This is a genomic window from Pseudomonas sp. B14(2017) (assembly GCF_002113255.1).
Classification (GTDB): domain Bacteria; phylum Pseudomonadota; class Gammaproteobacteria; order Pseudomonadales; family Pseudomonadaceae; genus Aquipseudomonas; species Aquipseudomonas putida_Z.
In genome coordinates this window covers 1-57671 of the sequence record NZ_NEJY01000005.1, presented here as the reverse complement: position 1 = coordinate 57671, position 57671 = coordinate 1, and the positions used below count along the sequence as shown (strand labels likewise).

Sequence of the window (57671 nt, the reverse complement as noted above, 5' to 3'; positions counted from 1 at the left end):
CCTTCGGTTCGCCCTGGGCCAGGCTCTGCGCGCCGATGGCGCGGCCGATCCAGTAGGCGGTTTCGGCGTGAAGGGTTTTGCCGACCACGCCGCGAATGTCATACGCGCGGAAAATGCTGTCTGGCAGTGCGGCGGGTACCAGGTGGGCCATGTCGTTCATCTCTGGAAGCTCCATTAGTCAAAGGCTTTCTGGGCAGGCGCAAACTGAACGCTTGGACGGTGGTTTCGCCAGAGAGTTCGCCATCCTTGGCCTGAACGGTCATTTCTCGGCTCAGTGGCTGCCGGAATGGCCGAAGCCGCCAGCACCGCGCTGGCTTTCATCGAACGCTTCGACGATGTCGAAATGGGCCTGTACCACCGGTACCAGCACCAGCTGGGCAATGCGCTCGCCAACGGCGATGGTGAACGGGGTGTTGCCGCGGTTCCAGCACGACACCATCAACTCGCCCTGGTAGTCCGAGTCGATCAGCCCGACCAGGTTGCCCAGCACGATGCCGTGCTTATGGCCCAGGCCCGAGCGCGGCAGGATTACCGCCGCCAGGCCCGGGTCGCCGATGTAGATCGACAGGCCGGTGGGGATCAGCAGGGTCTGGCCTGGCTCGAGGACGGTGTCTTCCTTGAGCAGGGCGCGCAGGTCCAGGCCGGCGGAGCCGGGGGTGGCGTACTGCGGCAGGGGGAATTCGGTGCCCAGGCGTGGGTCGAGGATCTTGGCTTGAAGAGCGTGCATGTAACTTATTGAACCTGATTGAGCCGTTCGGCGATGAAGGCGAGCAGTTGCCGGGCAATCTTGCCCTTGCTGGTCTGCGCGAAGAGGGTCTGGTGCTGCTGGCGGTCGATCACGGTCAAGGCGTTTTCCTCGCTGTTGAAGCCGATGCTGGGGTTGGCCACATCATTGGCGACGATCAGGTCGAGGTTCTTGTCCTTGAGCTTGCGCGTGGCGTAATCGAGCAAGTGCTCGGTCTCGGCGGCGAAACCGACGCTGAACGGGCGGTCGGCGCGGCCAGCGATGGTGGCAAGGATATCGGGATTGCGCACCATCTGCAGCAGCATGCCGTCGCCGGTCGTAGGATCTTTCTTCAATTTTTGCGTGGCAACGACTTCCGGGCGGTAGTCCGCAACCGCCGCAGAGGCGATGAACAGGTCGCACGGCATGGCCGCTTCACAGGCCGCGAGCATGTCCCGCGCGCTGACCACGTCGATACGGCTGACCCGGTCGGGGGTTGGCAGGTGCACCGGGCCAGTGACGAGGGTCACCCGAGCCCCGGCTTCGGCGGCTGCTTCGGCCAGGGCGAAGCCCATCTTGCCGGAGCTATGATTGGTGATGTAGCGCACCGGGTCGATGTTTTCCTGGGTCGGGCCGGCGGTGATCAGCACGTGCTTGCCGGTCAGTGCCTGGCGCTTGAAGCTTTCCGCGGCACACCAGGCCAGGTCGGTGGCTTCGAGCATGCGGCCCAGGCCGACATCGCCACAGGCCTGGCTACCGGACGCCGGGCCGAACACCTGGATGCCACGGCTCTTGAGCAGTTCGAGGTTGGCTTGGGTGGCCGGGTCGCGCCACATGGCCTGGTTCATGGCCGGGGCCACGGCGACGGTGGCATCGGTAGCCAGCACCAGGGTGGTCAGCAGGTCGTCGGCCATGCCTTGGGCCATGCGCGCCATGAGGTCGGCGGTGGCCGGGGCGATCAGCACCAGGTCGGCCCATTTGGCCAGTTCGATGTGGCCCATGGCCGCTTCGGCGGCAGGGTCGAGCAGGTCCATGTGCACCGGGTGGCCCGACAGCGCCTGCAGGGTCAGCGGGGTGATGAACTCTGCACCACCACGGGTCATGACGACGCGCACCTGCGCGCCGTGCTCCAGGAGTCGGCGAATCAGTTCGGCGCTTTTGTAGGCGGCAATGCCGCCACCCACGCCGAGAACGATGCGCTTGCGATACAGCCGCTGCATAGGCTTGCCTTTTTCCAGTGAGAGCGGGCGGCGACGTTTGAAAATGCCTGCGGCAGAACGTCGCATGTACGAGGCGAAATAGATTAACACAGGGCCGAAATGGGCCGCAGCAAAGGCAGAGGGGCGGGATGAATATCAGGGAGTGGCCGGCTGAAGAGCGGCCGAGGGAGAAGTTGCTGCAGCGTGGGGCCGGTAGCCTGACGGACGCCGAATTGCTGGCTGTATTTCTCGGCTCAGGTGTGCGTGGGCGCAATGTCGTGGAGCTGGCGCGAGGTCTGCTCGTGAAGTTCGGGGGCTTGCGCCAGTTGCTGGAGGCCGACCGTGAGGCTTTCGTCGGCGAGCTTGGGTTGGGCCCGGTGAGGTTCAGCCAGCTGCAGGCGCTGCTGGAGATCGGGCGCAGGCACCTTGCAACTTCGATTGAGCGTGAATCCGCGATGGACAGCCCGGCAACGGTGAGGCGCTATTTGAAAGCGATGCTGCGACATGAAGTCAGCGAGGTGTTCGGGTGCCTCTTTCTCGATACCAAGCACAGGCCGTTGGCGTTTGAGATTCTCTTCCGAGGCACGATAGATCGGGCCAGCGTCTACCCGCGGGAAGTGGTGCGGCGGGCATTGCTGCATAACGCAGCGGCCTTGATCCTGTGCCACAACCACCCCTCGGGCAACAGTGAGCCCAGCCAGGACGATGTGCACTTGACCCTGTCGCTGAAGCGGGGGCTGGCGTTGATCGATGTGCGGGTTCTGGATCACATCATCATCGGTGACGGGGAGCCGCTGTCGATGGTCGAGCATGGGTGGATTGTGGCTTAGGCATTTGTGCTGCCTGTCCCGGCCTCTTCGCGGGCTCGCCCGCTCCCACAGGTATCGCGCCAACCTTGAGTGTTGTGCTGTCCCTGTGGGAGCGGGCAAGCCCGCGAAGAGGCCGGTGCAGGCTTACTTGTTCACTGACACCTTGCTGAAATCCAACCGCCCGAACGGGCTCACCTGGTACCCCTCGACCCCTTGGCGCAGCAGGGTCGCCGCCGTGGGGTGCGCCAGCGGCACCCACAGCGCCTGCTGCTGGATCAGCGTCTGTGCCTGCTGGTAAAGCCGGCTGCGCACACTCTGGTCGTTGGTGGTGCGCCCGGCGCTGATCAACTGGTCCAGGCGGCTGTCGCAGAAGCGTGCGAAGTTGGTCCCCGACTGCACCGCTGCGCAGGAAAACTGCGGGCTGAGGAAGTTGTCCGGGTCGCCGTTGTCACCCGCCCAACCCATGAACAGCAAGTCATGCTCGCCCGCCTTGGCGCGGCGGATCAGCTCGCCCCACTCGATCACGCGGATCTCTGCCTTGACGCCAATCTTGGCCAGGTCGGCCTGCAGCATCTGCGCACCGAGGCTGGGGTTGGGGTTGAGCAGGCTGCCCGACGGGCGGGTCCAGATCGTGGTGCTGAAGCCCTCGGCCAGGCCGGCCTTGGTCAGCAGGGCCTTGGCTTTCTTCAGGTCCAGCGGGTAGCCGGGCAGGTCTTTGGCGTAGCTCCAGGTGTTGGGCGGGTAGGGGCCGTTGGCGGCCACCGCGGAGTCTTCGAACACGGCCTTGAGGTAGGCCTGCTTGTCGAAGGCCAGGTTGATGGCCTGGCGCACTTCCGGCTTGTCCAGCGGCGGGTGCTGGCTGTTGATGGCGACGAAGGCGGTCATGAACGCCGGGGTGGTGGCCACCTGGAGGTTGCCGTCCTTGCCGGCTTCGGCGATGTCCAGCGGCTTGGGCGACAACGCGACCTGGCACTCGCCGCGCTTGAGCTTCTGCAGGCGCACGTTGGCATCGGTGGTGATGGCGAAGATCAGCGGGTCGACCGCCGGCTTGCCGGCGAAGTAGTCGGGGTTGGCGCGATAGCGCACCACGGCGTCCTTCTGGAAGCGCTGGAAGATGAACGGCCCGGTGCCGACCGGCTGACTGTTGAGCTTCTCCGGCGTGCCGGCCTTGAGCAGTTTGTCGGCGTACTCGGCGGAGTAGATCGAGGCGAAGCCCATGCTCAGGGTGGCCAGGAAGGTGGCGTCCGGGTGGCTGAGGGTGAAGCGCACGGTGTTCGGTGCCGGCGCCTCGATTGCCTTGATCAGGCTGCCCAGTTGCAGCGACTGGGCATGCGGGTAGCCGCCTGGCGCAGTCTTGTGCCAGGCATGGGCGGGGTAGAGCATGCGCTGGAAGCTGAACAGCACATCGTCGGCGTTCAGTGCGCGGCTTGGCTTGAAGTAGGCGGTGGTGTGGAATTTCACGTCATCGCGCAAGGTGAAGTCGTAGATCAGGCCGTCGGCCGATACCGTCCAACTGGTCGCCAGGCTCGGCACCACCTTGCCTTGCGCCGCGTCGAACTCCACCAGGCGGTTCATCAGCACATCGGCCGTGGCGTTGGTGGTGGTCAGCGAGTTGTACTGCACCACGTCGAAGCCTTCGGGGCTGGCCTCGCTGCAGACGCTCAGCGGGGCGGCCTGGGCAACGCCGGCGGCGAACAGGGCGCCGGCGGCGAACAAGGAGTTGAACAATAAGGAAAGGGCGGCAGCACGCATAGTGGCTCCTTGGCTGTCAGTGGCCCATCTGCCAGTGCAGTCTGGAAAAGGCCTACCCTAGTGTGCCCGTCGGAAAATGACCACACCCTTTTTTACAAAATTGGCGACGGGCGGTCGACGGCTGGCGGGGCCTGCCGCTATGCTGGCCCGGCGCGTTCCGGCTCGTGACAATGTGCATCTAATGTTGTTGCGGCCAAGTCTTTCTGGTATAAAGCAGCGCTCTTTTCTAGGGGCTCGGCCTGTCGCATAAGCGGATCCGGTCGATAAGACCTCCAGAATCACGGCGCCTAGGCGCCAAAGACTGAGAGATTAAGCGGCCAACCCATGCCGGGTTGGGCATGTGGTTTTAGAGGGCTGAGTCATGTCGAGAGTCTGTCAAGTTACTGGTAAGGGTCCAGTAACCGGGAACAACATTTCCCACGCAAACAACAAAACCCGTCGTCGTTTCCTGCCGAACCTGCAGCACCACCGTTTCTGGGTTGAATCCGAGAAGCGTTTCGTGCGTCTGCGCGTATCTGCCAAAGGCATGCGCGTTATTGACAAGCGTGGTATCGACGTAGTGCTGGCCGAGCTGCGCGCTCGCGGCGAAAAGTTCTAAGGAGAACGTCATGCGTGAATTGATCCGTCTGGTTTCGAGTGCTGGCACTGGCCACTTCTACACCACCGACAAGAACAAGCGCACCACTCCGGACAAAATCGAGATCAAGAAATACGATCCGGTTGTTCGCAAGCACGTGGTGTACAAGGAAGCCAAGATCAAGTAATTGATCGGCGACCTGAAAAAACCCGCATCCGAAAGGAGGCGGGTTTTTTTATGCCTGTGCTGGCCTCTTCGCGGGTAAACCCGCTCCCACAGGTACATCACAAGCCTTTAGGGCGGTGAAATCCTTGTGGGAGCGGGTTCACCCGCGAAGAGGCCGGCACAGCCTCAAATCATTTCTGCTCGAACATCACATAGATCTTGCGGCAAGGCTCCAGCACCTCCCAGGTGCCCTTGAATCCGGCCGGGATGACAAACCGATCACCGGCACGCAGGGTCTTGGCTCCGCCATCCTGGTCACGCAGCACCGAAACGCCCTGGACGATCTCGCAGTACTCATGCTCGGTGTAGTTCACCGTCCACTGCCCCACCTCGCCTCCCCACACGCCCGCGGCAAACTGCCCGCAGGGGCTGGAATAATGGTTGTAGACAGCCTGGTCGGGCTCGCCCTTGAGGATTTTTTCCGCCGCCGGGCGGTAGCGTTCGGCCTCGGTAATGACCTGCGCGAAGTCGATGATGCTGTCGATGCTCATGGTTCGGCTCCTGTTGTTGTTTAATAAAATGCACATGAGTAGGCTTTTGAGCCATTCGTGTCAAATATATTGATAGTTTACACGGGCTGGTTTAGGGTGTCGGTAGCTAAAATGCCCTCGACGCTTGGGCAGAATTCTGACAACGCCTGTGAGTCCTCAGTGCGGCGTTGCACCTATACAAGAGGAGGAGTTTCGTATGACCACCCTGACTCGTGCGGACTGGGAACAACGTGCCCAGCAACTGAAGATCGAAGGCCGTGCCTTCATCAACGGCGAATACACCGATGCCGCATCCGGTGAAACCTTCGAGTGCCTGAGCCCGGTCGACGGACGCTTCCTGGCCAAGGTTGCCAGCTGCGACCTGGCCGATGCCAACCGCGCTGTGGAAAACGCCCGTGCCACCTTCAACTCCGGCGTGTGGTCGCAGTTGGCCCCGGCCAAGCGCAAGGCCAAGCTGATCCGCTTCGCCGACCTGCTGCGCAAGAACGTCGAAGAGCTGGCGCTGCTGGAAACCCTGGACATGGGCAAGCCGATCGGCGACTCCTCCAGCATCGACGTACCTGGCGCGGCCAATGCCATTCACTGGACTGCCGAAGCCATCGACAAGGTCTACGACGAAGTCGCCCCAACCCCGCATGACCAGCTCGGCCTGGTCACCCGCGAAGCGGTGGGTGTGGTCGGTGCCATCGTACCGTGGAACTTCCCGCTGCTGATGGCCTGCTGGAAGCTCGGCCCGGCCCTGGCCACCGGTAACTCGGTAGTGCTCAAGCCGTCCGAAAAATCGCCGCTGACGGCCATTCGCATCGCCCAGCTGGCCATCGAAGCCGGTATCCCGGCTGGCGTGCTGAACGTGCTGCCAGGCTACGGCCACACCGTGGGCAAGGCCCTGGCCCTGCACATGGACGTCGACACCCTGGTATTCACCGGTTCGACCAAGATCGCCAAGCAGCTGATGGTTTACGCGGGCGAATCGAACATGAAGCGCATCTGGCTGGAAGCCGGCGGCAAGAGCCCGAACATTGTCTTCGCTGACGCTCCGGACCTGCAAGCTGCCGCCGAAGCTGCCGCCAGCGCCATCGCCTTCAACCAGGGCGAAGTGTGCACCGCCGGCTCGCGCCTGCTGGTCGAGCGTTCGATCAAGGACAAGTTCCTGCCGATGGTGGTCGAGGCCCTGAAAGGCTGGAAGCCAGGCAACCCGCTGGACCCACAGACCACTGTCGGTGCCCTGGTCGACACCCAGCAGATGAACACCGTGCTGTCGTACATCGAGGCTGGCCACAAGGACGGCGCCAAGCTGCTGGCCGGCGGCAAGCGCACCCTGGAAGAAACCGGTGGCACTTATGTCGAGCCGACCATCTTCGACGGCGTGACCAACGCCATGAAGATCGCCCAGGAAGAAATCTTCGGCCCGGTGCTGTCGGTGATCGCTTTCGATACCGCCGAAGAAGCCGTCGCCATTGCCAACGACACGCCGTATGGCCTGGCCGCTGGCATCTGGACCTCGGACATCTCCAAGGCCCACAAGACCGCCCGTGCCGTGCGTGCTGGCAGCGTCTGGGTCAACCAGTACGACGGCGGCGACATGACCGCGCCGTTCGGTGGCTTCAAGCAGTCGGGCAACGGCCGTGACAAGTCGCTGCATGCGCTGGAGAAGTACACCGAGCTGAAGGCGACCTGGATCAAGTTGTAATCCCAGGGGGCCGCGTTGCGGCCCAATCGCCGGCAAGCCAGCTCCCACAAGTTATTCGCAGCCCTTGAGGCCAGCGCTGTACCTGTGGGAGCTGGGCTTGCCGGCGATGGGCTGCACAGCAGCCCCAAAAATAGCCGGGTCGGCTCACGCTGCCCCGGCTTCGTCGTTTTTGCTGTTCAAGAATTCTGCCTGGGAGGCTGCAATGCGTTGGGGTACCTACTTCGCCGTACTGGCATCGGTGCTAAGCGTCGGGCTGGCACTCGGCGTGAGCATGCCGCTGGTATCCCTGCGCCTGGAGGCCTGGGGCTACGGCAGCTTCGCCATCGGCGTGATGGCTGCAATGCCGGCGCTGGGCGTGCTGGTAGGTGCCAGCCTGGCCAGCCGCCTGGCCGGCTGGGTCGGCGTGCCCTCGGCCATGCGCCTGTGCCTGTGGGGCGGGGCGCTGTCGATCGGCCTGGTCGCACTGCTGCCCAGCTACCCGCTGTGGCTGCTGTTGCGGCTGCTGATCGGTATGTCACTGACCGTGGTGTTCATCCTCGGCGAAAGCTGGATCAACCAACTGGTGATCGAGCAATGGCGCGGCCGCTTGGTGGCGCTGTATGGCAGCAGCTATGCGCTCAGCCAGCTGGCCGGGCCGCTGGTGCTGGGCTTTCTCGGCTCGGATGACGACTTCGGCTTCTGGGCCGCTACCGGCCTGCTGCTGGTGGCGCCGCTGATTCTCCTGGGCCGTGGCGGGGCACCCAGCACAGAGGCCTGCAGCGTCACCTTCGGCGACCTGTTCGCCTTCTGCCGGCGCTTGCCGGTGATCGCCTGGGCCATTGCCCTATTTGCCTCGTTCGAGGCGATGATCCTTACCTTGCTGCCGGTGTATTGCCTGCAGCAAGGCTTTACCACTGAAATCGCCCTGTTCATGGTCAGTACCGTGGTGGTGGGCGATGCGGTGCTGCAACTGCCCATCGGTGCGCTGGCCGACCATATGTCGCGGCGCGCCCTGTTCACCGGCTGTGCGGTGACCCTGCTAGTATCCAGCCTGGCGATTCCGTTGCTGCTGCATACACCGGCGATCTGGCCGCTGTGGGTGCTGTTCGGGGCCAGTGCGGGGGGCTTGTTCACCTTGTCGCTGGTGCTGATTGGTGAGCGCTACCGGGATGATGCGCTGGTGCGGGCCAACGCCCATGTGGCGCAGCTGTGGGGTATTGGCTGCCTGCTCGGGCCGCTGCTGGCCGGGGCAGGCAGCCAGTGGATCAGCGGGCATGCGTTGCCGTTGCTGATGGCGGCGGGGGCCGCGGGGTTGGTGGTGTTGACCCGGCGGCGCGGGGCCTTCGAGCCTGCCTCTGCCTGATGGTTTTTTGGGCCGCTTTGCGCCCCATCGCCGGCAAGCCAGCTCCCACAGGTTCTCCATAGGCCTTGAATGCTGTGCAGTCCCTGTGGGAGCTGGCTTGCCGGCGATGAGGCCATCAGCTACAGCATCTTCTCCAAGCCTACCGCCTTGCTGATCCAGGCATTGAACCGCCGCCACATCCCGCCCGGTTCGGATGTGAGCATGCGCCGCCTGCCATTTTCCTCGGTCACCCACACCATCTGGTTACCCACCAGCGTCGGCTGATAGCTCAAGGCCGGGGCCATGCCCTGTACCGCCAGCGCGCGGGTGTACTCGGCCAGCTCCGGGCTGTCCACCAGCACCCCGACCTCGGTATTCCACAACACCGAACGCGGGTCGAAGTTGAACGAGCCGATGAAGGTCTTGCGCCGGTCGAACACGATCGCCTTGCTGTGCAGGCTCGAGTCCGAACTGCCATGGAAGCTCAAGCTGTGCCGGGCGCTGGGGTCGCCTGGTTGGCGGCGCAGCTCGTACAGCTGCACGCCATGCTCCAGCAGCGCCCGCCGATACGGCGCATAGCCGCCATGCACCGCCGGCACGTCGGTAGCCTCCAGCGAGTTGGTCAGCAGCTTGACCGATATGCCCGCGTCGGCGCTGTGGGTCAGGTACAGCAGGCCGGACTCGCCGGGCACGAAGTACGCCGATACCAGGATCAGCTCGTGTTGCACCTTGCTCAAGTCAGGGGCCAGTTGCTGGGTCAGCAGCAGTTGCGGGTCCGGTTCGTCATCGGCCAGCACCTTGCTCGGCGCATCCCACAGCGCCTGGGCATGGGCCCAGATAAGCTCGTTGCGCCACACATCCAGGCGTGGCTGCGACTGGTAGGCCATCAAGCGGTCATACAGGGCTTTGCGCTGGGTCCTGGCTTCGGCCAGTGAAACTTCCAGGCGGTGGCGGCTGGCGCGCAGGTCGCTGGCATCCGGGTCGCGCCAGAGGAAGTCGGTAATCGGCCGGCTCAGGGCGCTGTTCCAGTATTGGTCGAAGCTGTGGCCGAGCTGTTCGGCCACCGGGCCGACGCCCAGCAAGTCGATGTCGGTGAAGTTGAGGTTGGGTTCGGCATCGAAATACTCATCGCCCAGGTTGCGCCCGCCGACGATGGCCATGCTGTTGTCCACCAGGAACAGCTTGTTGTGCATGCGTCGGTGCTGGCGCGACAGGTTGAACAGGCGGCCCACACCGCGCGTCACGCCGGTGCTGCGGCCCAGGTGCAGCGGGTTGAACACGCGTATCTGAATGTTCGGGTGGGCATCGAGGGTGCCCATGATGACGTCCAGGCCGTCGCTGGTGGTGTCGTCGAGCAGGATGCGCACGCGCACGCCACGGTCGGCGGCGCGCAGCAGTTCATGCACCAGGGCGCGGGTGCTGAGGCCATCGTGGACGATGTAGTACTGCAAGTCGATGCTCGCCTGGGCGTTGCGGATCAGTTCGGCGCGGGCGCGGAACGCCTCGTTGCTGTTGGGCAGCAGGCGAAAGCCCGAGCGGCCGCCGTAGGGAGCGGCCTGGCGCAGAACCGAACGGCCGAAGGCCGAGTCGTTGGCCGGCAGCGCCTGGCTGGTTTCGCGGGGCGTGCCGACGCTGGCGCAGCCGGCGAGGCCGAGCAGTAGCACCAGCAGCAGAGGCAGGGCTCGCTGGAGTCTCAAGGGTGGATCGTCCTGTGCAGCAAAGGCTTGATAGGTTGGACCGTGGCGGGCGGCGCAAAGTTACGCGCCGGCGCTTTCTTCATCCAGTAGACGAAGGGCGGTTTCACCAACCTTGCGCACGGCGGCTTCGATCTGCGGCGTCGGCCGCGCGGCGAAGTTCATGCGCAGGCAGTGGCGGAACTTGCCCGAGGCCGAAAAGATGCTGCCCACGGCAACCTGTACGTCCTGCTCCAGTAAAGCCCGGTTCAGGCGCAGCGTATCGAAATGTTCGGGTAATTCCACCCACAACATGAAGCCACCTTGCGGCCGGCTGACCCGGGTGCCCGCCGGGAAGTAGCGGGTTACCCAGTCGCTCATCAGGTCGCGGCCACGCTGGTACTGGCTGCGCATGCGCCGCACGTGGGGTTGGTAGTGCCCGCCGGCGATGAAGTCGGCAATGGCCAACTGCGGCTGGCTGGCCGTGCTGCCGGTGCTGATGTACTTCATGTGCAGCACCCGCTCCAGATAACGACCGGGCGCCACCCAGCCTATCCGCAGGCCGGGGGCGAGGGTCTTGGAGAACGAACTGCAAAGCAGCACGCGGCCGTCGTCGTCAAACGACTTGAGGGTGCGTGGGCGCGGGTAGGTGTAGGCCAGGTCGCCGTATACATCATCTTCGAGGATCGCCACGTCGTAGCGCTGGGCCAGGCTCAGCAGGGCCTTCTTGCGGGCCTCGGGCATGATGTAGCCGAGCGGGTTGTTGCAGCTGGGGGTGATCTGGATGAGCTTGATCGGCCACTGCTCCAGGGCCAGCTCCAGCGCCTCCAGGCTGATGCCGGTGACCGGGTCGGTGGGGATTTCCAGGGCTTTCATGCCCAGGCCCTTGAGGGTCTGCATGGCGCCGTGGAAGCTGGGGGAGTCGACCGCGACGATATCGCCCGGCTCGCACACCGCGCGAATGCTGCATGACAGCGCCTCATGGCAGCCGGTGGTTATCACCAGGTCGCCCGGGCCCAGGCGGCAGCCGGAGTCGAGCGTCAGCCGGGCCACCTGTTCGCGCAGGGCCAGGTTGCCGTGGATGTTGTCGTAGTACAGGCCGGGCATGTCCTGCCGCCGGCTCAGCTGGGCGAGGCTGCGCAGCAGTGGCTTGAGGGTGGGGCTGTCGATGTCGGGCATGCCGCGGCCGAGCTGGATCACGCCCTGGCGTGGGGTGCTGCGCACCAGTTCCAGCACCTGCTCCCATTGCGAGATGTCTACCGGGCGCTGGGCCGGGCGGCTGACGGCGGGCAGGGCTGGCAGATGGCGGTGGTCGTTGACGAAGTAGCCGGACTTGGGCCGGGGCGAGACCATGCCGCTGTCTTCCAGCATGCGGTAGGCCTGCTGCACGGTGCTCAGGCTGACCCCGTGCTCCACACTCAGGGCGCGCACTGACGGCAGGCGCTGGCCGGGGCGGTAGAGGCCCTGTTCAATGCGCGCACCGAGCAGCTCGGCGAGGTTCAGGTAAAGGGTCACGGCATACTCCTTCGCTGCAATAGCGTGGCGACCGGTACAGTTGCACTGAAAATACAGCATTCAGTCGGCCTGCGGCCAATTCTGTATGGGAATAATAAGGCTGTATTGGATCTGTATTGCCGGTGCTGTCGACGCGCATGCTTTCACCACGGTATCAACTGAACGAGAGGATGCGGTGATGGGTGGCATGAGCGATGTGCGCTTGCAACTGTTGGCCAAGGAACTGGAAGCCGGGCAGCAAGCCAAGGTGTTCAACGCGCCGGAAGGGTTGGGGCGTTGGGGGCTGATGCTGCATCGCTGGCACACCCGCAGGGCGCTGCTGCAGTTGACCGATGACGAGTTGCGCGATATCGGGCTGAGCTGGGAGCAGGCCCGGACCGAGGGGCGTAAGCCCTTCTGGAAGGACTGAAGCTCATACCGGTTTTTGAAGCCTGTACAGTCCCTGTGGGAGCGGGCGTGCCCGCGAAACAGGCGACGCGGTGGCTGGCACCGGCTTTGCCGGTGTTCGCGGGCATGCCCGCTCCCACAGGGCAGGCGCGGTGGCTCAGATCAGCTCCTTCAGGCGATGCCACAGCATCCCCAACGCCAGCAGCGGCGAGCGCAGGTGCTGGCCGCCGGGGAAGGTGATGTGCGGCACCTTGGCAAACAGGTCGAACCGCCCGCTTTCCTGGCCGCTGATGGCTTCGCCGAGCAGGCGCGCAGCCAGGTGGGTGGCGTTGAGCCCATGGCCGGAGTAGGCCTGGGCGTAATACACGTTCGGCTGGCTGGCCAGGCGGCCAACCTGTGGCAGGCGGTTGGCGCCGATGCCGATCATGCCACCCCACTGGTAGTCGATGCGCACGTCGGCCAGTTGCGGGAAAACCTTGAGCATCTTTGGCCGCATGTAGGCGGCGATGTCCTTCGGGTCGCGGCCTGAATAGTGGCAGGCACCGCCGAACAACAGGCGCTGGTCGGCGGACAGGCGGTAATAGTCCAGTGCCACCCGCTGGTCACACACCGCCATGTTCTGCGGCAGCAGCGAACGGGCACGTTCCTCGCCCAGCGGCTCGGTGGCGATGATGTAGCTGCCGGCTGGCAGCACCTTGCCGCCCAGTTCGCGGTTGAGGTCGTTGTGGTAGGCGTTGCAGCACAGCACCAGAGTCTTGGCGCGCACCCGGCCCTGGGCGGTGTGTACCTGTACTTCCGGGCCGTAGTCGATGCGTGTGACCTCGGACTGCTCGAACAGCTTCACGCCCAGGCGGCTGGCCACGGCAGCCTCACCCAGTGCCAGGTTGAGCGGGTGCAGGTGCCCGGAGCCCATGTCAACCAGCCCGCCGACATAGCAGTCGGCGCCGACCACGCTGTGGATATCGTCCTTGCCGACCAGGCGCAGTTCATGTGCGTAGCCGAGGCTGCGCAGTTCTTCAGCATCCTCCGCAAAGCCCAGCAGTTCGGCGGGTTTGTTGGCCAGGTCGCAGTAACCCCAGGTCAGGTCGCAGGCGATGGCATGCCTTTCGACCCGCTCGCGGACGATCTGCACGGCTTCCAGGCCCATCAGTTTCAGGCTGCGCACGCCTTCCTCGCCGATGACCGGGAGGAATTGTTCCAGGCCGTGGCCGACGCCACGGATCAGCTGCCCACCATTGCGCCCGCTGGCGCCCCAACCGAGCTTGCGCGCTTCCAGCAGGATGACCGAGAAGCCGCGTTCGGCCAGCTCGATGGCGGTGTTCAGGCCCGAGTAGCCGCCGCCGACGATACACACGTCGGCGCTGTGCTCGCCTTGCAGGAAGGAGTGGTCGGGGTGTGGCGCGCTGCTGGCGGCGTAATAGGAGGCGGCGTGCTGCGCGCTGTGGATCATTGGGCAGGTCCTGAGGCTGGTGGGCTGAGGGGAGGAGGATAAGCCGGGGCTTTGGGGAGGGGCAACCGGCCTCATCGCCGGCAAGCTAGCTCCCACAGGGTCCGCGTGGCACTTGAGACCGGCGGGGTACCTGTGGGAGCCGGCTTGCCGGCGATTGGCCCTATAATCCAACCTCAGCTCTCAAACTTGTACCTTGCCATGTCCTGCAACCGCCACAAGATCCACTTCCTGCGCGAACTCATCCCTTCCTTCGAGTGCGAGCCCGGCTGCCACGACTGCTGCGGCCCGGTCACCACTTCGGCGGAAGAAATGGCCCGCCTGCCGCGCAAGTCCCAGGCCGAGCAGGACGCCGCCCTGGAGCGCCTGGACTGTGTGCACCTGGGCCCCAACGGCTGCACGGTGTATGAAGAGCGCCCGATGATCTGCCGCCTGTTCGGCACCACCCCGCGCCTGGCCTGCCCGCGTGGCCGTGGCCCTGAACAGATGATCGAGCCCGCTGCCGAGCAGTTGGTCCACCAGTTCATTGCCACCACCCGCCAGGTGCTGGTCTGACTTCAGTCCGGGATCGGCAGGCAAAGGCTCTCCTTCACCTCTTCCATCACGATGTAGCTCTTCGATTCGCGCACGTGCGGCAGCTTCAACAGGATGTCGCCGAGCAGCTTGCGGTACGAGGCCATCTCGGAAATACGCGCCTTCACCAGGTAGTCGAAGTCGCCTGAAACCAGGTGGCATTCCAGTACGTGGGGTAGTTTCAGCACCGCGCGGCGGAACTCCTCGAAGGTGTCGCCCGATTTGTAGTCCAGGCTGATTTCCACGAACACCAGCAGGCTGCCCTTGAGGTGCTGCGGGTTCAGGCGGGCGTTGTAGCCCATGATGATGCCCTCGCGCTCCAGGCGGCGGACCCGCTCGGTGCAAGGGGTGGTGGAAAGCCCAACTTTCTCGCCCAGTTCGGTGAAGGAAATACGCCCGTCATTCTGCAGGATACGCAGGATGTTACGGTCGATCTTGTCCAGTTCACGCTTGCTCTGGTGCTGGGTTCTCATAGGGGATGCCCCTCCGTGAAAGGCGATTTTGCCGAGAATTCTCGCCAATAATAGGCTTTTATATAGTGAATTGCACTGCCTTCAAATTCCTATACTGCGCGCATTCATGCCATTTCAATAAAAGTCTGCGGCGCGCCGCGTGCGAGGGATAAAACGATGCGAGTTCTGGTACTTGGTAGCGGTGTGATCGGAACCGCCAGTGCCTACTATCTGGCCCGGCAAGGTTTCGAAGTAACGGTGGTCGATCGCCAGCCGGCGGTGGCCATGGAAACCAGCTTTGCCAACGCAGGCCAGATCTCGCCCGGCTATGCCTCGCCCTGGGCCGCCCCAGGCGTGCCGCTGAAGGCCATCAAATGGCTGCTGGAGCGCCACGCGCCTCTGGCCATCAAGCTCACCGGCGACGTCGACCAGTACCTGTGGATGGCACAGATGCTGCGCAACTGCACCGCCAGCCGTTACGCGGTGAACAAGGAGCGCATGGTGCGCCTGTCCGAGTACAGCCGTGACTGTCTCGACGAACTGCGCGCCGAAACCGGCATCGCCTACGAAAACCGCAGCCTGGGCACCACCCAGCTGTTCCGTACCCAGGCCCAGGTGGATGCCGCGGCCAAGGACATTGCCGTGCTGGAGCAGTCCGGCGTGCCTTACGAGCTGCTCGACCGCGACGGCATTGCCCGCGTCGAGCCGGCCCTGGCTGGCGTCAAGGACATCCTGGCCGGCGCCCTGCGCCTGCCAAACGACCAGACTGGCGACTGCCAGCTGTTCACCACCAAGCTTGCCGAAATGGCCGTGAAGCTGGGCGTGGAGTTCCGCTTCGGCCAGGACATCCAGCGCCTGGACTTCGCGGGTGACCGCATCAATGGCGTGTGGATCGACGGCAAGCTGGAAACCGCCGACCGTTACGTGCTGGCGCTGGGCAGCTACTCGCCGCAGATGCTCAAGCCGCTGGGCATCAAGGCCCCGGTGTACCCGCTGAAGGGCTACTCGCTGACCGTGCCGATTACCAACGCCGACATGGCCCCGACCTCGACCATTCTCGACGAGACCTACAAGGTCGCCATTACCCGTTTCGACAACCGTATCCGCGTCGGCGGCATGGCTGAAATTGCCGGTTTTGACCTGTCGCTGAACCCGCGTCGGCGCGAAACGCTGGAGATGATCGTCAACGACCTTTATCCTCGCGGCGGTGATCTGAGCCAGGCCAGCTTCTGGACCGGCCTGCGCCCGGCGACCCCGGACGGCACGCCGATCGTTGGTGCCACGGCGTTCCGCAACCTGTTCCTGAACACCGGTCACGGCACCTTGGGCTGGACCATGGCGTGCGGCTCCGGTCGCCTGCTGGCCGACCTGATTGCGCGCAAGAAGCCGCAGATCAGTGCCGAAGGCCTGGACATTTCCCGTTATGGCAACAGCCCGGAAGTGGCCAAGCACGGGCAGACTGCGCCGGCTCACCAGCAGTAAGTTCGCCTGTACCGGCCTCTTCGCGGGCTCGCCCGCTCCCACAGGAACACCACAGATATTGAAAACTGTGCAGTACCTGTGGGAGCGGGCGAGCCCGCGAAGAACCCAACACCGTTTTCAACCTGTGAACCACCATAAGGCAGCCGCCATGCGTCCCGCCCGCGCCCTGATCGACCTCCAGGCCCTGCGCCATAACTACCGTCTGGCCCGTGAACTGACCGGTGCCAAAGCCCTCGCCGTGATCAAGGCCGACGCCTACGGCCACGGCGCCGTGCGCTGTGCCCTGGCCCTGGAGGCCGAAGCCGACGGCTTTGCCGTGGCCTGCATCGAAGAAGCGCTGGAGCTGCGCGCCGCCGGTATCAAGGCCCCGGTGCTGCTGCTGGAAGGCTTCTTCGAAGCCAGCGAACTGGCCCTGATCGCCGAACACGACCTGTGGTGCGTGGTGCACTCGCTGTGGCAACTGGAAGCGATCGAAAAGACCCAGCTGCACAAGCCGCTCACCGTCTGGCTCAAGCTCGACAGCGGCATGCACCGCGTCGGCCTGCACCCCAAGGACTACCACGAGGCCTACCAGCGCCTGCTGGCCAGCGGCAAGGTCGCGCGCATCGTGCTGATGAGCCACTTCGCTCGCGCCGACGAACTGGATGCCGACGCTACCGCCCAGCAGATCGCCGTGTTCGAGGCCGCTCGCCAGGGCCTGGCCGCGGAGTGCAGCCTGCGCAACTCCCCCGGTGTGCTTGGCTGGCCGCAGGCCCCCAGCGACTGGGTGCGCCCGGGCCTGATGCTGTACGGTGCCACACCGTTCGAAGTGGCCCAGGCCGAGGCCGAGCGCCTGCAACCGGTGATGACCCTGCAATCGCGGGTGATCAGCGTGCGCGAGCTGCCTGCCGGCGAGCCGGTGGGCTACGGCGCCAAGTTCGTCAGCCCACGGCCAACCCGCGTTGGTGTGGTTGCCATGGGCTATGCCGATGGCTACCCGCGCCAGGCGCCCAACGGTACCCCGGTGCTGGTCGCCGGCAAGCGCACCCAACTGATCGGCCGGGTGTCGATGGACATGCTCAGCATCGACCTGACCGACGTGCCGGAAGCCACCGTCGGCAGCCCCGTCGAACTGTGGGGCAAGCATGTGCTGGCCACTGAAGTGGCGGCGCACGCGGGTACCATTCCGTACCAGATTTTCTGCAACCTGAAGCGGGTACCTCGGGACTACGTCGGCGAATGACACGCTGAAGCGGACAGGTTGAAGGGCGGTGTGTTGTAAATACTGAACGGCATTGCCATGATATCGTTCACATCCACCCCCCTTTCCACCGTTTCAGGAGGCTCCAGCTTTGGACGTCGGCGAACGACTGCAAGCCATCCGCAAGCTCAAGGGCCTGTCCCAGCGTGAACTCGCCAAGCGTGCCGGCGTGACCAACAGCACCATCTCGATGATCGAGAAGAACAGCGTGAGCCCGTCGATCAGCTCGCTGCGCAAGGTGCTGAGCGGCATTCCCATGTCCATGGTCGAGTTCTTCTCGGTCGAACTGGAACCTGAAAGCCCCACGCAGATCGTCTACAAGGCCCATGAGCTGATCGATATCTCCGACGGGGCGGTGACCATGAAGCTGGTCGGCAAGTCGCACCCCAACCGTGCCATCGCCTTTCTCACCGAGGTGTATCCACCGGGTGCCGATACGGGGGCCGAAATGCTTACCCATGACGGCGAAGAAACCGGCATCCTGCTCGAAGGCCGCCTGGAGCTGGTGGTCGGCAACGAGATCTTCATCCTTGAAGAGGGCGACAGCTACTACTTCGAAAGCACCCGTCCGCACCGCTTTCGCAACCCGTTCGACCGGCCGGCGCGGCTGATCAGTGCGGCGACGCCTTCAAACTTTTGATCCAGCGCAGTGCATTGATTCGGCAATACCCCTTTCCTGTGTGGGGTCGTTTCACGGCCTCTGGGTTCCCGCTATACTTTTCAACGCTCGCCGATCCGTGGCCGCGAGCGTGATTAGCCACCATGAGGGTGTTCGCGTGAACCAAATCAAGAAGATGCTGGCCGTACCAGCAGCCGTATTCGCCCTCTGGGCAATGAGCGCAACCGCTGCGACCAATGATGACATCGCCAAGCGCCTGGAGCCGGTTGGCCAGGTGTGCGTCCAGGGCCAAGAGTGCAAAGGCATGGAAGTGGCCGCCGCCGCAGGTGGCGGTGGTGCCAAGACGCCGGACGAGATCATCGCCAAGCACTGCAATGCCTGCCATGGCTCCGGCCTGCTCGGCGCACCGAAGATTGGCGATACCGCGGCGTGGAAGGAACGCGCCGACCACCAGGGCGGCCTGGACGGCATCCTGGCCAAGGCCATTACCGGCATCAACGCCATGCCACCGAAAGGCACCTGCGCAGACTGCTCGGATGACGACTTGAAAGGGGCGATCAAGAAGATGTCCGGGCTGTGAGAAACAGCTGAATTGCATGAGGCCCGCCGTTGATGGCGGGCTTTGTTTTTGCGGCGCCTTTACCGGCCCTTTCGCGGGCTTGCCCGCTCCCACAGGTTGTCACGGGACCTGTCGGCAGCGGTGTTCCTGTGGGAGCGGGCAAGCCCGCGAAGAGGCCGGCACAGGCAACCAAATACTTCAGGCCCATGTCCAACCCCTGAACCCATGGATGTCTCAGGAGGCCCCGATGCACCTCTGCTCCATCGACCAGGCCGTCGAGCAAGTCCTGTCGCGCCTGCCAGCCCATATCCAAATGGGCCTGCCGCTGGGCCTGGGCAAGCCCAACGCCTTCGTCAATGCGCTTTACGCCCGCATCCGCGAGCTGCCCGAACGGCAGCTGACCATCTACACGGCCCTGTCCCTCGGACGCCCGTCACTGGGTGACGGTTTGCAACGGCGATTTCTCGAACCCTTTGTCGAACGCGTTTTCGCCGACTACGAAGAACTCGCCTACCTCACCGACCTGCGCAACGACACGTTGCCATCCAACATCCGCGTCGAACAGTTCTTCATGCAGCCGGGCAGCCTGCTGCACAGCGCGTCAGCCCAGCAGAGCTACATCAGCAGCAACTACAGCCACGCCGCACGCGACATCAACGCCAAGGGCCTGAACCTGATCGCGCAACTGGTGGCCGCCACCCCCGAGAGGCCGGTGCACCTGACCCTGGCCTGCAACCCCGACATCACCCTCGACCTGCTGCCGATGATCGCCAAGCGCCGCGCCGCCGGCGAGACCATCCTCATGCTCGGCCAGGTGCATGCCGAACTGCCTTACATGCCGGGTGACGCCGAGCTACCCATCGATACGTTCGACCTGCTGATCGATACAGCCGAGCAACGCCGCCTGTTCTCCACGCCGAACATGCCGGTCAACACCCAGGACCACTGCATCGGCCTGCACGCCAGCAGCCTGGTTCGCGACGGCGGCACGCTACAGATCGGCATTGGTGCCATGGGCGATGCGGTAGCTGCCGCATTGCTGGCGCGCCAGGGTGACAACGCCGGTTATCGTGCCGTGCTCGACGCGCTGGGTGCTGGCTCGTGGCAAGCGCTGATCGAACGGGAAGGGGGCCTGGATACCTTCGCCCAAGGCCTGTACGGCTGCAGCGAGATGTTCGTCAACGGCTTGCTGGCGCTGGCCGAAGCGGGCCTGTTGCGGCGCCCGGCGGACGAGCAGGGGGCGGCAGTGCTGCATGGCGGTTTCTTCCTCGGCCCCCAGGCGTTCTACCAGCGCTTGCGCGACATGCCGCTGGAACAGCGCGCACGGTTTGCCATGACGCGTATCAGCTTCATCAACGAGCTGTACGGGCAGGAGGAACTCAAGCGCCGCCAACGCCGTGATGCGCGCTTCATCAACACCGTGTTCGGCATGACCCTGCTCGGCGCCGGGGTGGCCGACCAGCTGGAGGATGGCCGGGTACTCAGTGGCGTGGGCGGGCAGTACAACTTCGTCGCCCAGGGCCATGCGCTGGAGGGCGGGCGTTCGATCCTGCTGCTGCGCAGCTGGCGTGAGGCGGGCGGGGAGGTAACCTCGAACCTGTTCTGGAACTATGGCCATTGCACCATCCCCCGGCACCTGCGCGATATCGTGGTGACCGAGTACGGCATCGCCGACCTGCGTGGGCAGACCGACAGCGAGGTGATCACGCGGTTGCTGGCGGTATGTGATTCACGGTTCCAGCAGGGGCTGATCGAGCAGGCAAAGGATGCCGGCAAGCTGGCCAAAGACTTTCAACTGGAGGCGCGCTTTGCCGACAACACGCCGCAGCGCCTGGAGGCGATCAGGGCGCGGCACTCGCGGTTGTTCCCGGAGTATCCGCTGGGCACGGACTTTACGGCTGAAGAGCGGGATTTGCTGCGGGCACTGAACTGGTTGAAGAGCAAGTTCAAGCTGAGCGAGGTGCTGGAGCTGGGCAAGGCAGCGCTGGATGCGCCGGGGCCAGAGGGGTATGCGAGGCATCTTGCGCGGATGCAACTGGATCAGCCGCAGGGGCTGAAGGAAGAGCTTTACCAGCGGTTGTTGCTGGCGGGGTTGGCGGCAACCGGATGAATTGCCGGGGCTGCTTTGCAGCCCATCGCCGGCAAGCCAGCTCCCACAGGTACTGCGCAAGGCTTGGGTCCTGTGAGCTCCCTGTGGGAGAGCTGGCTTGCCGGCGATAGGGCCGCTACAGGCTTACTCGATGAAGCTGACCACACCACCTTCCAGCGACTTCACCCGGGCCAGCGACTCAACGCGATAGCCCTGGCTGTCCAGCTCGGCACGGCCACCCTGGAACGACTTTTCGATCACGATACCCAGGCCGGCCACGGTGGCGCCGGCCTGCTTGATGATCGAGATCAGGGCCTGCGACGCCTTGCCGTTGGCCAGGAAGTCGTCGATCACCAGCACGCGGTCGCTGCTGTTGAGGTGACGCGGCGAGATGGCCACGGTGTTCTCGGTCTGCTTGGTGAAGGAATACACCGAGGCGGTCAGCAGGTTCTCGGTCAGGGTCAGCGACTGGTGCTTGCGGGCGAAGATCACCGGCACGCCTAGCTTCAGGCCAGTCATCACCGCCGGGGCAATGCCCGAGGCTTCGATGGTGACGATCTTGGTCACGCCCGCGTCGACGAACAGGCGGGCGAACTCGTCACCGATCAGCTGCATCAGCGCCGGATCGATCTGGTGGTTGAGAAACGCGTCGACTTTGAGAACCTGATCGGAAAGCACGATGCCTTCTTCGCGAATCTTCTGATGCAGTGCTTCCACTTTGTTTTCCTCGATGTAGCAAAGGTGGCCGCAAATAGCGGCAAAGTTAAAGAGTAATGGTTGATCAGCGTTTGAGCATTGCCCGGATATCGGCCAAGGCGTTGTTGCCCCGTGCAGCCTTTACCTCGACCGGCGCATCGTCCAGGCCTTCCCAGGCCAGGTCGTCCGGTGGCAGTTCGTCGAGGAACCGGCTGGGCGTGCAGTCGATGATTTCACCGTACTGCTTGCGCTTGGCGGCGAAGGTGAAGGCCAGGGTCTGGCGCGCGCGGGTGATGCCCACGTAGGCCAGGCGGCGTTCCTCTTCGATGGTGTCGGCCTCGATGCTGGAGCGGTGCGGGAGGATTTCCTCTTCCATGCCCATGATGAACACGTAGGGGAATTCCAGGCCCTTGGAGGCATGCAGGGTCATCATCTGCACACCTTCGGCGTTCTCTTCCTCTTCCTGCTGGCGCTCGAGCATGTCGCGCAGCACCAGCTTGCCGATGGCGTCCTCGATGGTCATGTCACCCTCTTCGTCCTTCTCGAGGGTGTTCTTCAGCGCTTCGACCAGGAACCAGACGTTGCTGATGCGGAACTCCGCAGCCTTGTCGCTGGCGGTCTGCTGGCGGATCCAGTTCTCGTAGTCGATATCGCGGATCATCTCGTGCAGCGCGGCAATCGGGTCTTCCAGGGCAACCTTGTGGCGCACCCCGTCCAGCCAATGCTTGAAGCGCTGCAAGCGCTCGGTATAGCGGGCGTCCAGATGCTCGCCCAGGCCAAGCTCCTCGCTGGCGGCGTACATCGAAATACCGCGCTCGGTGGCGTAGTTGCCGAGCTTTTCCAGGGTGGTGGAGCCGATTTCGCGGCGCGGTACGTTGATCACCCGCAGGTATGCGTTGTCATCGTCCGGGTTCACCAGCAGGCGCAGGTAGGCCATCAGGTCCTTGACCTCTTGGCGGCCGAAGAAGCTGTTGCCGCCCGACAGGCGATACGGCACCTGGTGGTGCTGCAGCTTCAGTTCGATCAGCTTGGCCTGGTAGTTGCCGCGGTAGAGGATGGCAAAGTCGCTGTACGGGCGGTTGGTGCGCAGGTGCAGGGTGAGGATTTCCATGGCCACGCGTTCGGCCTCGGCTTCCTCGTTCTTGCAGCGGATGACGCGGATCTCGTCGCCCACGCCCATCTCGCTCCACAGCTGCTTCTCGAACGCGTGCGGGTTGTTGGCGATCAGCACGTTGGCGCAGCGCAGGATGCGGCTGGTGGAGCGGTAGTTCTGCTCCAGCATCACCACTTTCAGGGAGGGGTAGTCCTCCTTGAGCAGCATCAGGTTTTCTGGCCGGGCGCCACGCCAGGCGTAGATCGACTGATCGTCGTCGCCTACCACGGTGAACTGGTTGCGCATGCCGATCAGCATCTTCACCAGCAGGTACTGGCTGGCGTTGGTGTCCTGGTATTCGTCCACCAGCAGGTAACGCACGCGGTTCTGCCAGCGCTCCAGCACATCGGGGTGTTCCTGGAACAGCTTGACCGGCAGCAGGATCAGGTCGTCGAAGTCCACCGCGTTGAACGCCTTGAGCGTGCGCTGGTAGTGGGTGTAGACGATTGCTGCGGTCTGCTCGCGCGGGTTGCGCGCCTTCTCCAGGGCTTCGGCGGGCAGGATCAGGTCGTTCTTCCAGGCACCGATCATGTTCTTGATCTCGTCGATGCCGTCGTCGCCGGAGTATTCCTTCTGCATGATGTCCGACAGCAACGCCTTGATGTCGGACTCGTCGAAGATCGAGAAACCCGGCTTGTAGCCCAGGCGCTCGTGCTCCCTGCGGATGATGTTCAGGCCCAGGTTGTGGAACGTGCACACCGTCAGGCCACGGCCTTCCCCCGGGCGCAGCAGGGTGCCGACCCGCTCCTTCATCTCGCGCGCGGCCTTGTTGGTGAAGGTCATCGCCACGATGTACTGGGCACGGATGCCGCAGTTCTGGATGAGGTGGGCAATCTTGCGCGTGATCACGCTGGTCTTGCCCGAGCCTGCACCGGCGAGCACCAAAAGAGGGCCGCCGACATAGTCACGGGCTTCCTGCTGCCGGGGATTGAGTCGGGACATGCTAGAAACCGGGGGTCGCCAGAAAATAGCCGCGCATTCTAACAGGCATGGGGCGTTTGTGGCGCGACCGTCTGACGTCTGAGTCAAATATGTAAACGGGATTTGCCGGCTGGCGCAGTTTCGCGCAGGATGCACGACAAAATACGTCGGGATGCTACACCCGTAAAAACATGTATTAAATTGAAAATCATTTTCATTAATGCAGTAGCATACCTGGCAGTTTCCGTTGCACCGTGAAGCCCTAAGGAGCCCGCTTGTCCACGCCTGTCGAACCATTGCGTTTGCTGCTGTTGGCCGATGAGCCGGAATGGGGTGCGCTGCTACGCGAGTGCACGCCTGCACTGGGTGGCAGCGCCGTGCTGCTGACGGCGCCGAACTGGGAGTCGGTCGACAGCCTGTTCAACCAGGACCGCCAGGCTGTCGTGCTGGCAACCCCGGCCCTGCAGCCCGCGCCCGGGCGCTGCGAGTTGCCGACCATCCTGCTGCTCGACCACGAGCCCCAGGTAGCGCCCACCGCTGTCAGCGACTGGCTGGTGCGCGACCAGCTCAATGCCGACACATTGCGCCGCTCGCTGCGCCATGTGCGCGAGCGCGGCGTGCTGGTGGCCACCCTGCAGCGCCTGGCCGAGCAGGACCCGCTGACCGGCATCGCCAACCGCCAGGGCTTCCAGGCCTTGCTGACCGCGCGCCTGGCCGAGAACGACGGCCGTGGCCTTGCCCTCGGCCACCTGGACCTGGACAACTTCCGCCACGTCAACGACGCCCTCGGCCACCAGAGTGGCGACCGCCTGATCCTGCAGGTGGTGGCGCGCCTGAAACAGCAACTGGAGGCGGGTGACCAGCTGGCGCGCCTGGGCAGCGACGAGTTCGCCTTGCTGATCGACACCCGACGCGACCCCAATCGTGCCGAATCGATTGCCGAGCGGATTGTCGAGGCGTTGGCCGAACCCTACTGGATCGACGGCGAAAGCCTGCTGCTGGGCTGCAGCCTGGGCCTGGCCCATGCTCGCGCCCAGGGTGGTGCCGACCCGCTGATGTGGCACGCGCACATCGCCATGCGCCAGGCCAAGGGCAGCCAGGGTTGCACTTTCCATGTGTTCAACGAACGCATCAACCGCAACGCCCGCAGCCTTGCCGACCTGGAAAGCGAACTGCGCCGCGCCCTGCGCCGGGACGAGCTGGAGCTGCATTACCAGCCGCGGTTGAACCTGGCCGACGGGCGCATCGTCGGCCTCGAGGCGCTGGTGCGCTGGCGGCATGCCGAGCGCGGCCTGTTGCCGCCCAGCGAGTTCGTGCCGCTGGCCGAGCAGAGCGGCCTGATCGTGCCGCTGGGCTACTGGGTGATTTCCCGTGCCCTGCACGACATGCAGGCGCTGTGCGAGCGCGGCCTGGAGCCGCTGCACATGGCGGTCAACCTGAGCTTCCGCCAGTTCCAGGACAGCCAGTTGCTGGCGACCTTGAGCCGCCTGATTCTCGAACATGGCGTGGATGCCCGCTGGCTGGAGTTCGAACTGACCGAAACGGCGGTGATGCGCCGCAACGAACTGGTGCGCCAGACCATGGACGCCTTGGGGCGTCTGGGCGTGCGCTTTTCGCTCGATGATTTCGGTACCGGGTTCTCTTCGTTCGTGCACCTCAACAGCCTGCCGATCACCTTGCTCAAGGTGGACCGCAGCTTTGTCGCGGAAATGGAAATGCGCGAGGAGAACCGCAAGCTGGTGCACGCCATGATCAACCTGGCGCACAACCTCAACCTGGAGGTGGTGGCCGAAGGGGTGGAGAGCGAAGAGCAGATGGCGTTGCTGCGCGGGTTTGGCTGTGACCAGGTTCAAGGCTTCCTGGTCAGCAAGCCGCTGCCGGTGGGGGAGTTGATGGAGTTCTTGCTGCAGGCGACCGGCTGCCAGTTGGAGGCTGCCCGTTAGGGCCCTTTCGCGGGCACGCCCGCTCCCACAGTGTCCGTGTCTGTACCTGTGGGAGCGGGCGTGCCCGCGAATAGGCCCTTGAGTCAGGCCGAGGCGGTAGCCTCTCGACTACCCCCTGCCTTACCCAAAAGCCGCTTCATGCGCCACTCAAAGCCAAAGGTCAGTGCCACCGCCGCACACGCCAGCCCCAACGCCAGCCCCCACCACACCCCGACCGCGCCACCGCCCAGGGTAAAGGTGAACAGCCAGGCGCTCGGCGCCCCCACCAGCCAGTAGCACACCAGGCCGATCAGGAAGGTGGTCTTGGCATCCTTCAGCCCACGGATCGAGCCCATCGCGATCGTCTGCATGCCATCGAACAGCTCGAACCAAGCAGCCACCATCAGCAACTGCACCGCCAGCTGGAAGATCGCCGCAAATGCCGGGTCGTCACGGTCGATGAACAGCCCCACCAGCGCATCGGGCAGCAGCCAGAACAACGCGGCGAAGGCAAACATGATCATCGCCCCGAAGCCGATGCCCACCCGCCCGGCACTGCGCGCCGCCAGCAGGTTGCCGGCGCCGTAGTACAGCCCCACGCGCATGGTCACCGCATACGACAACCCGGTCGGTACCATGAACGCCGTGGAGACGATCTGCAGGGCGATCTGGTGCGCCGCCAGCTCGGTGCTGCCCAGCACGCCCATGCACAGCGCGGCGAAGGCGAACAGGCCGACCTCCACCATGTAGGTGCCGCCAATCGGCAGGCCCAGCCGCCACAGCTCGCGCAGGGCCGGCAGCGAAGGGCGCGACAGGCCCTTGCGCAGTGGGTAGGCGGCATAGGCCGGGTGCCAGCGGATATACAGCGCCAAGGCAATGGCCATGCCCATCGACACCACCGCGGTGACCAGGCCGATGCCCATCAGGCCCAGCTTGGGCAGGCCGAACATGCCTTCGATCAACGCCACGTTGAACAGGTAGTTGAGTACCGTGCCGACCAGGCTGATGACCATCACCGGGGTCGAGCGGCCCAGCGCGCTGGTGAAGCCGCGCAAGGCCATGAAAGTCAGGTAGCCGGGCAGCGCCAGTGGCAGCAGGGTGAGGAATTCGGCGGCCGAGGCAACGTTCTCGGGCTTTTGCCCGAACAGCAGCAGTACCGGTTCAAGGTTCCACAGCACCAGCGCAGCGAACAGCGCCAGGCCCCAGGCCAGCCACAGGCCACCCTGCGCCAGGCGGGTGGCGCCCTCGATGTCGTTGGCGCCCTTGCGAATGGCCACCAGGGTGCCGACCGCAGCGATCACGCCAAGGCAGAAGATCGACACGAACGAGTAGCTCGCCGCGCCCAGGCCGCCGCCAGCCAGGGCTTGCGGGCTGATGCGGGCCATCATCAGGGTATCGGTCAGCACCATCAGCATGTGCGCCAACTGCGAGGCGATCAGCGGCCCGGCCAGCCGCAGCAAAGCCTTGAGTTCTGTGGTGGGCGCGACATGCATGGGGCAGTCCTTTTCCTGGGGTGATCAACGAAGGGCGATTCTGAGGCTTTGGTCAACTTTGCACAAAAGGATAAAAGCGATCATTGGCATGAGTCTGACTCATGTATATATGCTTCCCGGTGATTCATTTCACAGCCCCGTATGGCAGGTGCCTCATGTCCCGTCAGCTCCCCCCGCTGTATGCCCTGCGCGCATTCGAAGCCGCCGCGCGGCTAAGCTCCTTCACCCGTGCCGGCGAAGAGCTGTCGATTACCCAGAGCGCGGTCAGCCGGCATATCCGCACGCTGGAGGAGCATTTTGCCTGCCGCCTGTTCGTGCGCAGCGGCCGCAGCCTGCAACTGACCGAAGCAGCGCGGGTGTTGCTGCCCGGTGTGCGTGAAGGCTTTGCCGCGCTGGAACGGGCTTGCGATACCTTGCGTGGTGAGGATGACATCCTGCGCATGAAGGCTCCCTCGACCCTGACCATGCGCTGGCTGCTGGCGCGCCTTAGCCGCTTTCGCCACTTGCAGCCTGGCAACGAAGTGCAGCTGACCAGCGCCTGGATGGACGTCGACCATGTGGACTTCAACCAGGAGCCGTTCGATTGCGCGGTGTTGCTCAGCGACGGGGTGTTCCCGCCGGAATGGGAAGTGCGCAGGTTGTTCCCGGAGCTGCTGATCCCCGTGGGTGCGCCAGACCTGCTCGACGAGGAACCCTGGGACGAGCGTCGGCTGGCCTGCATCGAGCTGCTGCACCCCACGGTGGACAAGCGCGACTGGCGGGAATGGTTGGAGCGCATGGGGCTGAGTGACAAGGTTTCGCTCAAGGGCGGGCAGGTCTTCGACACCTTGGAGCTGGGCATGATTGCCGCGGCGCGTGGCTATGGCATTTCCATGGGTGATTTGCTGATGGTGGCCGAGGATGTGGCGCAGGGGCGCTTGAGCCTGCCTTGGCCGACGGCGGTGCCCAGCGGGATGGATTATTACCTGGTCTGGCCGCGCACTCGGCCAGGGGGCGAGCGGTTGCGGCGTTTGAGCGCGTTTCTGGAAGAGGAGGTGGCGGCGATGGATTTGCCGGATGTGCAGATCCTGCCGGCCCTTTGATCGCCTGTACCGGCCTCTTCGCGGGCTTGCCCGCTCCCACAGGGTTATCGCATGCCTTGAAACCTGCGCTGTACTTGTGGGAGCGGGCGAGCCCGCGAAGAGGCCGCAATGCCTTACATCGAGCCCAGGTTCAACGCCTGTGCACACGCCTGCAGCGACCGACGCTCGCTCTGCGCATACAGCGCCAGCTCATCCTGCACCTGCAGCCCCAGCGCCGCTTCGAACGCATCGCGGTTGGCGTTGCTGCCGTACTCGGCCTGCGCATCGTCACCCAGGTTGGACTGGAAGATCCCCGCCGCGCTCACCGGCAGGAAGTCCTCGTACACCAACGCCTCGAAGTGCACATGGCCAGCCTCGATCAGCCCTTCCAGTGTGGTCGGGCGGCCGTCCTGGTCGCGCGCAGCCAGGCCTTTCTCGGTGGCGAAGTAGCGGAAGTAGGCCAGCCCTTGTTCACGCATCTGTGCCAGGTCATCCGGGAACTCGGCAAAGGTGTCCTTCAGCAACGCCATGTAGCGTTCGGCATTGGCCTCGGCCGGGGCGCCACCCAGGGCGGCGCGGGTGGCGTCGAGCAGCTTGTCGTACAGCTGGCGACCTTTCGGCGTCAGCGCCGCACCGCGTTGCTCGATTTCGCCGAAGCGCGCGGTATGGCTGCCTTCGCTGCCCTGCTGGTCGCTGAACGCTACCTTTTCCTGCAGGGCCTTGAAGCTGGTCTGGCGCAACAGGATCGGGTGGCGGCGGGTGGGCGGGCCTTCGACCACGGCCTTTGGCGGGATGCCCTTGGCCGGCATGCCAAGCTGGATTGCATCGATGTCCAGGGTGCGCGGGGTAAGGTGGTTGATGTGCGGGCCCTTGAAGGCCACCACATCGGCGATCAGGCGGTGCTGGTCGTGCAACTGCTGGTACTGCTCGGCAGTGACGGTGGCGTCATGGTGCCAGCGGAAGGTGTGCAGCGCTTCCTGCACGAACGCCTCGGCATCGGCGGCGTTCAGGCCACCATCGCGCTCGCATTGGGCGATCAGTTCGAGGGCACGGGCGGTGAAGATCTGGCGCTTGGCCAGGATGCTCTCTGCCAGCTCGCGCAGCTGTGGGTTGTCGATCAGCTCCAGGCGCAGCAGCGAGGTGAACACGCGGAACGGGCTGACATGCAGCGACTGCTCGTGCACCGCGCGGAAGGCGGTGGAATGCACCGGCACACCGGCGGAACTGAGGTCGTAGTAGCCGACCGGCTGCATGCCCATGACCGCGAACAGTCGGGCGATGGTAGCCAGCTCTGCGGCGGTGCCGACACGGATGGCACCGTGGCGCTCCTGATCCAGGCGCTCGATTTCGCCGGTCCAGCGCAGGGCCTCGGCAACCTCGGGTTGCTGGGCCATGACCTGCTGGTTGATTTCGCTCACCAGCTCCAGCAGCGTGCCGTACAGGGGCACTTCCTGTTTGTACATGAGCGACATGGCGGCAGAGAACTGCGCGCGGATGCTGTCGGGGCTGACGAAATCGTGGGCGGGCATCGCTAGCTTCCTGGTTGGGTTCGGACGCTTACATGAAAGCTGGGAATGCACTTTGCTCACAAGCGAAAAAAAGTGAGTGTGTCATTCCTTTTTTGATCGACCTCAAGGGCCCTTTCGCGGGCACCTCACAGGGTTCAGGCATTGCGCGATACCTGTGGGAGCGGGCGTGCCCGCGAAGAGGCCCTCAGGTCGATAGCTGCTCGCGAATCCATTCCACCAACGCCCTTACCTTGGGCACCTCCGCCGCATGCTCGGCATACGCCAGGTAATGCGCCCCGGCACTGCGCATCGCATGGTTCCACGGCACCACCAAACTCCCCTCGGCCAGCTCCTTCGCCGCCAGGTAGCGCGGCACCAACGCCACCCCGCACCCGGCCTGCGCCGCGCTCAAGGCCATGTAGAAGGTATCGAAGCGCGGCCCGTGGTAGGCGCTGACGCTCTGCAAGCCCAACTCCAGGAACCACTCGTGCCAGGCCTCCGGCCGCGAGGTGCTCTGCAGCAGCACCATGTCGGCCAGCTCCCCGGCATCGTTCAGTTCACGCCCGGCCAGCAACTCCGGCGCGCACACCGGCACCACCTCCTCACCGAACAGCTCCACGCAGGTGGCCCCCGGCCAGGTGCCCTGGCCATAGAAGAACACCACGTCCGCCGAGCCCTGCAGCAGGGCGAACGGTTCCATCTCGTTGCGGATGTCCAGGTGGATGTTGCTGTGGCGCTTGCCAAAGCCCTTGAGGTGCGGGATCAACCAGCGCACGCCAAAACTCGGCTGAGTGGCTACCTTCAATATCTCGGTCTGCTCGCCGTAGGTGAGCACGTAGCGGCTGGACATATCCACCTGGGTGAGGATCTTGTTGACCTCGGCCAGGTACAGGCTGCCCGCCGGCGTCAGCTGCAGGCGGCGACGGATACGCAGGAACAGGTGGTGGCGCAGCATGTCTTCAAGCTGCGCCACCTGCTTGCTGACCGCGCTCTGGGTCAGGTGCAGCTCTTCGGCGGCACGGGTAAAGCTCAAATGGCGGGCTGCAGCTTCGAAGCACTGCAGGGCGGTCATGGAGGGCACCAGGCGTTTGGACATAGCGGTCTCTGCGGCTCAAATCATTACCTGACGGAATGATATGCGGAATAAAGGTCGTTTGTTGCACCGGTGTGATCGGATTAATACTGATCCACATCATTTTTCCACCCCATCACCCGATGTAGGAGATGCACAAATGGTTGCTGGACTGCTCGAGCGCCTTGGCGTTGCTGCCGAGGCTTACACCCAGGGCGACTACCCTGTTCACACGCCGATCGACGGCAGCCAGATCGCCTCGGTGAAACTGCTCGGCAAGGCCGAGACCATCGCCCGCATCGATCAGGCCCAGAGCGCCTTCGAAGCCTGGCGCAGCGTGCCGGCCCCGCGCCGCGGCGAGCTGGTGCGCCTGTTCGGCGAAGTGCTGCGTGAGCACAAGGCCGACCTCGGCGAGCTGGTTTCGATCGAAGCCGGCAAGATCACCCAGGAAGGCCTGGGCGAAGTGCAGGAAATGATCGACATCTGCGACTTCGCCGTTGGCCTGTCGCGCCAGCTGTACGGCCTGACCATCGCTTCCGAGCGCCCTGGCCACCACATGCGTGAAACCTGGCACCCGCTGGGCGTGGTCGGCGTGATCAGCGCCTTCAACTTCCCGGTCGCAGTCTGGGCCTGGAACACTGCCCTGGCCCTGGTCGCCGGTAACTCGGTGGTATGGAAACCGTCCGAGAAGACCCCGCTGACCGCCCTGGCCTGCCAGGCGCTGTTCGAAAAAGCCCTGAAAGCCTTTGGTGATGCCCCGGCTGGCCTGGCACAACTGGTGATCGGCGGCCGTGAAGCTGGCGAAGCCATGGTCGACGACCCACGCGTACCGCTGGTCAGCGCCACCGGCAGCACCCGCATGGGTCGCGAAGTCGGCCCGCGTGTGGCTGCCCGCTTCGGCCGCAGCATCCTCGAACTGGGCGGCAACAACGCCATGATCCTGGCCCCGAGCGCCGACCTCGACCTGGCCGTGCGTGGCATCCTGTTCTCCGCAGTCGGCACCGCCGGCCAGCGTTGCACCACCCTGCGCCGCCTGATCGTGCACCGCTCGATCAAGGACGAAGTGGTTGCCCGTGTCAAAGCCGCCTACGGCAAGGTGCGCATCGGTGACCCACGCAAGGACAACCTGGTGGGCCCGCTGATCGACAAGCAGTCGTTCGACGCCATGCAGGGCGCGCTGGCCAAGGCCCGCGACGAAGGCGGCCAGGTATTTGGTGGCGAGCGTCAGCTGGCCGACCAGTACCCGAACGCCTACTACGTATCGCCTGCCATCGCCGAAATGCCGGCGCAGAGCGACGTGGTGCGCCACGAAACCTTCGCCCCGATCCTGTACGTGCTGGCCTACGACGACTTCGAAGAGGCCCTGCGCCTGAACAACGAAGTGCCACAAGGCCTGTCGTCGTGCATCTTCACCACCGACATCCGTGAGGCCGAACGCTTCCAGAGCGCCTCGGGCAGCGACTGCGGCATCGCCAACGTCAACATCGGCACCAGCGGCGCCGAGATCGGCGGTGCGTTCGGTGGCGAGAAGGAGACTGGCGGTGGCCGTGAGTCCGGTTCGGATGCCTGGAAAGGCTACATGCGTCGCCAGACCAACACCGTGAACTACTCGCGCGAACTGCCGTTGGCGCAGGGTATCGTGTTCGACTGATGTCCGCAGGCGGGGGCTTTGCCCCCGTTTCGCCGGCAAGCCAGCTCCCACAGGGATCGTAATCTGTGGGAGCTGGCTTGCCGGCGATGGGCTGCAAAGCAGCCCCAACAAGAACAAATTGCTGGAGCCGGGCCATGTCCGAACTGCGTCAAGAATGCTTGTGGGAATTCGTCAGCAAACCGACCGTCGCCGCCCAGGCCCTGGCCGGTGAGCACAAGGCCGATGTCTGCGTGATCGGTGGCGGCATTACCGGCCTGTCGGCGGCCATCCACCTGCTCGAACAGGGCAAGTCGGTGATCCTGCTGGAGGCCTGGAAGATCGGTCACGGTGGCTCCGGGCGCAACGTCGGCCTGGTCAACGCCGGCACCTGGATCCGCCCCGACGATGTCGAGGCCACTCTCGGCCTGCAGCAGGGCAGCCGCCTGAACAAGGTGCTCGGCGAAGCCCCGGCCGAAGTGTTCGCCATGATCGAACGCCTTGGCATCGACTGCCAGGCCCAGCACAAAGGCACGCTGCACATGGCGCACAACGCCACCGGTATCGCCGACCTCGAGGCCCGCCACGAACAATGGCGCCGCCGTGGTGCCGATGTGGAGCTGCTGACCGGCGCCCAATGCCAGGAATACTGCGGCACCGACAAGATTTCCGCCGCGCTGCTCGACCGCCGCGCCGGCACCATCAACCCCATGGGCTACACCCAGGGCCTGGCCGCAGCGGTGGCACGACTGGGTGGCAAGCTGTTCCAGCAGTCTTCGGTCGAAGGCCTGGAGCGTGACGGCGATGCCTGGCGGGTGAAGACCGCACGGGGTTCGGTGCGCGCCGACAAGGTGGTGATTTCCACCGGCGCCTACACCGAAGGCGACTGGAGCAACCTGCAGAAGCAGTTCTTCCGTGGCTACTACTACCAGGTGGCATCCAAGCCATTGCAGGGCGCTGCAGCCGACAAGGTGCTGCCACATGGCCAAGGCTCGTGGGACACCCGCACCGTTCTCAGCAGCATCCGTCGCGACGACCAGGGCCGCCTGCTGCTCGGCAGCCTGGGCCGGGTCGACAACAAGCCGGCGTGGTTCGTGCGCAGTTGGGCCGACCGCATCCAGAGCCACTATTACCCGGAGCTGGGCAAGGTCGAGTGGGAAATGCACTGGACCGGCTGCATCGACTTCACCCCAGACCACCTGATGCGCCTGTTCGAACCGGCGCCGGGGCTGGTAGCGGTGACCGGCTACAACGGGCGGGGCAATACTACCGGGACCGTGATTGGCCGGGCGTTTGCCGAGTTCCTGCTGAAGGGGGAGGCAGGCAGCCTGCCGATTCCGTTTTCGCCGATGAAGGGCGTGAGTGCGCCTTCGCTGCGGACTGCGTTCTACGAGTCCGGGTTCTCGCTGTACCACGCGGGGCAATGCCTAAGGGTTGTGTTGTAAGCACCGGCCCTATCGCCGGCAAGCCAGCTCCCACATTGACCGCATTGCCCTTAAAGCCTGTGCAGTACCTGTGGGAGCCGGCTCGCCGGCGATAGGGCCGGCACAGGCTTACTTGTGCAACCAGCTGAGGAAGCCGCCCTTCTTGATCGAAACCGGCTTCTGCAGCAACAACGACTCCCGGCTCTGCCGCCGAAACCGTTGCAACTTGCTCAAGGCCGTCTGCACATCGCCGCGTTGCACCAGGCAGCTCTTCACCTGTTCCTTGTCGATCCGATACAGCACGCAACCGGTCAGCGTGCGGAACTCGGCCAGCGATTCCTCTTCGTCGATGATTCCTTCGATCCCCAGCACCTCGCCCGGCCCCATGCGCCCGGCCTCGACCAGCTTGTCGCCATCGCGGATCGACGCCGAAACCACCCCGCTGCCAATCACCAGCAAATGATCGGAATGCTCGCCCACGCCCAGGATTACCTGGTCGGCCAGGTATTCCACCGCCGTCATGCGCTGGCTAAGCGCATCGCGCTCTTCCGCGCTCAGCGAGCGGAACACCCGCACCTCGTCCAGCACCTCGCGCTGGCGGCTGCGTGGTGGCATGGCCAGGTCGGTGTTCCACATCACCCCGCTGGCCTCCAGGTGCCGGTGGGCCAGGTCGAACAGTTGGTTGCGCGCGTCGCCCTTGGCGCCCGCGTCGGCCACGAAACCACTGGCTTCGTACTCCACTGATTCCAGCGTGGAGGTTTTGACCGTCACCTTTGGTCTCGGTGTAGCAAGGATGGCACTGACGCCTTGCAAGGCTTTTTCCAGGGCATCGAACACCCGTTTGGGCCGCACCTTGGCCGGTACCACCACGCTGATCGAAACCCCGTGCACATCGGCCGGGCGGCTGTGGTTGAGCAGCCGTGCCTTGGCCGCCACCGAGTTGGGGATTACCGCCAGGCTTCCGGTGCTGGTGAGCAGGCGGGTGGCACGCCAGTCGATTTCCAGCACCTTGCCTTCGGTGCTGTCGATGGAGATCGAGTCGCCAATCTGATACGGCCGCGTGGTGTTCAGGATGATGCCACTGAACACGTCGGCCAATGTGCTCTGCAGCGCCAGGCCGATGACGATGGCCATTACCCCCGACGTGGCCAGCAGGCCCTTGACCGGCAACTGCAACACATAGCCCGCGGCAGCGACCACGGCAGCCAGGAAGATCAGCGCCCCCAGCACATCCTGCAGCAAACGCCCGCCATGGCTGCCACGGGCACCCAGCAACAGGCCGAACACCACCGTCACCGTGCGTGCGCCGAACAGCCACCAGCCGATCGCCAGGACCGTGGCGATCAGGTTGCGCGAGACATCATCGGGCCAGGGTGGTGGTTGCATCGGGCTCATGCCGGCAGCCACCAGTACCGAGCTGAACAGCAGGAACAGCACCAACCGCGTGCCGATACGCCAGGCCCGGTGCTGGAGAGGGATCAGTTGCCAAAGCACGAGGTCGAGCAGGATCAGGGCGGTGCCGAGCAACAACGGGTATGACTGGATGAAAGCCAGCATGGTGGTCTCGGGTGAGGGGAGGGCTGTGGGTAGTAATAGAGCAGGTTGGCCGGGCAGGCAATGGGCCTGTGCCGGCCTCTTCGCGGCTAAAGCCGCTCCCACAGGTACTGCGCACGATTCAAATCCAGCGCAATCCCTGTGGGAGCGGCTTTAGCCGCGAAAGGGCCGGCCGAGCTCATACAAAACCATCGTTCATAAAACAGAACGCTAGAGCCAAAAATCGCTATCTACCGCTCAAAAGGTCATGGTTTTAATCTTCTCCCATCAACGCGAAACACCCAACTTACTGAAAAGATCAAAACCCTTAGGAGCAACGACCATGACCAACTTCAAATACAACCGCCTGAACAAAGACGACGCCGCTGTCCTGCTGGTCGACCACCAGGCTGGCCTGCTGTCCCTGGTCCGCGACATCGAGCCGGACGCGTTCAAGAACAACGTATTGGCCCTGGCCGACCTGGCCAAGTTCTTCAACCTGCCGACCATCCTCACCACCAGCTTCGAACAGGGCCCGAACGGCCCGCTGGTACCAGAACTGAAAGCCCTATTCCCGGACGCCCCCTACATCGCCCGCCCAGGCCAGATCAACGCCTGGGACAACGAGGACTTCGTCAAGGCGGTGAAGGCCACCGGCAAGAAGCAGCTGATCATCGCCGGCGTGGTGACCGAAGTGTGCGTAGCCTTCCCGGCGCTGTCGGCCCTGGAAGAAGAGTTCGAAGTGTTCGTGGTCACCGATGCCTCCGGCACCTTCAACGCCATGACCCGCGACGCCGCACACGACCGCATGAGCCAGGCCGGCGCACAACTGATGACCTGGTTCGGCGTGGCCTGTGAGCTGCACCGCGACTGGCGCAACGACATCGAAGGCCTGGCCGCGCTGTGCTCCAACCACATCCCGGACTACCGCAACCTGATCACCAGCTACAACGCTTTCAACGCCAGCAAGTAAGCCAGATGCGCGGGCACCGCCAGCCGGTGCCCGCCAAGGCAGCACACCTGTCCAATCCAGCGCCCGTCCGCCGTTGCACAGTGGATGCGGGCAAGCTCATCCCAAGGAACGCCGATGAACACCGCACTCCAAGATAACCGCGAAGTGGTAACCGTATGCCTGCAACACCAGGTTCTTGATAGCACCCCGGGCACCAACGCAGCGCAACCGCCGCGCTGGAAGCAGGCGCTGCTGACCTACCTGGTGATCTGCCCGATGACCATGATCATTCCGCAACTGCTGGCACCGCTGTTCGCACGCTTCCCTCAGCTGGGCGGTGTGATTGCCGGCAACCTGATCGTCAATGTGTTCGTCATCCTGCCTGTGGTGTTCTACATCATGCCTTGGGTAACCCGCCGCTGCGCCAACTGGCTGCGTGGCTGAGCCAGGCCTTTACCTCGACATTTTCAAGGAGATACCGACATGAGCACGTTCGTTACCCGCGATGGCACTTCGATCTACTTCAAGGACTGGGGCAGCGGCAAACCTGTGCTGTTCAGCCACGGCTGGCCACTGGATGCCGACATGTGGGATTCGCAGATGGAATTCCTGGCCAGCCGCGGCTACCGCGCCATCGCCTTCGACCGCCGTGGTTTCGGCCGTTCGAGCCAGCCATGGAATGGCTACGACTACGACACCTTCGCCGATGACATCGCCCAGCTGATCGAACACCTCGACCTGCGCGACGTGACCTTGGTGGGCTTCTCGATGGGTGGCGGCGACGTCAGCCGCTACATCGCCCGCCACGGCAGCGAGCGGGTGGCCGGGCTGGTGCTGCTGGGCGCGGTGACGCCGGTGTTCGGCAAGCGTGACGACAACCCTGAAGGTGTCGACCTGTCGGTGTTCGAGGGTATCCGCGCCGGCCTGCGTGCCGACCGGGCGCAGTTCATCGCCGATTTCGCCGCGCCGTTCTATGGCATCAACCATGGGCAGCAGGTGTCCCAGGGGGTGCAGACCCAGACCTTGAACATTGCGCTGATGGCATCGATCAAGGGCACTTTGGATTGCGTGACGGCGTTTTCCGAAACCGACTTCCGTCCGGATATGGCCAAGATCGATGTGCCGACCCTGGTGATCCACGGTGACGACGACCAGATCGTGCCGTTCGAGAGCACCGGCAAGCAGGCGGCGGAGCTGATTCGCGGGGCTGAGCTGAAGGTGTACGCGGGGGCGCCGCACGGGTTTGCGGTGACTCATGCACAGCAACTGAACGAGGACCTGCTGGCGTTCCTTCAGCAGTAATTGTGGGAGGCATTCGCGGGCACGCCCGCTCCCACAGGGAAATCACAGGTTTTAAATGCTGTGCAGTACCTGTGGGAGCGGGCGTGCCCGCGAAGAGGCCAGCCCAGGCAGCACAAATGCTGAACAGGGCTAACCTTCAACCACCCACCGCACATCCATCCAAGCCTTGCCCCTACACCAACCGGCATGCTCCGCAGTTGCGCCTGCCCGCTGCCGCACCAGACGGAGAACCCCATGTCCCAGGACCGCAACGACAAGACCCGTCGCCAGTTCCTCGCCACCAGTACCGTGCTCGGTGCCGCCGGCGCGCTCTGGTCCGCATTGCCTTTTACCGGTTCCGCCGGTTCCGCTCACGCATCCACCCAAGGAGGTTCCATGACCGCCGATCTGATTCTGTTCAACGGCAAACTGCATACCGTTGATCGTGAAAAGCCCACCGCGACCGCCGTCGCCATCAAGGATGGCCGTTTCATCGCCGTGGGCAACGACGCCGAAGCCATGGCCCACAAGGGCGCCACAACACAGATCATCGACCTCAAGCAGCGCACGGTCATCCCTGGCCTGAACGACTCGCACCTGCACCTGATCCGTGGTGGCCTGAACTACAACCTGGAGCTGCGCTGGGAAGGCGTGCCTTCGGTGGCCGATGCTCTGCGCATGCTCAAGGACCAGGCCGCGCGTACGCCGACCCCGCAGTGGGTGCGCGTGGTCGGCGGCTGGAACGAGTTCCAGTTCGCCGAAAAACGCATGCCCACCCTGGAAGAAATCAACCAGGCCGCGCCTGACACCCCGGTATTTCTGCTGCACCTGTATGACCGCGCATTGCTCAACCGCGCCGCGCTCAAGGCCGTCGGCTACACCAAGGATACGCCCAACCCGCCGGGCGGCGAGATCCAGCGTGACAAGTTCGGCAACCCGACCGGCATGCTCATCGCCCGCCCCAACGCGATGATCCTCTACGCCACCCTGGCCAAGGGGCCGAAGCTGCCGCTGGAATACCAGGTCAACTCCACCCGCCAGTTCATGCGCGAGCTCAACCGCCTGGGCCTGACCAGCGCCATCGATGCCGGTGGTGGCTACCAGAACTACCCGGACGACTATCAGGTGATCCAGGAGCTGGCCGACAACAACCAGCTGACCGTGCGCATTGCCTACAACCTGTTCACCCAGAAGCCCAAGGAAGAGCTGGACGACTTCCGCAAGTGGACCTCCAGCGTCAAGCTACACAGCGGTACCGACTTCCTGCGCCACAATGGCGCCGGCGAAATGCTGGTGTTCTCCGCCGCCGACTTCGAGGACTTCCTCGAACCGCGCCCGGACCTGCCGCAGACCATGGAACAAGAGCTGGAGCCGGTGGTGCGCCACCTGGTCGAGCAGCGCTGGCCGTTCCGGCTGCATGCCACCTACAACGAATCGATCACGCGCATGCTCGACGTGTTCGAGAAGGTCAACCGTGACATCCCGTTCAATGGCCTGCCGTGGTTCTTCGACCACGCCGAAACCATCACCCCGCAGAACATCGAGCGTGTGCGTGCACTGGGCGGCGGTATCGCCATCCAGGACCGCATGGCCTTCCAGGGTGAGTATTTTGTCGATCGCTACGGTGCCAAGGCTGCCGAGCAGACCCCGCCGATCAAGCGCATGCTCGACATGGGCGTGCCGGTGGGCGCCGGTACCGACGCCACTCGCGTGTCCAGCTACAACCCGTGGACCTCGCTGTACTGGCTGGTCAGCGGCAAGACCGTCGGTGGCATGGAGCTGTACCCGGAAGGCCTCAGCCGTGACACCGCGCTGCAGCTGTTCACCCAGGGCAGCGCCTGGTTCTCCAGCGAGCAGGGCAAGAAAGGCCAGATCAAGGTGGGCCAGCTGGCCGACCTGGCGGCGCTGTCGCTGGACTTCTTCAGTGTCGATGAAGAGGCGATCAAGGGCATCGAGTCGGTGCTGACCGTGGTCGACGGCAAGGTGGTGTATGGCGCGGCGGAATTCGACAAGCTCGGCCCGCCCCAGGTGCCAGTGCTGCCGGAGTGGTCGCCGGTGACCAAGGTGCCGGGCCACTGGCGCGTGGGCACGCCGTCGCTGGCAGCGGTGGCGCACCAGTGTGTCGGGCCTTGCGGGGTGCACGCGCACAGCCATGAGAAGGCACGGCATTCGAATGTGCCGGTGAATGACTTCCAGGGCTTCTGGGGGGCGTTGGGTTGTTCGTGCTTTGCTTTCTAAGCTGAGCTGATGTGAAAAAGGGGGGCCAGTTATTGGCCCCCCTTTTTTGTTCCTTCAGTGCTGGTCCTATCGCCGGCAAGCCAGCTCCCACAGGTACTGCACAGCCCTCAGGACCTGTGGAGACCTTGTGGGAGCTGGCTTGCCGGCGATAGGGCCGGAGAGGCCAACATCAATGGTGAGCCTTGTGCTCAGCTTCAGCCAACAGATGCCGAATCTTAACTTCCACCCCATCGGTCTGCAGCATCCGCACCCTGGCCTCGATCTTCAGCTCACCCCGGGTTACCCGGTGGTGATGCCGCAAATGCTCCAGCCACGATTCCTCGAAGAAGAACTCCAGCCACAACGCCGGGTCCGCACTGTCGCGCATCAACCCCCACGACAACGCGCCATTGCGCTTGCGCATCGCCTCCAGCTCCCGCGCTGCCTGCTGGAACGCCTCGGCCTTGGCCGGGTCGATGTGGTATTCCACGGTGACCATAACCGGCCCGCTTTCCTTGTCCATGTCGTCGCTCAGCAGCGGCACCGGCCAATGCAGTGACGGCGTCAGCTCCTCGGCTGCGGTTTCCGGCAGCGTCACCTTGCAGGTCAGCAGCGTGCCCAGTGCCAAGCCTCCTGCGGCCAGCAGCAGGCTCAAGGTGATCGTTGCATGGCTGGCCAGCGTGCCCCACAGCAACCCGCCACTGGCCATGGCACCAAAGAAGATCAGGATGTACACCGACAGCGCCCGCGCCCGTACCCAGGCCGGCACCGAGGTCTGCGCCGCCACCTGCAGGTTGGACAGCACGGCAATCCACGCCGCGCCGCTGAGCAGCATTGCCGGCAGCAGCACATAGAAGTTGCGCACCAGCGCCAGGGCCAGCAAGAACAGGGCATACAGCAGGCTGGCCAGCAGCACCAGGCGGTCGCGGCTGATGCGTTCGCGCAGGCGTGGCAGCAAGGTGGCGCCGGCCACCGCGCCGATGCCGATGGCCGCCAGCAGCAGGCCGAAATCGGCGGCGGTGCCCTGCATCTCGCCACGCACGATCAACGGCAGCAGCGAGGTGCCGGCGCTGGCGCAGAAAAAGAATGCCAAGGCGCGCAATATCACCGCCTGCAAGGGTTTGGCGCTGCGCGCGAAACGCAGCCCGGTGCGCATGGCGCCGACGAAGCGCTCGGCCGGCAGCAGCGGCTCCTTCACCTCGCGCTTCCACAGGAACAGCACCAAAATCACCCCGGCGAACGAGATGGCATTCAGGGCGAAGGTCAGCCACGGGCCGACCATGCTCACCACCACGCCCGCCAAAGCCGGGCCGATGGCGCGCGACACATTGATACCGACACTGGAAAGCGCCACCGCGTTGGCCAGGTCGTCCTTGCCCACCAGCTCCGGTGTCAGCGCACTCCAGGCCGGCATCATCAGTGCCGTGCCGATGCCCAGCGCCAGGGTAAGCACCAGCAGCAGGGTGACGTTCATCAGCCCGAGCAGGGTCAGGGCCGCCAGCACCACGGCCACCGAAGACATCCACAGTTGCACCAGCAACAGGTAGCGGCGCTTGTCGACAATATCCGCCGCCGCGCCGGCCGGCAGGGCGAGGAAGAACATCGGTAGCGAGCCGGCTACCTGGATCAGGGCCACATGCAACGGGCTGGCCGACAGCGTGGTCATCAGCCAGCCGGCGCCCACCTCGTGCATCCAGGTGCCGATGTTGGAAGCGATGGTGGCGATCCACAGCATGCGGAAGGTGGCGTTGCGCAATGGGCTCCAGGCGCCTGAAGGGGTCGTGCTCATGTCAGAAGCTGCCTTTGAGTGGGTATTCGATGATCAGGTAGATCCGGTCGATGTCATCGCCGGCCTGGGCCTGGTTGGCGCGGTGGCTGACGTGGGAAAACGACAGGCTCAGGTCCTTGGCGGCGCCCGACTGCACCACGTATTTCAGGTCGATGTCGCGCTCCCAGTGCTTGCCGCCGTCGCCGTACTGGCCCACATAGGCGCCGCCTGCCGGGGCATGGCTGCCGTCGATGCCACGGCCGCTGACGTAGCGGCCCATCAGGCTCAGGCCGGGGGCGCCGAGGGTGGCGAAGTCGAGGTCGTAGCGCAGTTGCCACGAGCGCTCGCCGGGGCCGTTGAAGTCGGCGTACTTGATCGAGTTGGCCAGGTAGATGGAGTCGCCGCCGACGAAGTCGAACGGGGTATCGCCCTCGACCTTCTGGTAGGCCAGGCTCAGCGCCTGGGCGCCAACGCTGTACCTGGCCAGCAGGCTGTAGGCGAGGGTGTCGATTGCCCCGGCACTGGCATTGCCGGTGTCGCGGGTCTTGTACAGGTTGCCGTCCAGGCGCCAGTTTCCCTCGGCCAGGTTCAGGTTGAGGTAGGCCTGGCGCCAGGTGTCCTCCAGCTGGCCTGCGTACAGTGCGCCGCCGAATGGCCCGTCGGGTGCGAACGCGGCGCCGGCCAGGCTGATGGCACGGTTGTCGGTGGTAGCGCCGTAGCCGCTGAAGTCATCATGGCTGGAGCTGTTGTCCTGGTTGTTGAAGGCGGTGAAGTGCCCGGCCTGCAGGCGCCAGTCGGGCAGATCGGTGTTGTCCAGGAACCAGCCGGTGGCGTACTCCGGGTGCAGGCGTTTGTCGCTGGTGTCGAACACCGGGGTTTCCACGGTCATTTCGCCGTAGCGCAGTTGGGTGTTGCCCAGGCGCAGCTTTAGTGAGGCGCCGGCGCTGGAGTAGTCGGACTCGGCGCGGCCATCGCTGTCGCGCGGCATCAGGCCGGTGCCGGCATGGCCGCGGCCGCCGTCCAGCTTGAGGCCGAGAAAACCATGGGCATCGATGCCGACGCCGAGTGCGCCCTCGGTGAAGCTGGAACGGATTTCGCCAATGAAGCCCTGAGCCCATTCCTGGCGGTAGTTCTGGCCACTGCCGGAGGGCGAGCGGAAGTCGCTGTGCAGGAAGTAGTTGCGGCTGAGCAGCGACCAGCCGGGCTCTTCGGCCTGGCTGAGCGCCGGGCACAGGGCGAGGGTGGCGAGCAGGGCGCGGCCTGGTCCGTGAGTGGCGCGGATCATGAGGGCTCCGGGAGGGATGATCCGGGAATGTGGATGAAGGATAGGCCAGGGGTCTTGTATGTGTGTGCTCTGGCTGGTCTTGCCTGTGCCGGCCTCTTCGCGGGCTCGCCCGCTCCCACAGGTTCACCGCAGGCTCTGAACCCTGTGCAATACCTGTGGGAGCGGGCGAGCCCGCGAAGAGGCCGGTACAGCCAACCCAGAACTCAAGCCATGTCGCTGATCGCAAACTCCTCGGCCAGATGATCGATCAGCGCCCGCACCGACGGCAGCAACCCCCGCCGCGACGGGAAGATCGCATGCACGATACCGCAACGCGGGTGCCATTCCGGCAACAACTCCACCAGCCGCCCCGCCGCCAGGTCTTCACGCACCGCCACCCGCGGCAGGTGCGCAATACCCACCCCGGCCACCACGAAATGGCGCAGGGCGAACAGGTCGTCCGTCACCATGCGCGGTGTGTGCGGGATGACGATGCTGCGGCTGCTGTCCTCGCCCTGGAACAGCTCCCACTGGTACTCACGCTGGGCGCTGCCCCAATGCAGGCTCGGCAGCGTGCCGAGCAGCTGCGGGTCGAAGCCCTTGGGCAACTGCTCCAGGTACTGCGGCTGGCCGACCAGGCACTGGGTACTGTTGCTCAGTACCTTCATCACCATGTCGGTGTTCTCCAGCGGTGGAAAGCGCACCCGTAGGGCGATGTCGAAACCCTCGTGCAGCAGGTCGACGCGGCGGTTGGTGCTCTCGATGAACAGCTCCACCTGCGGGTACTTGAGCATGTAGCGGGTCAGCATCGGCCCGACCCAGGAATTGAGCAGGGTGGTCGGGCAACTGATACGCACCAGGCCGCGCGGTTCGCTGCGGTTGCGCTCGATGATCTCCGCCGCGCCCTCGGCCTCCACGCGCATGGCCAGGCAGCGGTTGTAGTAGGCCTGGCCGATCTCGGTGAGCGAACAATGGCGGCTGGTGCGGTGCAGCAGACGCACGCCCAGGCGGTCTTCGAGATCGGCGATGCGCCGGCTTAGCTTCGACTTGGGCATGTCCAGCGCCCGGCCAGCCGGGGCGAAGCCGCCGTGCTCGACTACCTGGGTGAAGTAGTAGAGGGAGTTGAGGTCTTCCAATGATCGGTCTCCGGGTACTTGGTTGCCTGTGCCGGCCCTTTCGCGGGTAAACCCGCTCCCACAGGTACTGCACAGGGCTCAAGCCCGGCGCCATCCCTGTGGGAGCGGGTTTACCCGCGAAGAGGCCGGCACAGCCCCTACAAATCCATCGTTCATAAAACGGAACGCTAAAGCCAAATTCTGCTATCTACCGCCACAAAGGTGATGATTTTAATCTGTGCCCATCAACGCGAAACACCCCCGAATGCTGAAAAATTCATAACCCTTAGGAGCACAGACCATGAGCAAATTCACCTACAACCGCCTGAACAAAGACGACGCCGCTGTCCTGCTGGTCGACCACCAGGCTGGCCTGCTGTCCCTGGTCCGTGACATCGAACCGGACAAGTTCAAGAACAACGTGCTGGCCCTGGCCGACCTGGCCAAGTTCTTCAACCTGCCGACCATCCTCACCACCAGCTTCGAACAAGGCCCGAACGGCCCGCTGGTACCAGAGCTGAAAGCCCTGTTCCCGGACGCCCCGTACATCGCCCGCCCAGGCCAGATCAACGCCTGGGACAACGAAGACTTCGTCAAGGCGGTGAAGGCCACTGGCAAGAAACAGCTGATCATTGCTGGCGTGGTGACTGAGGTCTGTGTAGCGTTCCCGGCGCTGTCGGCCCTGGAAGAGGAGTTCGAAGTGTTCGTGGTGACCGATGCTTCTGGCACCTTCAACGAAATGACCCGCGATGCTGCCCATGACCGCATGAGCCGCGCCGGCGCGCAAATGATGACCTGGTTCGGCGTGGCCTGTGAGCTGCACCGCGACTGGCGCAACGACATCGAAGGGCTGGCGGCGCTGTGCTCCAACCACATTCCGGATTATCGCAACCTGATTACCAGCTACAACGCGCTGACTGCGGGTAAGTAACACCAAGTAATCTGATGGATGGCTTCCGCAAGGGGGCCATCGTTGACTTGGTCCAGGAGTGTTGTTAGCGTTTCACCTGAGCGCGAAACCAGCTGCCATTCAGCGGCAATAGCTGGTGTAGGAACCCCGTCGATGGCTGAATCATCAGCGTCGGGTGAGACCTCCACACCCCGGCTTGAGGGTGTGTATATGAATATCAAGCACGAGCACAGGGCCACTGGTGACAGTGGCCCTTTTCTTTGCTCGGCAGATAAGCGTACCGCTTGTAGAGCAGTTTGCCGTGGCGATGCTTATTCAGTGCCTTTGCATCGCACTGCATGAAATTCCACAGCATTTTGCCGTTATCGAGTGTCACGACCACCAGCATCTGCCGCTTGGTCTCGTACACGCCAATGAACGCCAGCCTGTAGGTGTCATTGGTGTAGGCGACCTGCCATACCTCAAATGGTCCGATCAGCGTATCCAGAGCTACTTTTACATAGCGTTCCCGGGCGTCTTGTCGCTTCTCGACGATGTGATGGATGCAACTGCGTTGAATCTGGATGTCGCCCATTGGAGTTATGACGGTTACTACGCTGGCTTCTTCACTGTTCAAACCCAGATGCTGCGCAGCAAGTTCGATTGCTGCTTCATGCGAATCGGCAGCAGCCAATTCTTCGATAGCCTGTGTACGCCATTCACGCGCGAGCGTTCTGAGGTCGGGTAGTTGTTCGTCCAGCCAAGTGTTCTGGCCTTTTTTCTCGGCGACTTTCGCGGTGGGGTTGTTGGGGCTCAATGCGATACCTGGCTGCGATCAGTGCGGCCAAGTGAGCCTAGGGAGAAGGGTTTCCTCGAACAATCAGACGGGGATTGACCCGTTTTGTAGGGCGTTTCCTATATTGAGGCGGAGCAGGCCGGTTACCGCAGCCTGCTCTGTGCAAATGCAATGCACTTCAACTTACAGGCTGCGACTCAATCCCATCCAGCAATGCCTCAACCAATCCTTCTGCCATTTCGAGCGCATTCAGGTTGCTCCAGAACAGGCTCTTGCCGGTTTCATCCAGGTGTTCCAGGGCTTTGTAGCCACAGTCGTAGGCACCGCGCAGGTACTGGGCGACATGAACCAGGGCGTCGTGGGCAGAGACGCCTGGGTTTACTGTGAACAAAGGTGGATGGCCGGCATCGCAGCGGCTGAAAGCGCGTTGTGTGGTGCTGGGGAGGGGTGGATTGGGGACTATTCTTTTCATGGCAATTCCTTCTCTCGGGTTGAACTGCAACCACCCGTTTCCACGCAGAAGGCGGCAGTTGTGCGCGGGGTGGAAAACCGGTGAGAAGGCAAGCCGGTAGGCCAAAAGGCCTCACGCGCACAACTGCCATAACGGCAGCCCTTCATCAGATCCGGGTTTCCACACCCGATCGCTGAACCGACAGCGACCCGGCAAGCCTAGAGAGCAGGCTTTCCCCGGACAATCAGACGGGCTTCGACACGGTGCGTAGGATAATTCGTCAGATGGTATGGCTGAGTAGGAAATGGCTCGCAGCGAAGTAGGATGCTGCTGATATTTTTGTGCACTGGGTCCGCTGCGCGGCCCTTCGCGGGCACGCCCGCTCCCACAGGAATAGCGCAAGCCTGGCAAGCGGTGCAGTACCTGTGGGAGCGGGCATGCCCGCGAAGGGCCGCGCAGCGGACCCAGACAATCTCAAGCCAAAAATACAAAAGAGGGCCTGAGCCCTCTTCCTGAATCGATGCGCCAACCCTCAATCCGCATCCGAATCAAACAACCGCTCCAACTCCGCCCGGGCCTCCTTGGCCGTCTGCATCACCTTGGCCCGGTCATCACGCACCTGCCCCTGGGCCACCAGCACCTCTTCGTCATGCTGGGTAAACCGCGCAATCCGGTCCGCCGCCTGCGCGTCGCTCAACCCCAGCCCCACCAATGCCCGGCGGGTCATCTCCAGGCTGGAGTAGAACGTCTCGCGAATCGGCTCGGCGCCGACATCCGCCAACTTGTGCACATGCTGGCGGTTACGCGCGCGGGCCAGCACTTTCAGGTGTGGGTACAGGCGTTTCACCCGTTCCGCCGTGTGAATGGCGGCTTCCGGGTCATCAATGGTGATGATGAAGTATTCCGCCTCGCCCACCTTGGCGGCATGCAGCACCTCGGGGCGCAGCGGGTCGCCGTAGAACACGGGTACCTGTTCGAACATACGGGTCATCTCGATGGTGTCCACCGAGGTTTCCAGGGCAATGAACGGAATCTTCTGTGCCCGCAGGATGCGCGCGACGATCTGGCCCATGCGGCCCATGCCGACGATCACCACCCGTGGCGTGTCAGCCTGGATCTGCTTGTAATGCTCCGGCACCTCACGCGCCGGTTGCGGGCGCTTGAGGGCGTGGGCGCAGCCAATCATCAGCAGCGGGGTAATGGCCATCGACAGGGTGATGGTCATCAGCAGCAGGTCGTAGGTCTGGGTGTCGAACAAGCCTTGGTCCTTGCCCAGCTTGAACACCACGAAGGCAAATTCGCCACCGGCAGCCAGCACCATGCCCAGACGCAGGGCGCTGGCGCTGTTCAGGCCACCGGCCAGGCGCCCGACGCCGATCAGCAGTACCAGCTTCACGGCCACCAGCAGCAGGGTCAGGCCCAGCACCACCAAAGGCATTTCCAGCAGCAGGCGCAGGTTGGCGCCCATGCCGACGCTGATGAAGAACAGCCCCAGCAGCAGGCCCTTGAACGGTTCGATCTGCGATTCCAGCTCGTGGCGGTATTCCGAGTCGGCCAGCAGCAGGCCGGCGAGGAAGGCACCCAGGGCCATGGAAATGCCGGCTTCTTCCATCAGCCAGGCAGTGCCGATCACAACCAGCAGCGCGGTGGCGGTGGACACTTCCGGCAGGCCGGTGCGGGCCACGGTGCGGAACACCGGGCGCAGCAGGTAGCGGCCACCGACGATGACCACGGCGATGCTGGCGAACACCTTCAGGCCATGCTCCAGGCTGTCGCCGTGGCTGGTGTCCGGGCCACTGGCAGCCAGCAGCGGAACCAATGCGATCAGTGGGATCGCGGCGATGTCCTGGAACAGCAGGATGGCGAACGCCAGGCGGCCGTGCGGGGCGTTGAGCTGCTTGCTTTCGGCCAGGCTCTGCAGGCCAAGGGCGGTGGACGACAGCGCCAGGCCCAGACCGAGTACGATGGCCGCCGGTAGCGTCTGGCTGAAGCCGAACAGGGCGATGGCGCCGATCAGCGCACCGGTCAGCAGCACCTGGGCGGTACCGACGCCGAATACGGACTTGCGCATCAGCCACAGGCGCTTGGGCGACAGTTCGAGGCCGATGATGAACAGCAGCAGGACCACGCCCAGCTCGGAAATGTGCGCCACGCTTTCGGTGTCGCGGATCAGGCCCAGTGCCTGCGGGCCAATGATCACGCCGGCGAGCAGGTAACCGAGCACGGCCCCCAGGTGCAGGCGCTTGGCCAGGGGGACGGCGAGGACAGCGGCGAGCAGGAAGATCACCGCGGTTTGCAGAAGGCTGCCTTCGTGTGGCATTGGCTCGTACTCCATGAGCTGCCGGGGCAGCGTTAGATCAGTTTGGCGGACAATTCTGGGGAATGTGGGGGTGCCAGACAATCTGCTGTGAGGAAGACACATTGTCCTGAATCAGGTGACAGTCGTGCTGGCCTCTTCGCGGGTGAACCCGCTCCCACAGGTACAGCGGTGTCTTCAAGCCTGCGCAACACCTGTGGGAGCGGGTTCACCCGCGAAGAGGCCGGCACAGGAAATCTGCATACTCAACTGCCACCAAACTGCGCCCGATACTGCGCCGGCGTCATGCCAATCCGCTCGCAGAACACCTTGCGCAAATGCCGGTCACTGCCAAACCCGCACTGCGCAGCCACTACCTTCAACGGCAGGTCGGTGCCTTCCAGCAGTTTGCGCGCGCGGTCGATGCGTGCGTTCTGCAAGTATTGCAGCGGCGTGATGCCCACCTCGCGCTGAAAGGTGCGGGCGAAGTTGCGCCCGCTCATGGCCACCAGGTCGGCCATCTTCTGCACGGTGAAGGCTTGTTCGATATGGTCGACGATATACGCCTGCACCCGGGCAATCGGCGAATCATCCCGCGGTACAGCCGCCAGCAGTGGCCCGTAGGGTGTCTGCCCGCCCTGGCGATGGCGGGCGACCAGCAGCACCTTGGCCACTTCCAGGGCCAGCGCCTTGCCGTGGTCTTCGGCCACCACCGCCAGTGCCAGGTCGATGCCAGCGGTGATGCCGCCCGAGGTAATCAGGCAGCGGTCGATCACGTAGATCTGTTCGGTCTCGACTTTCGCCTCGGGGAACGCCTGTGCCAGGCGCTCCACGTAGTTCCAGTGGGTGGTGCAGCGATAGCCGCCCAGCAGCCCGGCCCGGCCCAGCAGGAATACCCCGGTGCAGATGGCACCAAAGCGTTTGGCCTGGCGCACGGCCTGGGGCAGCCAGCGCTCGATGCCTGGCAGGGCGATGTCATAGGCCCCCGGGCCGCCTGGCACCAGCAACAGGTCGACGGCTTCCGGCAAATCCTCCAGACGCAGGTCGGCTACCACTTTCAACCCGCAGGAGCCGCGCACCGCTGCCTGCCCTTCGGCCAGGGTCAGCAGCCGGTACTTCCGCTCGGCAGGAAGGAAGCGGTTAGCAATGGCAAACGCGTCCATGGGCCCGGTCACGTCCAGCAATAGCACATCATTGAACAGCACCATGGCCACGGTGCGGTGGGCGGGTTTTTCCTGCATGGCTCTTTTGCCTTGAATGCCGGCCGCCACTGGCGGCCTGAAGCTGAATACGAAACGCATCTTAAGGTATCGGTAAAACAGCCAGGGCCAGCAGCGCGCAATTAACAACAATTCAGGTTTGGCTCAGGACTTTGTCATGTGCCGGGGGCGAGACTTTCTGCATTGAACAGGAGAGTCGCCATGCACCCCGGGACGCCCCAAGCACCGTTGCAACCCCCCGGCGCACTGACGCCAGCACGGTTGCGCCGGGCCAAGGAACTGATGTTGCACAGCCCGTTGTCGATCATCGAAATCGCCGGGGTATGCAACCTCACCCGCAGCCACTTCTCCCGCGCATTCAAGGTCAACACCGGCCTCTCGCCCCAGGCCTGGCGCCTGCTGGCACGCATGGAAAAGGCCAAGCGCCTGCTCGCCACCGAGGCGCCGATCACCCACGTGAGCCTGGAATGCGGCTTCTGCGACCAGGCCCATTTCACCCGTGCCTTCAGCCGCCTGGTCGGCCAGCCGCCCAAGGCCTGGCGCCAGGCGCAGGCCCATCCTTAAGCCGAACCTATCCGCCGGTATAGCCCCTTGTGGACAGTGCCGGCCCGTTTTCCCAACCCAAGGAGTCACCCCGATGAGCCAACCCGATTACAAGCGCCTGAACAAAGACGACGCCGTGGTGCTGCTGGTCGACCACCAGACCGGCCTGATTTCGCTGGTGCAGGACTTCTCGCCCAACGAGTTCAAGAACAACGTGCTGGCCCTGGGCGACCTGGCCAAGTTCTTCGGCCTGCCGACCATCCTCACCACCAGCTTCGAGCAAGGCCCGAACGGCCCGCTGGTGCCCGAGCTGAAAGAGATGTTCCCGGATGCGCCGTACATTGCCCGCCCTGGCCAGATCAACGCCTGGGACAACGAAGACTTCGTCAAGGCGATCAAGGCCACTGGCCGCAAGCAGCTGATCATCGCTGGCGTGGTGACCGATGTGTGCGTGGCGTTCCCGACCCTGTCGGCGCTGGCGGAAGGTTTTGAAGTGTTCGTGGTGACCGATGCTTCGGGCACCTTCAACGAAACCGTGCAGCAGGCGGCCTGGGTGCGCATGACCCAGGCGGGTGCACAGATGATGAACTGGTTCTCGGTGGCCTGTGAGCTGCACCGCGACTGGCGCAATGACATCGAAGGGTTGGGTAACCTGCTGTCGCAGCGCATTCCCAACTACCGCAACCTGATGAACAGCTATGCGGCCCTGAGCGCCCGTTGATGTAAACCTGTGCCGGCTCCTTCGCGGGCACGCCCGCTCCCACAGGGATAGCGCACAGCTTGAGAGCTGCACGGTTCCTGAGGGAGCGGGCGTGCCCGCGAAGAGGCCGGAACAGGCTAAGAATGATTCACAGGCAGAGTGAGGCGAATCCGACACCCCCCCAGCTCTGACACCAGCGCCTGCAACTGCCCACCATGGGCCTGCACCACCGAGTTGCAGATCGCCAAGCCCATCCCCATGCCGCAGATCTTGGTGGTATGAAACGCATCGAACACTCGCTCGCGCTCATCCGCTGCAATCCCCGGCCCGTTGTCGTCCACGCAGATTTCCACCCCATCCCCGACCACCGCCGAGGCAATCCGCAGCACCCCATCGCTGCGATACCCCGCCAGCGCCTCCAGGCCATTGGTAATCAGGTTGAACACCAACTGCTGCAACTGCACCGGGTCGGCCATCACGCTCACCCCCGCCTGCAAGCGCATCTGCACATCCACCGTGCCCTTGGCGGCATCGGCCGAGGTCAGGCGCACCACTTCGCGGATCAGTTCGTCCAGCTTCACTACCTTGAGCTGCATCGGTGACTGCTTGGCCAGCGAGCGCAGTGCACGCACGATGTTGGCGGCCCGTTCGCTGTCGTTGCGGATGTCTTCCAGGCCGGCAATCGCCTCTTCCAGGTCGGGCTTGGGGCGCTTCAGCCAGCGCAGGCTGGCAGCGGCGTTGGAGGCGATGCCCAGCAGCGGCTGGCTGATCTCGTGGGCGATGGACGCTGACAGCTCGTTCATCACTTGCAGGTGCGCCGTGCGCGCCAACTCCGCGCGGGAGCGGCGCAGCTCGGCCCCCATCTGGGCGCGGGTCTGGTTGTCTTCGGCCAGGCGTGTGTAGAACTTGGCGGTTTGCAGCGACACCGCCGCCTGTGAGGCGAGGATTTCCAGCATGGCCAGGCGCTGACTGCCGAACAGGTTCGGTACCAGGCGGTTTTCCAGGTACACCAGGCCGATAAGCACGCCCTGGATCACCAGCGGCAGGCACAGCACCGAACGGGCCTTGCGCGCCTGCAACTGCTGGCGGAAGGCCTCGGGGCAGTCGCTCTGGGCATCGTTGAGCACCAGGGGCTTCTTGGTGCGCATGGTGGCGTTGATGATCGACAGCGGCGCCTGGGTCATGAACTTCTGGCAGTCGTCCATGCTCACGTGCAGCCCGGCGTCGTCGATGTAGGCGAGGGCCGCCATCTGGAATTCGGCACCGCTGACGATCAGCAGCGCACCGTGGTCGGCGCCGGAATGCTGGGTCAGCTGGCCCATCAGGGTTTCGATCAGGCCCTCGAGCAGCACTTCCTCGGACAGCGCCCGTGCTGCCTCGATGCCGGCTTCCAGGTCGAGCTTGGCCTGGTGGGTGGCGCGGTGGCTTTCCTGGATCGGCTGGGTGCGCAGGAACGGGTGCAAAGCCTCCAGCTGGTGCACCTTGCCGGTCGCGCCCCAGATATGGAAACAGTCGCGGGCGATGCGCAGGTGCAGGTTGGCGCCGGAGATCAGGCCGCTGGGGATGCATACCTCGGCCAGCTGTTCGTGGGCCAGCGCCTGCTCGTGGATGAAACCGGCGGCGGTGGCGGCGATCTGTGCCTGGTCGAAGCAGCGGATGGCGGCCAGGTCGTCGCCTTCGAGCTTGGCGATCACGCCTTCGATCAGCAACAGCTTGTTGCGGAAGGTGGCCGGGTTGAAGCCGGCCCAGCGGCCGAAGCGCTCCCGCAGGGCCTGCAGCTCGCGCAGCTTGTCGGCAAGGCTGCCAATGGCCTCGGGGCTGCCCAGGGCCAGGCCGCGGAACAGGTGATAGTCGGCCAGGTTGATGTGCGCCGGTACCGCCCAGGTGTTGTCGCCGGCCAGTGCCAGGTTGCGCATGGCCTGCGGGATGTTGCCCAGGTAGAAGTCGCACATGCCGGCCATCAGGTACTGGAAGAACCGCGTGGTAGGCGATTTCGAGGCTGTGGCCAAGGCCGCGCAGGGCGTGCCGCTCAATTTGGCGACGAACGCTTGCTGGGCCTGCAGGATCTGCTCGATGTCGCGGTAACCGTAGCGACGCACGGTGGCCAGGCCTTGCGCCAGTTCCTCCACCACGTCCGGCAGGTAGCGGCCCATGAACAGCGAATCGGAAACCAGGTGGTTGCAGGCATAGCAGCTCATCGCCAGGTCACCGCTCACGCGCCCTGAATCGACCGCATCCAACGCGGTGCGGCGGGCGAACTCCATGGGCGAGGTCCAGGCGCTGACCTGGTCCAGGGCCAGCAGCGCGCTGGTCAAGTCAGCGTCGAAACCGTGCCGTTCTATCAGCTTGAGCGCAGCCAGGCAGCAAGCATGGCCATCATGGTAGGCGCCGAAGCGTTCGGCAATCATCACCCCATACCAGGCCATGCCGTAGGTGCTGCCCGGGGCGACGCCGTGCAGCAGCGACAGCTCCATGAGCTTGGCCAGGTGCAGGAAGCAGATGTCGTCCTTTACAAAAAACGATGACGACAGGGTGGCCAGCAGGCTGATGGCAACCGTCACTTCCTCAGAATCGGTGCGCTGCAGCGACTCCAGGCAGTGGCGGCCTTTCTGTTCGACCAAGGCCTGTACATGGGCATGACTGGCATCGACCTGTTGCCAGTCGACACCCCGCACCGGGCTTATACCCAGCAAGTCCAGGCCGGATATGGCGCTGTCGATGGCCGCCTGATAGTCGCCGCGCAAGGTGTACAGCAGCGCCTGCAGGCGGCACACCCGCGCCTGGTCCAACGCCGAGCGAGCGCGCTGGCGGCATTCTGTGATGCGGGCCTCGGCCGCGATCATTCGCGACAGTTGCATGTCGCACTCGGTGGCCATGCAGGCGATGGCAAAGCCATGCGTGGCGCGGCTTTCCAGCGTTGCGCCGTGGTGCAGCAACTGCTCGGCCGTGTGCAGGTAGCCAGCTGTCTGTTCGAAAGCGCCGCCGTCGCGTGCGCGTGCTGCGGCTTCGCGTAAAAGCTGCAGGAACGCTTCGCAGTCATCTGCTGCAAACCCGCATGGGTTGGCGCGTTGCAGCTGGTTGGCAAGCTCGAACAGTGCCTCGTGCAGGCGCCCCGGCCAGGCCTGGCGCATGGCCAGGGCGATATGTGCATGCAGCTGGGCACGCTCGCGCGCGGGCGTGAGAGCGTACGCGGCTTCCATCACCCGCTCATGGGCGAAGCCCAGGCCGTTCTGGCCCGATTGCAGGAAACCCGCGCCAATCAAGGCTTTCAACGGTTCGCCGGGGGTTTGAGAGAGCACCTGCTGAAGCAGGCGTTCATCGCAGCGGCTGCCCGCCGCGCTGGCCACCCGCAGCAGGTCGCGCTGCGGCTCTGGCAGGCGCGCCAGGCGGTGGATCATCAGGTCGGCGACATTGTCGGAATAGCGGTGGCGGGCCACGGCCTTCAGGCACCATGACCAGCGCATGGCCTGGGTGTCGAAGGTGAACAGCTGGTCCTCGACCAGGGCCCGGAGAATCTGATTGATGAAGAACGGGTTGCCCGCCGTCTTGTCGTGCACCAGCTCGGCCACCTGCAATGCATCCTCGGGGCCGACGTGGTAGCGCTCGCCGATCAGCTCGGTCACCGCGCCCACCGCCAGGGGCCGCAGGTTCAGCGTGGTGCTGCGCACCGCTGCAGGCAGGGCAAGGGGTGTACTGCTGGCTGGCGCATCATTGCGCCGGGCGAAGATCAGCAACAGGTTGCCGGGCGCGTGAGCCAACAGTTGCGCCAGCAGTTGCTGGCTGGCGTCGTCGACCCACTGCAGGTCATCGAAGAACAGCACCAGCGGCTGGCCGGGGCGGCTGAACACCTGCAGGAATTCGACGATCGCCCGCAGCTCCTTCTGCAGCGCCAGGCGCGTGGGCTTGGCCGGCAATTCGGGCAGGGGGCCGAGGACCAGTTGCAGGTCTGGCGCCAGCTTGCCGAGCAGCCGGCCATGGCCTTTGATGCGGCGCAGGATCTCGCGGCGCAGGGTGTCGAGGTCCTGGCTGTTCTTGGCCAGCAACTGGGTGGTCAGCGTGCCGAGAATTTCGACCCAGGGCGCGTAAGGCACGGCCTGGGCAACGCCGTTGCACTTGCCGGTGGCCCAGTAACCCTGGGCGTTGGCCTTGAGTGCTGCCTCGACCAGGCTCGACTTGCCCATGCCGGTAGCCCCATTGATGAACAGGGCCTGTGGCTTGCTGTCACGGCGCAGGGCCTTGAGCAGCAGGGCGATGGCCTTCTGCTCGGCGCAGCGGCCATACAGGCGTGCGCGGTCGGGCGTGACCGGGTCGGCACAGCCTGGTTCGAAGGCCTCCATGGACTTGCTGGCGGCCCACTGCCGCTGGCAATGGGCCAGGTCCACCGCCAGGGCGCGGGCACTCTGGTAGCGGGCGTCCGGCTCTTTGGCCAAAGCCTTGGCCAGGATCCGGCTGAGAGGTTGCGGCACATTGCTGTCCACTTCGCAGGCCGCTCGTGGCTGCACGCCGGCATGCAGCTGGCGCCAGTGCTGGGTGTCGCGTCCGGCCAGCGGCAATTCGCCCAGCAGTAGCTGGTAGAGGATCGCGCCAAGGGCATAGATGTCGGTGCGTCGGTCGCTGCTGCTGCCATGCGGGCAGAACTGTTCCGGCGCCAGGTATGCCCAGTTGCCGAGCGCAGTGCCCTGTTCGCTGATCTGCTCCGCCGGGTCGGCGCGAAAGCAGCCCAGCCGCACTCGCTGGTTGGTGTGCAGGCACACATGTTCGGGCTGCAGCGCGCCGTGCAGCACATTGCGTTCGTGGGCCTGGGCCAAGGCAGTGGCCGCGTTTACCGCAATCTCGAGAAACGGCGTCAGGGCTGCTGGGCCTTCTGCGATAAGGTCGGCGATGGAGCGGCCGGCCGGGTACACCAGTAGCGGGCCTTCGGCCGAACGCACGAACGCCGAGGGGACCACCGCCCACTGCGGGTCGAGTTGCAGGCGGTAGTCACGTTCCAGGCGCTGGCAGGCGGCGGGGGCCTCGCGCGGGGCGCGCACGGCGATCCAGGCCTGGTGGGTGGCAGGGTCGCGCAGGCGGAAGTAGCTGAGCTCACCTTCCTGGCCCAACGCGCTGATGTCGCACCGGTTCAGCCAGCCCTCGTCGACGGACTGGTCGTAATCGATGGGCCTGTGGGCAAGGCGTTCATCGAGCATAAGGCACCCCTGCTAGCGACATCCTGACGCGCGAGTATACGCAGCGGACCCAGCACGGATGCGGCCTGCAGCCTGCTTGGCAGGAACGGGCACGCTGTTGTCCGTTATCGTCCCCTGGGGGCTGGCGGGCTTTTGTATAGTCCTCAGGCCAACCTATCCCTCGGGATAATTGTCTGAAGGCGTACGCTGGCCTAGGCTGCCCGGGGCTGGGAAACGCCCATGCCCGCGCGAGGAAGCCATGATCCGAATAGGTAATGCCCAGGTGTCGCTGGAGCGGCGCGAAGCCTTTGTTGATGGCAAGCCGATCCTGTTGGGCGGGCGTGCCTTCGAGGTGCTGGCGACGCTGATCAAGGCCAAGGGCCGGGTGGTCGGCAAGGACGAGCTGTTCAGCCAGGTGTGGGCCGGCACGGTGGTCGAGGACAACAACCTGCAGGTGCAGGTGTCCTTGCTGCGCAAGGCCTTTGGCGACCGTGGCCTGATCCAGACCGTGCCGCGCCGGGGCTATCGCCTGGCCGCCGAGGTCAGCCTCGAGGTGCCTGGCGAGGCGTTGGGCAAATCGCCGCTATGCGCCGTGGCCGACACTGTCGAGTTGTTCGATGAGCACTTGAACGTGCCGGTGCTGGTGGTGGATGACGACCCGTCGGTGCGTACGGCGTTGGGCCGCCTGCTGCGCTCGCAGGACATTCCGCATCATTTGTTCGCCAGTGCCGAGGCGTTGTTCGAGGCCCGCCTGGAAACCCCCTATGCCTGCCTGTTGCTGGACATGCACCTGCCCGATACCAGCGGCCTGGAGGTACAAGACGCGCTGCGCCGGCTGGCGCTGCCCTGGCCGATCGTGTTCATGACCGGCTTTGGCACCATCCCGATGACCGTCCAGGCCATGCGTGCCGGGGCCGTGGAGTTCCTGACCAAACCGTTCGACGAAGACCAGCTGCTGACACTGCTGCAGGCGGTGCGCACGCGTGCCGTGGCCGAAGGACGCAGGTGGCACCATGCGCGACAGGTCGAGGAAAAGTACCAGCGCCTGACCCAGCGCGAGCGCCAGGTGTTCTCGCTGGTGGTTGGCGGCCTGTCGCACAAGCAGATCGCCAAGCAGATCGGCACCAGCGAGGTGACGACCAAGGTGCACAAGAAGAACATCATGAACAAGATGCAGTCCCGCTCGCTGCTGGAGCTGGTGGCCATGCACAACGTCATCGGGGCGCAGCCTGAGGGCCTGAGCGGCGCATGAGCAGAGCGGTGTGCATCGTCGACGACGATGCGTCGGTACGCAAAAGCCTGGCCAACCTGCTGCGTTCGGCAGGTTTCGAGACCTTGTCTTTTGCTGCAGGGGACCTGTTCCTGGCCTCGGCACTGGCGCGGCAAGCGGGGTGTGTGCTGCTCGACCTGAGGATGCCTGGAATGAGCGGGCTGGCGGTGCAGCGCGAACTGGCCCGGCTGGAGTGGCGTTTGCCGGTGATCTGCATGTCGGCGCATTGGGATGAAGGGGCGGTGCGGGCGGCGATGGCGCTTGGGGCGCTGGTCTGCCTGGGCAAGCCATTTTCTGAAGAGGTGCTGCTGAAGGTGGTTGAAGATGCTTTGCTGGGCAGCCAGTGATGCCTGTGTCGGCCCTTTCGCGGGCTTGCCCGCTCCCACAGGGGCTGCACAGGCTTTGGGCCGCGATCGTGTCCCGGGAAGTGGTGTAACTGAACCAGCCGAAGGCGCCCTGCGGGCGAAAGAGGATGGTCATCGTGGTTCTTGGCTAACGTTGAGTTTGCGA

Annotated in this window: 47 protein-coding genes and 1 pseudogene (1 of these 48 running past the window's edge); 25 read left to right on the top strand and 23 right to left on the bottom strand. The window is 64.3% G+C overall.

What is annotated here, in order from left to right; all coding sequences use genetic code 11:
* The 3 genes and pseudogenes from CAG34_RS06170 to coaBC form a co-directional block, all read right to left on the bottom strand.
* Nucleotides 1–127: pseudogene (locus tag CAG34_RS06170) on the bottom strand (phosphomannomutase/phosphoglucomutase); its annotated part reaches 1241 nt to the left of the window's first position; the annotation flags it as partial.
* A gap of 144 nt (nt 128–271) precedes the next feature.
* Nucleotides 272–727 (bottom strand): dUTP diphosphatase, encoded by a 456-nt coding sequence (gene dut, locus CAG34_RS06165; RefSeq protein WP_015272329.1) that lies wholly within the window; start codon nt 725–727, stop codon nt 272–274.
* Nucleotides 728–732: 5 nt separating this feature from the next.
* Nucleotides 733–1944 (bottom strand): bifunctional phosphopantothenoylcysteine decarboxylase/phosphopantothenate--cysteine ligase CoaBC, encoded by a 1212-nt coding sequence (coaBC, locus tag CAG34_RS06160; protein ID WP_085588804.1) that lies wholly within the window; start codon nt 1942–1944, stop codon nt 733–735.
* A 128-nt stretch (nt 1945–2072) separates the two neighbouring features.
* Here coaBC and radC point away from each other — a divergent pair, with 128 nt between their 5' ends.
* Nucleotides 2073–2753 carry a DNA repair protein RadC gene (gene radC, locus CAG34_RS06155; protein ID WP_025341108.1) on the top strand — a complete coding sequence of 227 codons (681 nt, stop codon included), beginning with the start codon at nt 2073–2075 and terminating at the stop codon, nt 2751–2753.
* A 123-nt stretch (nt 2754–2876) separates the two neighbouring features.
* On the opposite strand, the gene CAG34_RS06145 is transcribed toward radC, so the two are convergent.
* Nucleotides 2877–4484, bottom strand: a complete 1608-nt coding sequence (locus CAG34_RS06145; RefSeq protein WP_085588802.1) for an ABC transporter substrate-binding protein — start codon at nt 4482–4484, stop codon at nt 2877–2879.
* A gap of 361 nt (nt 4485–4845) precedes the next feature.
* Here CAG34_RS06145 and rpmB point away from each other — a divergent pair, with 361 nt between their 5' ends.
* A complete protein-coding gene (gene rpmB / locus CAG34_RS06140) occupies nt 4846–5082 on the top strand; it encodes a 50S ribosomal protein L28 (protein ID WP_003258972.1) in 237 nt (78 codons plus the stop codon).
* Between the two features lie 10 nt (nt 5083–5092).
* Entirely contained in the window at nt 5093–5248 is a 156-nt protein-coding gene (gene rpmG / locus CAG34_RS06135) for a 50S ribosomal protein L33 (protein WP_003253507.1), read from the top strand.
* A gap of 169 nt (nt 5249–5417) precedes the next feature.
* Here the strand turns inward: rpmG and CAG34_RS06130 are convergent, their stop codons facing one another.
* Nucleotides 5418–5777: a cupin domain-containing protein gene (locus CAG34_RS06130; protein ID WP_085588800.1), complete on the bottom strand. Its 360-nt coding sequence runs from the start codon at nt 5775–5777 to the stop codon at nt 5418–5420.
* 196 nt (nt 5778–5973) lie between these two features.
* Between CAG34_RS06130 and CAG34_RS06125 the strand changes: the two genes are divergently transcribed.
* On the top strand, nt 5974–7467 hold the full coding sequence (locus tag CAG34_RS06125; protein WP_013974786.1) for an aldehyde dehydrogenase: 1494 nt from the start codon (nt 5974–5976) through the stop codon (nt 7465–7467).
* Nucleotides 7468–7669: 202 nt separating this feature from the next.
* On the top strand, nt 7670–8809 hold the full coding sequence (locus tag CAG34_RS06120; protein ID WP_085588798.1) for an MFS transporter: 1140 nt from the start codon (nt 7670–7672) through the stop codon (nt 8807–8809).
* 119 nt (nt 8810–8928) lie between these two features.
* Here the strand turns inward: CAG34_RS06120 and CAG34_RS06115 are convergent, their stop codons facing one another.
* Both CAG34_RS06115 and CAG34_RS06110 read right to left on the bottom strand, forming a co-directional pair.
* Nucleotides 8929–10485, bottom strand: coding sequence for a phospholipase D family protein (locus CAG34_RS06115; protein WP_085588796.1), 1557 nt, complete (start codon nt 10483–10485; stop codon nt 8929–8931).
* A 60-nt stretch (nt 10486–10545) separates the two neighbouring features.
* Complete coding sequence (locus CAG34_RS06110; protein WP_170929250.1) at nt 10546–11976, bottom strand: PLP-dependent aminotransferase family protein; 1431 nt, start codon at nt 11974–11976, stop codon at nt 10546–10548.
* Between the two features lie 178 nt (nt 11977–12154).
* On the opposite strand from CAG34_RS06110, the gene CAG34_RS06105 reads away from it, so the two are divergent.
* Nucleotides 12155–12385 (top strand): DUF1127 domain-containing protein, encoded by a 231-nt coding sequence (locus CAG34_RS06105; RefSeq protein WP_039612328.1) that lies wholly within the window; start codon nt 12155–12157, stop codon nt 12383–12385.
* 135 nt (nt 12386–12520) lie between these two features.
* On the opposite strand, the gene CAG34_RS06095 is transcribed toward CAG34_RS06105, so the two are convergent.
* Complete coding sequence (locus CAG34_RS06095) at nt 12521–13813, bottom strand: FAD-binding oxidoreductase (protein ID WP_085588791.1); 1293 nt, start codon at nt 13811–13813, stop codon at nt 12521–12523.
* 198 nt (nt 13814–14011) lie between these two features.
* Between CAG34_RS06095 and CAG34_RS06090 the strand changes: the two genes are divergently transcribed.
* Nucleotides 14012–14365, top strand: coding sequence for a YkgJ family cysteine cluster protein (locus tag CAG34_RS06090; protein WP_013974780.1), 354 nt, complete (start codon nt 14012–14014; stop codon nt 14363–14365).
* A gap of 2 nt (nt 14366–14367) precedes the next feature.
* Here the strand turns inward: CAG34_RS06090 and dadR are convergent, their stop codons facing one another.
* A complete protein-coding gene (dadR, locus tag CAG34_RS06085; RefSeq protein ID WP_003258963.1) occupies nt 14368–14856 on the bottom strand; it encodes a transcriptional regulator DadR in 489 nt (162 codons plus the stop codon).
* A 156-nt stretch (nt 14857–15012) separates the two neighbouring features.
* Here dadR and dadA point away from each other — a divergent pair, with 156 nt between their 5' ends.
* From dadA to CAG34_RS06060, 5 genes are all read left to right on the top strand, one after another.
* A complete protein-coding gene (gene dadA / locus CAG34_RS06080; protein ID WP_013974779.1) occupies nt 15013–16317 on the top strand; it encodes a D-amino acid dehydrogenase in 1305 nt (434 codons plus the stop codon).
* A gap of 148 nt (nt 16318–16465) precedes the next feature.
* Complete coding sequence (gene alr, locus CAG34_RS06075) at nt 16466–17539, top strand: alanine racemase (protein WP_085588789.1); 1074 nt, start codon at nt 16466–16468, stop codon at nt 17537–17539.
* Nucleotides 17540–17648: 109 nt separating this feature from the next.
* Nucleotides 17649–18197, top strand: coding sequence for a cupin domain-containing protein (locus tag CAG34_RS06070; protein WP_013974777.1), 549 nt, complete (start codon nt 17649–17651; stop codon nt 18195–18197).
* Nucleotides 18198–18351: 154 nt separating this feature from the next.
* Entirely contained in the window at nt 18352–18756 is a 405-nt protein-coding gene (locus CAG34_RS06065; protein ID WP_038408395.1) for a cytochrome c5 family protein, read from the top strand.
* A 226-nt stretch (nt 18757–18982) separates the two neighbouring features.
* Nucleotides 18983–20845: an acetyl-CoA hydrolase/transferase C-terminal domain-containing protein gene (locus CAG34_RS06060; RefSeq protein WP_085588787.1), complete on the top strand. Its 1863-nt coding sequence runs from the start codon at nt 18983–18985 to the stop codon at nt 20843–20845.
* 123 nt (nt 20846–20968) lie between these two features.
* Here CAG34_RS06060 and CAG34_RS06055 read toward each other — a convergent pair whose 3' ends face one another.
* A complete protein-coding gene (locus CAG34_RS06055; protein WP_085588785.1) occupies nt 20969–21541 on the bottom strand; it encodes a xanthine phosphoribosyltransferase in 573 nt (190 codons plus the stop codon).
* Between the two features lie 64 nt (nt 21542–21605).
* Nucleotides 21606–23615 carry a DNA helicase Rep gene (rep, locus tag CAG34_RS06050; protein ID WP_025341098.1) on the bottom strand — a complete coding sequence of 670 codons (2010 nt, stop codon included), beginning with the start codon at nt 23613–23615 and terminating at the stop codon, nt 21606–21608.
* Between the two features lie 254 nt (nt 23616–23869).
* On the opposite strand from rep, the gene CAG34_RS06045 reads away from it, so the two are divergent.
* The gene (locus tag CAG34_RS06045; protein WP_085588783.1) at nt 23870–25537 is read left to right on the top strand and encodes a bifunctional diguanylate cyclase/phosphodiesterase; all 1668 of its coding nucleotides are present in this window, start codon (nt 23870–23872) and stop codon (nt 25535–25537) included.
* Between the two features lie 83 nt (nt 25538–25620).
* On the opposite strand, the gene CAG34_RS06040 is transcribed toward CAG34_RS06045, so the two are convergent.
* Nucleotides 25621–27009, bottom strand: a complete 1389-nt coding sequence (locus tag CAG34_RS06040) for a NorM family multidrug efflux MATE transporter (protein WP_085588781.1) — start codon at nt 27007–27009, stop codon at nt 25621–25623.
* Nucleotides 27010–27164: 155 nt separating this feature from the next.
* Here CAG34_RS06040 and CAG34_RS06035 point away from each other — a divergent pair, with 155 nt between their 5' ends.
* Nucleotides 27165–28091 (top strand): LysR substrate-binding domain-containing protein, encoded by a 927-nt coding sequence (locus CAG34_RS06035; RefSeq protein ID WP_013974772.1) that lies wholly within the window; start codon nt 27165–27167, stop codon nt 28089–28091.
* A 113-nt stretch (nt 28092–28204) separates the two neighbouring features.
* On the opposite strand, the gene CAG34_RS06030 is transcribed toward CAG34_RS06035, so the two are convergent.
* Nucleotides 28205–29599: a VOC family protein gene (locus CAG34_RS06030; protein ID WP_025341095.1), complete on the bottom strand. Its 1395-nt coding sequence runs from the start codon at nt 29597–29599 to the stop codon at nt 28205–28207.
* 184 nt (nt 29600–29783) lie between these two features.
* On the bottom strand, nt 29784–30674 hold the full coding sequence (locus tag CAG34_RS06025; protein WP_085588779.1) for a LysR family transcriptional regulator: 891 nt from the start codon (nt 30672–30674) through the stop codon (nt 29784–29786).
* Between the two features lie 136 nt (nt 30675–30810).
* On the opposite strand from CAG34_RS06025, the gene CAG34_RS06020 reads away from it, so the two are divergent.
* Nucleotides 30811–32301, top strand: coding sequence for an aldehyde dehydrogenase family protein (locus CAG34_RS06020; RefSeq protein ID WP_003253547.1), 1491 nt, complete (start codon nt 30811–30813; stop codon nt 32299–32301).
* A gap of 134 nt (nt 32302–32435) precedes the next feature.
* Nucleotides 32436–33722 (top strand): FAD-binding oxidoreductase, encoded by a 1287-nt coding sequence (locus CAG34_RS06015; RefSeq protein WP_013974769.1) that lies wholly within the window; start codon nt 32436–32438, stop codon nt 33720–33722.
* 108 nt (nt 33723–33830) lie between these two features.
* Here CAG34_RS06015 and CAG34_RS06010 read toward each other — a convergent pair whose 3' ends face one another.
* Entirely contained in the window at nt 33831–35258 is a 1428-nt protein-coding gene (locus tag CAG34_RS06010) for a mechanosensitive ion channel family protein (RefSeq protein ID WP_085588777.1), read from the bottom strand.
* A 319-nt stretch (nt 35259–35577) separates the two neighbouring features.
* Between CAG34_RS06010 and ycaC (CAG34_RS06005) the strand changes: the two genes are divergently transcribed.
* The 4 genes from ycaC (CAG34_RS06005) (at nt 35578) to CAG34_RS05985 (ending at nt 39705) form a co-directional block, all read left to right on the top strand.
* Nucleotides 35578–36207: an isochorismate family cysteine hydrolase YcaC gene (gene ycaC / locus CAG34_RS06005; RefSeq protein WP_015272313.1), complete on the top strand. Its 630-nt coding sequence runs from the start codon at nt 35578–35580 to the stop codon at nt 36205–36207.
* A gap of 114 nt (nt 36208–36321) precedes the next feature.
* The gene (locus CAG34_RS06000; RefSeq protein WP_025341090.1) at nt 36322–36630 is read left to right on the top strand and encodes a hypothetical protein; all 309 of its coding nucleotides are present in this window, start codon (nt 36322–36324) and stop codon (nt 36628–36630) included.
* Between the two features lie 39 nt (nt 36631–36669).
* A complete protein-coding gene (locus CAG34_RS05995) occupies nt 36670–37488 on the top strand; it encodes an alpha/beta fold hydrolase (protein ID WP_025341089.1) in 819 nt (272 codons plus the stop codon).
* 375 nt (nt 37489–37863) lie between these two features.
* The gene (locus tag CAG34_RS05985) at nt 37864–39705 is read left to right on the top strand and encodes an amidohydrolase (RefSeq protein ID WP_038410295.1); all 1842 of its coding nucleotides are present in this window, start codon (nt 37864–37866) and stop codon (nt 39703–39705) included.
* A 169-nt stretch (nt 39706–39874) separates the two neighbouring features.
* On the opposite strand, the gene CAG34_RS05980 is transcribed toward CAG34_RS05985, so the two are convergent.
* The 3 genes from CAG34_RS05980 to CAG34_RS05965 all read right to left on the bottom strand — a co-directional run bounded on the left by CAG34_RS05980 (nt 39875) and on the right by CAG34_RS05965 (nt 43852).
* Nucleotides 39875–41473 (bottom strand): MFS transporter, encoded by a 1599-nt coding sequence (locus CAG34_RS05980; RefSeq protein WP_085588775.1) that lies wholly within the window; start codon nt 41471–41473, stop codon nt 39875–39877.
* Between the two features lies 1 nt (nt 41474).
* Nucleotides 41475–42737, bottom strand: a complete 1263-nt coding sequence (locus CAG34_RS05975; protein ID WP_085588773.1) for an OprD family porin — start codon at nt 42735–42737, stop codon at nt 41475–41477.
* 203 nt (nt 42738–42940) lie between these two features.
* The gene (locus CAG34_RS05965) at nt 42941–43852 is read right to left on the bottom strand and encodes a LysR substrate-binding domain-containing protein (RefSeq protein WP_075046740.1); all 912 of its coding nucleotides are present in this window, start codon (nt 43850–43852) and stop codon (nt 42941–42943) included.
* A 280-nt stretch (nt 43853–44132) separates the two neighbouring features.
* On the opposite strand from CAG34_RS05965, the gene ycaC (CAG34_RS05955) reads away from it, so the two are divergent.
* Nucleotides 44133–44762 (top strand): isochorismate family cysteine hydrolase YcaC, encoded by a 630-nt coding sequence (gene ycaC, locus CAG34_RS05955; protein ID WP_013974760.1) that lies wholly within the window; start codon nt 44133–44135, stop codon nt 44760–44762.
* Nucleotides 44763–44958: 196 nt separating this feature from the next.
* On the opposite strand, the gene CAG34_RS28855 is transcribed toward ycaC (CAG34_RS05955), so the two are convergent.
* From CAG34_RS28855 to CAG34_RS05930, 4 genes are all read right to left on the bottom strand, one after another.
* Nucleotides 44959–45537, bottom strand: a complete 579-nt coding sequence (locus CAG34_RS28855; RefSeq protein ID WP_158091093.1) for a PBECR2 nuclease fold domain-containing protein — start codon at nt 45535–45537, stop codon at nt 44959–44961.
* Nucleotides 45538–45694: 157 nt separating this feature from the next.
* Nucleotides 45695–45988 (bottom strand): hypothetical protein, encoded by a 294-nt coding sequence (locus CAG34_RS05945; protein WP_085588769.1) that lies wholly within the window; start codon nt 45986–45988, stop codon nt 45695–45697.
* Between the two features lie 511 nt (nt 45989–46499).
* The gene (locus tag CAG34_RS05935) at nt 46500–48287 is read right to left on the bottom strand and encodes a monovalent cation:proton antiporter-2 (CPA2) family protein (RefSeq protein WP_085588765.1); all 1788 of its coding nucleotides are present in this window, start codon (nt 48285–48287) and stop codon (nt 46500–46502) included.
* Nucleotides 48288–48529: 242 nt separating this feature from the next.
* Nucleotides 48530–49504 (bottom strand): GlxA family transcriptional regulator, encoded by a 975-nt coding sequence (locus CAG34_RS05930; RefSeq protein ID WP_085588763.1) that lies wholly within the window; start codon nt 49502–49504, stop codon nt 48530–48532.
* Nucleotides 49505–49684: 180 nt separating this feature from the next.
* Between CAG34_RS05930 and CAG34_RS05925 the strand changes: the two genes are divergently transcribed.
* Complete coding sequence (locus CAG34_RS05925) at nt 49685–50047, top strand: helix-turn-helix domain-containing protein (protein WP_084785302.1); 363 nt, start codon at nt 49685–49687, stop codon at nt 50045–50047.
* 73 nt (nt 50048–50120) lie between these two features.
* Nucleotides 50121–50747, top strand: coding sequence for an isochorismate family cysteine hydrolase YcaC (gene ycaC / locus CAG34_RS05920; protein WP_004375560.1), 627 nt, complete (start codon nt 50121–50123; stop codon nt 50745–50747).
* A gap of 116 nt (nt 50748–50863) precedes the next feature.
* On the opposite strand, the gene CAG34_RS05915 is transcribed toward ycaC (CAG34_RS05920), so the two are convergent.
* On the bottom strand, nt 50864–55912 hold the full coding sequence (locus CAG34_RS05915; protein WP_085588760.1) for an ATP-binding sensor histidine kinase: 5049 nt from the start codon (nt 55910–55912) through the stop codon (nt 50864–50866).
* Nucleotides 55913–56150: 238 nt separating this feature from the next.
* On the opposite strand from CAG34_RS05915, the gene CAG34_RS05910 reads away from it, so the two are divergent.
* Nucleotides 56151–57143, top strand: coding sequence for a response regulator (locus CAG34_RS05910; protein WP_085588758.1), 993 nt, complete (start codon nt 56151–56153; stop codon nt 57141–57143).
* Nucleotides 57140–57508, top strand: a complete 369-nt coding sequence (locus CAG34_RS05905) for a response regulator transcription factor (protein ID WP_075046733.1) — start codon at nt 57140–57142, stop codon at nt 57506–57508. Before CAG34_RS05910 ends, CAG34_RS05905 begins: the two co-directional genes overlap by 4 nt.
* Nucleotides 57509–57671: the final 163 nt, after the last annotated feature.

What these genes read in the sequence shown, in the direction of transcription:
- dut (WP_015272329.1), bottom strand. Translation starts at nt 727, where the DNA reads ATGCACGCTCTTCAAGCCAAGATCCTCGACCCACGCCTGGGCACCGAA.
- coaBC (WP_085588804.1), bottom strand. Translation starts at nt 1,944, where the DNA reads ATGCAGCGGCTGTATCGCAAGCGCATCGTTCTCGGCGTGGGTGGCGGC.
- radC (WP_025341108.1), top strand. Translation starts at nt 2,073, where the DNA reads ATGAATATCAGGGAGTGGCCGGCTGAAGAGCGGCCGAGGGAGAAGTTG.
- CAG34_RS06145 (WP_085588802.1), bottom strand. Translation starts at nt 4,484, where the DNA reads ATGCGTGCTGCCGCCCTTTCCTTATTGTTCAACTCCTTGTTCGCCGCC.
- rpmB (WP_003258972.1), top strand. Translation starts at nt 4,846, where the DNA reads ATGTCGAGAGTCTGTCAAGTTACTGGTAAGGGTCCAGTAACCGGGAAC.
- rpmG (WP_003253507.1), top strand. Translation starts at nt 5,093, where the DNA reads ATGCGTGAATTGATCCGTCTGGTTTCGAGTGCTGGCACTGGCCACTTC.
- CAG34_RS06130 (WP_085588800.1), bottom strand. Translation starts at nt 5,777, where the DNA reads ATGAGCATCGACAGCATCATCGACTTCGCGCAGGTCATTACCGAGGCC.
- CAG34_RS06125 (WP_013974786.1), top strand. Translation starts at nt 5,974, where the DNA reads ATGACCACCCTGACTCGTGCGGACTGGGAACAACGTGCCCAGCAACTG.
- CAG34_RS06120 (WP_085588798.1), top strand. Translation starts at nt 7,670, where the DNA reads ATGCGTTGGGGTACCTACTTCGCCGTACTGGCATCGGTGCTAAGCGTC.
- CAG34_RS06105 (WP_039612328.1), top strand. Translation starts at nt 12,155, where the DNA reads ATGGGTGGCATGAGCGATGTGCGCTTGCAACTGTTGGCCAAGGAACTG.
- CAG34_RS06095 (WP_085588791.1), bottom strand. Translation starts at nt 13,813, where the DNA reads ATGATCCACAGCGCGCAGCACGCCGCCTCCTATTACGCCGCCAGCAGC.
- CAG34_RS06090 (WP_013974780.1), top strand. Translation starts at nt 14,012, where the DNA reads ATGTCCTGCAACCGCCACAAGATCCACTTCCTGCGCGAACTCATCCCT.
- dadR (WP_003258963.1), bottom strand. Translation starts at nt 14,856, where the DNA reads ATGAGAACCCAGCACCAGAGCAAGCGTGAACTGGACAAGATCGACCGT.
- dadA (WP_013974779.1), top strand. Translation starts at nt 15,013, where the DNA reads ATGCGAGTTCTGGTACTTGGTAGCGGTGTGATCGGAACCGCCAGTGCC.
- alr (WP_085588789.1), top strand. Translation starts at nt 16,466, where the DNA reads ATGCGTCCCGCCCGCGCCCTGATCGACCTCCAGGCCCTGCGCCATAAC.
- CAG34_RS06065 (WP_038408395.1), top strand. Translation starts at nt 18,352, where the DNA reads ATGCTGGCCGTACCAGCAGCCGTATTCGCCCTCTGGGCAATGAGCGCA.
- CAG34_RS06060 (WP_085588787.1), top strand. Translation starts at nt 18,983, where the DNA reads ATGCACCTCTGCTCCATCGACCAGGCCGTCGAGCAAGTCCTGTCGCGC.
- rep (WP_025341098.1), bottom strand. Translation starts at nt 23,615, where the DNA reads ATGTCCCGACTCAATCCCCGGCAGCAGGAAGCCCGTGACTATGTCGGC.
- CAG34_RS06040 (WP_085588781.1), bottom strand. Translation starts at nt 27,009, where the DNA reads ATGCATGTCGCGCCCACCACAGAACTCAAGGCTTTGCTGCGGCTGGCC.
- CAG34_RS06035 (WP_013974772.1), top strand. Translation starts at nt 27,165, where the DNA reads ATGTCCCGTCAGCTCCCCCCGCTGTATGCCCTGCGCGCATTCGAAGCC.
- CAG34_RS06030 (WP_025341095.1), bottom strand. Translation starts at nt 29,599, where the DNA reads ATGCCCGCCCACGATTTCGTCAGCCCCGACAGCATCCGCGCGCAGTTC.
- CAG34_RS06025 (WP_085588779.1), bottom strand. Translation starts at nt 30,674, where the DNA reads ATGTCCAAACGCCTGGTGCCCTCCATGACCGCCCTGCAGTGCTTCGAA.
- CAG34_RS06020 (WP_003253547.1), top strand. Translation starts at nt 30,811, where the DNA reads ATGGTTGCTGGACTGCTCGAGCGCCTTGGCGTTGCTGCCGAGGCTTAC.
- CAG34_RS06015 (WP_013974769.1), top strand. Translation starts at nt 32,436, where the DNA reads ATGTCCGAACTGCGTCAAGAATGCTTGTGGGAATTCGTCAGCAAACCG.
- CAG34_RS06010 (WP_085588777.1), bottom strand. Translation starts at nt 35,258, where the DNA reads ATGCTGGCTTTCATCCAGTCATACCCGTTGTTGCTCGGCACCGCCCTG.
- ycaC (WP_015272313.1), top strand. Translation starts at nt 35,578, where the DNA reads ATGACCAACTTCAAATACAACCGCCTGAACAAAGACGACGCCGCTGTC.
- CAG34_RS06000 (WP_025341090.1), top strand. Translation starts at nt 36,322, where the DNA reads ATGAACACCGCACTCCAAGATAACCGCGAAGTGGTAACCGTATGCCTG.
- CAG34_RS05995 (WP_025341089.1), top strand. Translation starts at nt 36,670, where the DNA reads ATGAGCACGTTCGTTACCCGCGATGGCACTTCGATCTACTTCAAGGAC.
- CAG34_RS05985 (WP_038410295.1), top strand. Translation starts at nt 37,864, where the DNA reads ATGACCGCCGATCTGATTCTGTTCAACGGCAAACTGCATACCGTTGAT.
- CAG34_RS05980 (WP_085588775.1), bottom strand. Translation starts at nt 41,473, where the DNA reads ATGAGCACGACCCCTTCAGGCGCCTGGAGCCCATTGCGCAACGCCACC.
- CAG34_RS05975 (WP_085588773.1), bottom strand. Translation starts at nt 42,737, where the DNA reads ATGATCCGCGCCACTCACGGACCAGGCCGCGCCCTGCTCGCCACCCTC.
- ycaC (WP_013974760.1), top strand. Translation starts at nt 44,133, where the DNA reads ATGAGCAAATTCACCTACAACCGCCTGAACAAAGACGACGCCGCTGTC.
- CAG34_RS05945 (WP_085588769.1), bottom strand. Translation starts at nt 45,988, where the DNA reads ATGAAAAGAATAGTCCCCAATCCACCCCTCCCCAGCACCACACAACGC.
- CAG34_RS05935 (WP_085588765.1), bottom strand. Translation starts at nt 48,287, where the DNA reads ATGCCACACGAAGGCAGCCTTCTGCAAACCGCGGTGATCTTCCTGCTC.
- CAG34_RS05930 (WP_085588763.1), bottom strand. Translation starts at nt 49,504, where the DNA reads ATGCAGGAAAAACCCGCCCACCGCACCGTGGCCATGGTGCTGTTCAAT.
- CAG34_RS05925 (WP_084785302.1), top strand. Translation starts at nt 49,685, where the DNA reads ATGCACCCCGGGACGCCCCAAGCACCGTTGCAACCCCCCGGCGCACTG.
- ycaC (WP_004375560.1), top strand. Translation starts at nt 50,121, where the DNA reads ATGAGCCAACCCGATTACAAGCGCCTGAACAAAGACGACGCCGTGGTG.
- CAG34_RS05915 (WP_085588760.1), bottom strand. Translation starts at nt 55,912, where the DNA reads ATGCTCGATGAACGCCTTGCCCACAGGCCCATCGATTACGACCAGTCC.
- CAG34_RS05910 (WP_085588758.1), top strand. Translation starts at nt 56,151, where the DNA reads ATGATCCGAATAGGTAATGCCCAGGTGTCGCTGGAGCGGCGCGAAGCC.
- CAG34_RS05905 (WP_075046733.1), top strand. Translation starts at nt 57,140, where the DNA reads ATGAGCAGAGCGGTGTGCATCGTCGACGACGATGCGTCGGTACGCAAA.